Raw genomic sequence first — 47,263 nt, forward strand, 5'->3', positions numbered from 1 at the left:
CGCGGGCAACACCAACAACCTCAACGGCAAGATCCTGCGCATCCACCCGGAGCCGGACGGGACGTACACGCTCCCCGAGGGCAACCTCTTCACCGGCAAGGAGACCGCCGAGGGCGGCGGCAAGACGCGCGGCGAGATCTACGTGATGGGTGTGCGCAACCCGGCGCGGATCTCCGTCGACAAGAAGACCGACACGCTGTACGCCGGCTGGGTCGGCCCGGACGCCAGTGCGCCGTCGACGACGTGGGGTCCGGCCAAGTACGACACGTTCGCCACCATCACCAAGGCGAGCAACCGCGGTTGGCCGTACTGCATGGGCAACAAGCAGCCGTACCGGGACCGGAACCTGCCGGACCCGACGAAGCCGCTGGGCTGGTACGACTGCGACGCCCCGAAGAACGAGTCGCCCAACAACGACGGCCTGGTCAACCTGCCGCCGGTGACCGGCAACAACATCTGGTACTCGCCGCAGGGCGGCGGCCCCGACTTCCCGCGCGACGAGAACGGGGTCCCGTCCTACAACGAGGACGAGGCCGTCTACCGGCTGCCCTGGCTCAAGGGCGGCGGCCAGGCCGCGATGAACGGCCCGGTCTACCGCTACGACGCGGAGAGCACCAGCGAGACCAAGTGGCCCGCGTACTGGGACGGCAAGTGGTTCGTCGGTGACTTCTACGACGCCGACCAGCCGCGCAACGCGGTGGTGATGGACCCGAAGACGCAGGGCGACGGCGGTCTGCCGGTGCACTCGGAGTCGCTGAAGAAGATCATTCCGGTCGGCAACGACGGCATCCAGAACCTGATGGGCTGGAAGTTCGGCCCGGACGGCGCGCTGTACGTCCTGGACTACGGCCGCGGCTTCTTCACCTCGGACGCCAAGTCGGCGCTGTGGCGGGTCACGTACGAGGGCGGCGGCCCGACGCCGGCCGCCGGACAGCTGGCGAGGGGGACCGAGTGATACGCCAACGAAGAATGTGGGCCGCGCTGCTGGCCGGCCTGCTGATGATGCTCGGGCTGCAGGCGACGTCCGCCTCCGGGCAGCCGGCGCAGGCACCCGCCGCGGCCGCCGCCGACCAGGTCCTGACCTGGACGGCGGGCGACGACATCACCCAGTACACGTCGGCGCCCGAGACGGCGGTGGCCGGTCCGGCCACGATCGTCTTCGAGAACAGTGAGGCCACCGGCAACACGACCAGCATGCCGCACACGCTGACCTTCGTGACCAGCGACCCCGCCTACAACCAGGACGTCCAGCTGAACATCCTGGCCAACCCGGGCGACGCCCAGGGCGGCAAGCACACGGCCGAGGTCACCCTCACCCCGGGCACGTACAAGTACCACTGCACGATCCCCGGCCACGGGGAGATGCAGGGCGAGCTCGTGGTGACCGAGGGCGGGGGCGGCGAGGACACCACCGCGCCCGAGACCTCGGCGGAGGTGGGCGGCACGCAGAACGCCGACGGCGCCTACGTGGGCTCCGCGACCGTGACGCTCGCCGCCACCGACGAGGGCGGCTCCGGCGTCGAGCGGATCGAGTACACGCTCGGCGGCGACGACGCCTGGCAGCCGTACACCACGCCGGTCGTCGTCGACCAGGTCGGTGAACACACCGTGCGCTACCGGGCGTTCGACAAGGCGGGCAACGCCGCCGAGGAGAAGAGCGTCGACTTCACCGTGGTCGCCCCGGACACCGACGACACGGACCCGCCGGAGACCTCGGCGACCGTCAGCGGTGAACAGGACCCCGACGGCGCGTACATCGACATGGCGACGGTGACCGTCACCGCCTCCGACACCGGTTCCGGCGTCAACACCATCGAGTACGCGGTCGGCGACGGCGCCTGGACGGCGTACACGGCGCCGGTCATGGTGCACGAGGTCGGCGAGCACACCGTGCGCTACCGGGCCACCGACAAGGCGGGCAACGTCGCCGAGGAGAAGAGCGTCGACTTCACCGTGGTCGCCGCTCCCCCGCAGGACACCACCCCGCCGGTGACCGGCGCGACCGTGGACGGCACCAAGAACTCCGCCGGCGCCTATGTCGGCAGCGCGAAGGTGACCGTGAGCGCCACGGACGAGGGCGGTTCCGGCGTCGCCGGTGTGGAGTACTCGCTCGACGCCGGGCCCTACCTGGCGTACACCGACCCGGTGGTCGTCGACCGCGTGGGCCGGCACACCGTGGCGTACCGGGCGAGCGACCAGGCCGGCAACACCTCCGAGCCGGTGACCGTGAGCTTCTCGGTCGTGGCCGGCGGGGTCCCCGCGCCGCCCTGCCCGGAGTTCGACGAGCGCCAGACGGTGATCGTCGGAACGGTGGACACGGGGGTGCCGAACCGGATCACCAACAACCGGTGCCGGATCAACGAGATGATCGAGGACGAGAAGGAGTGGACGTCCCAGGCGCTCTTCCTCAAGCACGTCCGTGAGGTCGGGAACGCGCTGCGCACCGAGGGCGTCATCGACAAGCGGGAGTTCCAGGCGATCAACCAGGCCGCCAAGCAGTCCGGGATCGGTACGCCGGGCCAGACCGACGGCTACCGCGCGATCCTCGACGGCACGCAGGAGTCCTTCGCCAAGTGGGAGCACGTGGGCGGCGGTTCGTTCGGCCTGAACGCCGACGGGTCGATCACCTCCGGCACCTCGAAGGACGGTCTCGGGATGCTGTGGTTCCCGGAGCGCAAGTACGGGAACTTCTCGCTGAAGCTCCAGTGGCGTGACGACGCGGCCGGCACCGCGAACACCAACGGCGGCGTCTTCGTGCGCTTCCCGCAGGTCCACGACCACCCGGAGGAGTCGCGTCCGGAGTGGGTCGCCATCAAGTACGGGCACGAGATCCAGGCGTTCGACAGCCCGAGTGGCGACCTGTACAAGTCCGGCTCCGTGTACGGCTTCGACCGGGTCGGCCTGGCCGGCGCGGGTGTGACGGAGAAGGGCACCTGGAACGACTACGAGATCCGGGTGGAGGACCAGCACTACTCGATCTTCCGCAACGGTGTGCTGATCAACGAGTTCGACAACTTCGGCGGCCAGACCTTCTACCCGGAGCGCTCGGACGACCCGGGCACGGACGGGCGGCGGTTCGCCTCCGGCTACGTCGGACTGCAGGTGCACAGCACCTCGGACGTCGTCTCGTACCGGGACGTCCGGATCAAGGAGCTGTAGACAGCCGGGAGTTCGCAGTTCAGTCCGGACCGGGAGCCTGCTTCCTGGCCCGGCTGGGCTGCACCCGGCTCGGCTCGCCGGGCATCTTCGGATACTCGGGCGGGTACGGCAGATCGCCGAGCCCGTGGTCGTGCTCGTCCTTCGTCGCCAGTTCGAGGAGCGCGTCGAGGGAGTACCGCGTCCCGTCCATGCCCACGTGCACGTCGCCGAGTTCGGCGAAGCGCGCGGGCATCGTCGTGATGTCGAAGTCCTGGGGATGCGCGACCCCCACCTCGTCCCAGGTCAGCGGCGCGGACACCGGTGCGTGCGGGCGGGGGCGCACGGAGTAGGCGGAGGCGATGGTGCGGTCGCGGGCGGTCTGGTTGTAGTCGATGAAGATGCGCTCGCCGCGCTCCTCCTTCCACCACTTGATGGTGACCCGCTCGGGCATCCGCCGTGCCGTCTCGCGGCCGACGGCGATGGCGGCGCGCCGCACCTGGGTGAAGGTCCAGCGCGGCTCGATCGGCACGAAGACGTGAATGCCGCGTCCGCCGGACGTCTTGGGCCAGCCGCGCAGACCGCCGAACTCCTCCAGTACCGCGCGCAGTTCGTGGGCGGCGCGGGCGGCGTCGTCATAGTCGGTGCCGGGCTGCGGGTCGAGGTCGATGCGCAGTTCGTCGGGGTGGTCGACGTCGTCGCGCCGTACCGGCCAGGGGTGGAAGGTGAGGGTGCCGTACTGGGCGGCCCACAGGACCGCCGCCTCCTCGGTGGGGCACATCTCGTCGGCGCTGCGTCCGCTGGGGAAGGTGATGTGCGCGGTCGGGATCCAGTCCGGCATGCTCTTGGGCGCGCGTTTCTGGTAGAACCACTCGCCGGTGACGCCGTCCGGGTAGCGCTGGAGGGTGGTGGGCCGGTCGCGCAGGGCGCGCAGGATGCCCGGGGCGACGGCCTGGTAGTACCGGGCCACGTCGAGCTTGGTGTAGCCGTGCTCCGGGAAGAAGACCTTGTCCGGGCTGGACAGCCGTACGGTCCGGCCGCCCGCCTCCAGTTCCACCGCTTCCGCCATGCGAGCCACGGTAGGCGCGGCCCGGGAGCTTCGCACATCAGGCGGACCGGGGCGTCGGCGTACAGAATCGCACCATGGACCTCCCCGTCATGCCGCCCGTGAAGCCGATGCTCGCCAAGTCCGTGGCGAAGATCCCGCCGGGCATGCACTACGAGGCGAAGTGGGACGGGTTCCGCGCGATCGTGTTCCGCGACGGGGACGAGGTGGAGCTGGGCAGCCGTACGGGCAAGCCGTTGACCAGGTACTTCCCCGAGCTGGTGGCGGCGGTGCGGGAGCGGTTGCCCGAGCGGTGCGTGGTGGACGGGGAGATCGTGATCGCGCGGGAGGGGCACCTGGACTTCGACGCGCTCACCGAGCGGATCCATCCGGCCGACTCCCGGGTGCGGACCCTGGCGGAGCGCACGCCGGCCTCGCTGGTCGCCTTCGACCTGCTGGCCCTGGACGACGAGTCCCTGCTGGGCACGGGGATGGCCGACCGGCGGGCGCTGCTGGTACGGGCGCTGGCCGGGGTGACGCCGCCGGTGCACGTGGCGCCGGCGACGGACGACGTCGAGGTGGCCCGGCGGTGGTTCGAGCAGTACGAGGGTGCCGGGCTCGACGGCGTCGTGGCCAAGCCGCCGGCCCTGCCCTACCGGCAGGACGAGCGGGCCATGTACAAGATCAAGCACGAGCGCACGGCGGACGTGGTCGTCGCCGGTTACCGCCTCCACAAGAGCGGCCCCGTGGTCGGCTCACTGCTGCTGGGCCTGTACGACGACCGGGGCGTCCTGCAGCACGTGGGCGTGAGCGCGGCCTTCACCATGAAGCGCCGGGCGGAGCTGGTGGAGGAGCTGGAGCCGCTGCGGATGGACGACGTCCGGGGCCATCCGTGGGCCGCGTGGGCCGAGGAGGCGGCGCACGAGTCGGCGCGGCTGCCGGGTGCGCCCAGCCGCTGGTCCGGCAAGAAGGACCTGTCCTGGGTGCCGCTGCGGCCGGAGCGGGTCATCGAGGTGGCGTACGACCACATGGAGAACGGGGCGCGCTTCCGGCACACGGCCCGGTTCCGCCGCCGGCGCCCGGACCGGACCCCGGAGAGCTGCACCTACGCGCAGCTGGAGGAGCCGGTCCGGTACGACCTGGCGGAGATCCTCGGCGGGGCGTGACGCGGAGGCCCGAGTCGGTGGGCCCTGACGCGCTGGGCTCTACGGCTTCATCAGCACCTTGACCGCGCCGTCCCGCTTCTTCTGGAACATCTCGTACGCCTGCGGCGCCTGTGTCAGCGGCACGTGGTGGGTGGCGAAGCCGTCGACGCCGAGCGGGTCGCCGTCGGTCAGGTAGGGGACGATGTCGTCGCTCCAGCGCCGTACGTTGGCCTGGCCCATGCGCAGCTGGATCTGCTTGTCGAACATGGTGAGCATCGGCATCGGGTCGGCCATGCCGCCGTACACGCCGGAGAGCGAGATGGTGCCGCCGCGGCGCACCAGGTCGATCGCGGTGTAGAGGGCGGCGAGCCGGTCGATGCTGAACCGCTCCGCCAGCGGGCTGCCGATGGCCCGGGGCATCACCGCGGCGGTCTGCTGCACGAGCTTGGCCACGGCGCCGCCGTGCGCCTCGGTGCCGACCGCGTCGATGACGGCGTCGGGGCCGCGGCCGCCCGTCCGGTCCTGGACCGCGGCGACGAGGTCCTTCTCCTTGTCGAAGGACCGCAGGTCGAACGTCTCGACGCCCCGCGCGCGGGCCCGTTCCAGGCGCTCCGGCACGAGGTCCACGCCGAACACCTTGTCGACCCCCTTGAGCCGGGCGATCCGGCAGGCCATGTCGCCGATCGGGCCGAGGCCCAGCACGGCGACGCTGCCCCCCTCGGGGACGGCCGCGTACTCGACCGCCTGCCAGGCGGTGGGCAGCACGTCGGAGAGGTAGACGAAGCGGTCGTCGGCCGGGCCCTCGGGCACCTTGATCGGGCCGTACTGCGCCTGCGGCACGCGCAGGTACTCGGCCTGGCCGCCGGGCACGGCGCCGTACAGGCGGGTGTAGCCGAACAGCGGGGCGCCCATGCCCTCGCCGGTGACCTGGGTGGTCTCGCACTGGGTCGGCAGCCCGGTGCCGCACATGTAGCAGTGTCCGCACGCGATCTGGAACGGCACCACGACGCGGTCGCCGGGCTTCAGGTGGGTGACCTCGGGTCCGACCTCCTCCACGATGCCCATCGGCTCGTGTCCGAGGATGTCGCCCGGTGTCATGAACGGCGTAAGCACTTCGTAGAGGTGCAGGTCGGAGCCGCACAGCCCCGACGAGGTGACGCGGATGACCGCGTCGGTGGGCTGCTCGATCCTCGGGTCCGGAACGTCCTCGATCCGCACGTCCCGCTTGCCCTGCCATGTCACTGCCTTCATCGCCCCGCGCTCCCTCCGTCGCCGTGCGCGTCGGTTCCGTGTGGCGGCCGGGTACCCCGGGGCCCCCGTTGCCGAACCCGGTACCGTTTCGCCCGAACAGCGGATTATCTGCCCAGTTCCGCGCGCCGTATCGGATTCATTCAGGTATGGGCCTGAATGCTGCAACGAGCGCACAATCAATGACACGGGACGGGCGGACGGATGGCCGGAATGCGACAGAGAACGCGCAGGCGGCGGGGTGCCGCGCTGCTGACGGCGGCGGTGGCGGCTTCGCTGGCCGCGGCGGGCTGTGCGGCGGGACCCGCCGCCGAGGACGACGGGCGGTCGCCGAAGCCCGTACGGTCGACCGGTGCGGCCCCCGCCTCCGGGCCGGTGCTCGCCGTCAAGGTCGACAACGTGCGCGCGGCCCGCCCGCAGACGGGCCTGGAGACCGCGGACGTCGTCTACGCCGAGCCGGTGGAGGCGGGCCTGAGCCGGCTGATGGCGGTCTACGCCACCGAGCTGCCCGAGTCGGTGGGGCCGGTGCGCAGCGCCCGCGAGTCCGACCTGGAGCTGCTCGGCCAGTTCGACCGGCCGACGCTGGCCTTCTCCGGCGCGCAGAGCAGACTGCTGCCGCTCATCGACAAGGCGCCCCTGCACGCGGAGCCGCCGGGCGAGGACTCCGAGGCCTACGTCCGCGACGAGGACCGGCAGGCCCCGCACAACCTCTACCTGTGGCCCAGCCGGCTGCTCCCGGAACCCGCGGGGCGCGCGGCCCTCACCACCGGGTTCACCTACGGCAGGGCTCCCGCGGGCGGCCGGGCTCAGTCCTCGCGCACGGTCCGCTACCCCTCGGCGAGCTTCACCTTCACCTGGTCCGAGAGCCGGGACCGGTGGCTGGTCGCCATGGACGGCGCCCCGGCCACCGCGGCCGACGGCGGGCAGCTGGCACCGGCCACGGTCGTCGTGCAGCACGTGAAGGTGCGGGAGTCGGACTTCCGCGACTTCCGGGGCAGCAACTCGCCCTACGTCGAGTCGGTGGGCTCCGGGCGGGCGGAGGTGCTGCGCGACGGGCGGAGCTACGACGCCCGGTGGAAGCGCGGTGCGGCCGGGGACGGCACCACCTTCACCACCGGGGACGGCTCCCCGCTGAACTTCGCCACGGGCCAGGTGTGGGTGGTCTTCGACGGCCGCTCCTGATCCCCCGGGCCCCCTGGGCGCCCGCCGGCTCCGGTCAGCCCGGTGCCGCCGTCGGCTCGGCCGGGTTGCGGAGCCCCTCGGCGGCGTCCGCGACCCGGCGGATCAGGTCGAAGAACACCGTCCGCTCGTCGGGGGCGAGCGGGGCGAGGAACACCTGGTTCATCCGGGCGGTGCGCACGCCGAGCCTGCGGTGGACGCGCACCCCCTCGTCGGTGGGCCGGAGCAGGGACCGGCGGCCGTCCTGCGGGTCGCGGACCTTGTCGATCAGCCCGCGGCGGTCCAGCCGGCCGACCACCTCCGCGACGGTGGACCGGTCCAGGCCCACCCGCTCCCCCACGGTGCGCTGATCGAGGCCCGGCTCGGCGACGAGGGTGTTGAGGACGGCGTACTGCGGCGAGGTCGTCTCCTCGGAGACCATCGTGTTCCACAGCAGGTAGTGCGCCTGCTGCAGCCGCCGGGCCAGGTGGCCGGGGTGGGTGGTCAGATCGACCGCTGCCATGCGCACTCCCGTGTGGTCGCCTTCGTTGGTGCACTGACGATACACGCCACGCGTCACGTCCTCCCGCACCCACGTCACTCTGCCCGCCTTGCGGTTTGCGGGTCTTGACGCCCCGGCCGCACGGTGGCAGCGTGTGGGAAACCTCGCTGAAATACTCAGTGCCCTGACTATTTGGCGGCCGTGCGGCGCCGCCTTTCCGGTGCCGATTCGCACTCCGGGGCGCTCTCAAGGGATGGGGCTTCCCGGATGGACCTGACTCTCACCCAGCACGACATCGACGCGGAGATCGCGGCGGAGCACGCCGCCTACGGGAAGCGGGTCGCCGGCGGCGCGCCCGTCGAGCACCACCCGCGCCGCGACTACGCCCCGTACCGCTCCTCGGTGCTGCGCCACCCGAAGCAGCCGCCGGTCGCCATCGACGTCACCCGGGACCCGGAGCTGGTGGAGCTGGCCTCCCCCGCCTTCGGGGAGCGGGACGTCACCGGGATCGACAACGACCTGACCCGGCAGCACACCGGGGAGCCGATAGGCGAGCGCATCACCGTCTCCGGCCGCCTCCTCGACCGCGGCGGCAGGCCCGTGCGCGGGCAGCTCGTGGAGATCTGGCAGGCCAACTCGGCCGGACGGTACGCGCACCGGCGCGAGCAGCACGACGCGCCGCTGGACCCGAACTTCACCGGTGTGGGCCGCACCCTCTCCGACGACGACGGCTTCTACCGCTTCACCACGGTGCAGCCGGGGCCCTACCCGTGGCGCAACCACGTCAACGCCTGGCGCCCGGCCCACATCCACTTCTCGGTGTTCGGCACGGCGTTCACGCAGCGCCTGGTGACCCAGATGTACTTCCCGAACGACCCGCTGTTCCCCTACGACCCGATCCTCCAGTCGGTGACCGACGACGCCGCGCGGCAGCGGCTGATCGCGACGTACGACCACAGCCTGTCGGTACCGGAGTTCTCGCTCGGCTACCACTGGGACATCGTGCTCGACGGCCCGGACGCCACCTGGATCGAAGAAGGACGCTGACCCGCCATGACGAAGACCGACACCAGCAGCCGGGACCAGGTGCCGCCCACGCCGTCGCACACGGTCGGCCCCTTCTACGGCTACGCGCTGCCCTTCCGCGGCGGCGAGGACATCGCGCCCGCCGGACACCCGGACACGGTCACCGTGCACGGGTACGTGTACGACGGCGCAGACGACCCGCTGCCCGACGCCCTGCTCGAACTGTGGGGGCCGGACACCGCCGGCCGGGTGCCGACCGCCGACGGATCGATGCGGCGCGATCCCGCCTCCGGCGGGTTCCTGGGCCGCAACGGCGTGGAGTTCACCGGCTTCGGGCGCATCCAGACCGACGCGGACGGGCACTGGTACGCGCGGACGCTGCGACCGGGCGCACGGGGGCGGAGCGCGCCGTACGTGAGCGTGTGCGTGTTCGCGCGGGGGCTGCTCGTGCACCTGTACACCCGGCTGTACCTGCCGGGCGACGAGGCGGTGCTCGCCGCCGATCCGCTGCTGTCGCGGGTGCCGGCCGAGCGCCGCGACACGCTGGTCGCGGCGGACGAGGGCCACGGGACGTACCGTTTCGACATCCGCCTTCAGGGCGAGGGCGAGACGGTCTTCCTGGAGTTCCAGTGACATCACCCGCCGATCCCGCCGACAGCTACGCCGACGACGACGGCACGAGCCTGCTCGCCCCCGGGTGGGCGGGCTCGCCGGTGGCCTCGGCGACCGGCGACCGCGCATACCTGCGGGCCCTGCTCGACGCGGAGGCGGCGCTGACCCGCGCCCAGGCCGCGGTGGGGGCCGCTCCGGCCGAGGCGGCGGACGCGGTGTCCGGCGCCGCCGACCCGGCCGCCTTCGACGCGCGCTCCCTCGCCGAGCGCGCCCGGGCCGGCGGCAACCCGGTCATCCCCCTGGTGGCCGACCTGACTGCGGCGGTCGGCGAGCCGTACGGGCCGTACGTGCACCGGGGCGCGACCAGCCAGGACGTCCTGGACACGGCGACGACGCTGGTCGCCGCCCGTGCCCTGGACCTGCTGCTCCCCGATCTCACGCGCACGGAACGGGCGCTGGCCCGGCTGGCCGCCGAGCACCGGGACACACCGATGGCGGGCCGGACGCTCACCCAGCACGCCGTGCCGACGACCTTCGGTCTGAAGGCGGCCGGCTGGCGCACGCTGGTACTCGACGCCCGCGACCGGATCACGGCGGTGCGGGACACGCTGCCCGTGCAACTCGGCGGGGCGGCGGGAACCTTGGCGGCCCTCGGTGCCTACGGCGCGACCGACCCCGTCGCCCTCACCGCGGCGTACGCACGGGAACTGGGCCTGCGGGCCCCGCTGCTGCCCTGGCACACCCTGCGCACCCCGGTCGCCGACCTGGCAGGCTGCCTCGCCTTCGCCGCCGGGGCGCTCGGGAAGATCGCCGCGGACGTGCTGACGCTGGCCCGCACCGAGATCGGCGAGGTCGCGGAGGGCAGCGGCGGCGGTTCCTCGGCGATGCCGCACAAGGCCAACCCGGTGCGGTCCACGCTGATCTCCGCCGCCGCCCGGCGCGCGCCGCAGCTCGCGGCCACGCTGTACGGCTCGCTGGTCGCCGAGGACGAGCGCCCCGCCGGGGCGTGGCACGCGGAGTGGGAGTCCCTGCGGGACCTGTTGCGGCTGACCGGCGGTGCCGCGCGCGACGCTGCCGAACTGACCGAGCGGCTCCGGGTGCGCCCGGACGTGATGCGCGCGCACCTCGGGCTCACCCACGGACTGATCGTGTCCGAGCGGCTCTCCGCGGAACTGGCGCCGGTGCTCGGGCGGGCCCGTGCGAAGGAGCTGCTGACCGAACTGGCCCGGCGGGCCTACCGCGAGGACCGGCCGCTGGGCGAACTGCTCTCCGACGTGCCCGAGTTGCGCGACTCCGGTCTCGACCTCGCCGCCCTGACCGATCCCGCCCGCTACACCGGCTGCGCGGGAGCCCTGACCGACCGTGCCCTGGAGCGACGTTGACGACCCTGCTGAACCATCTGGCCGAAGGCTCCGCCTCCGCTCCCCCGCTCCTGCTCGGGCCCTCGCTGGGCACCTCGTACGCCCTGTGGGACGCGGTGGCGCCCGAGTTGTCGGTCGCGCACCGGGTGGTCCGCTGGGACCTGCCGGGGCACGGTGGTTCGGCGGCGGACCTCGTCGCGCCGGGTGCCACCGTCGGTGACCTCGCCAACCTGGTGCTGGCGCTCGCCGACTCGCTCGGGCTGGAGCGGTTCGCCTACGCGGGGGTGTCGCTGGGCGGCGCGGTGGGCCTGCACCTGGCCGTGCACCACCCCGAGCGGGTGGCGTCGCTGGCGGTCCTCTGCTCGTCGGCGCACTTCGGCGGCGCGAAGCCGTGGCAGGAGCGGGCGGCGCGGGTGCGCGCGAAGGGAGCGCAGGGGCTGGCGGAGTTGGCCGACAGCGCGGACGCGCGGTGGTTCACGCCCGGGTTCACCGTGCCCCGGCTGGTGCGGGACCACCGGGACGCCGACCCCGGTGCGTACGCCGCCTGTTGCGACGCGCTGGCCGCCTTCGACCTGCGGGACCGGCTCGGCGGGATCCGCGTGCCGACCCTGCTGGTCGCCGGCCGCGAGGACCCGGCCACGCCGCCCGCGCAGCTGCGGGAGATCGCCGACGCGGTGCCGGGGGCTACGCTGACCGAGCTGCCGGGCGCCTCGCACCTGGCGCCGGCCGAGCGGCCGGAGGCGGTGCTGACCGCGCTGCGGGCCCACTTCGACGGCGGGGCGGGGCGCGGCATGGCGGTCCGGCGCGAGGTGCTGGGCGACGCGCACGTGGACCGGGCGCAGAGCAGGCAGTCGCCGTTCACCGCCCGGTTCCAGGACTTCATCTCACGCTACGCGTGGGGCGAGATCTGGACCGACGAGACGCTCTCGCGCCGTGAGCGCAGCATGGTGACGCTGACGGCGCTGGTCGCGCACGGCCACTACGAGGAACTGGCCATGCATGTGCGGGCGGCGCGGCGCAACGGGCTGACGGCGGACGAGATCGGGGCGGTACTGCTGCAGACGGCGGTGTACTGCGGCGTGCCGGCGGCGAACTCGGCGTTCGCGACGGCGCAGCGGGTGCTGGCCGAGGAGGACACCGGCGCCGGGTGACGCGCCGCGCGAGCCCGGCCCGGCTCAGCCGACGTGCCCCGCGTGCCCCACGGCCAGGGCCTCGCGGGCCCGTGCCACCAGGCCGTCGGCGCCGCAGGAGTCGGCGAGGGCCAGGCCCCGGTGCAGTTCCGCGGCGGAGCGGGCCAGGATGCCGTACTCCACCCGCGCGGCGGCGTGTTCGTACTGGCAGGGCGACGCCTCCAGGTAGGTGACGGCCTGCGCGGCGAGCCGGACGGCGCGCCGGCCGGTCTCCAGCGCGGCGGCGCAGCGCAGGGCCTCCCCTATGGCGGTGTCCGTGCCGAAGCGCTAGGCCCGGTCGCGGGCGTCGGAGGCCAGCCGGGCGGCGCGGCCGGGGTCCTCCGTGGCCAGGGCCCGGGCCAGCTCGGTCGCCCAGGGCACCACCACCGGGTTGTGCCGTCCGCGCACGGCCGCGGCCTTCTCGGCGGCCTCCAGTTCGTTGATGCCCTCCTCGGTCCGGCCGGTGGCCAGCAGCAGCCGGCCGCGTACCGAGCGGGGGTCGGGCAGCACTATGGTCGACGGGTAGGGCGGTGCGAAGCCGTACTGGTCGGCGAGGGCACGGGCCTCGTCGACGTGGCCGCGGGCGAGCAGCGTGTCGATCAGGTTGCAGGTGGCCGACCAGTACAACGGCAGCCCGCGGCCGACGCGTTCGGCGATGCGCAGTGACTCGCGCAGGGAGTGCTCGGCCTCTCTCAGGCGTCCCCTCCTGCGGTGGCCGAGACCGACGTAGGCGTGTGCGAGGGCGAGGTGGCCGCCGCTCCAGCCCGCGCTCTCGTAGGCGCGCAGGGCCTCGGTGAACAGTGCCTCGGCGCGGTCGAGCCGGTCGGTGTAGGCGTAGGAACTGGCCAGCATCATGAGCAGTTCCAGGCCCCACTCGGTGTCGGTCCAGCCGAGTCCCGGTGCGAGGCGGCCGTTGACGAGGGCGCGGTCGCACAGTTCGACGACCTCTTCGGCGCTCTCGCCGTGGGTCATGGCGTCGAAGCCGCGCAGGATGAGCAGGGCGCGTTCGGCGTTGTCGCGGCCGGTGCAGGTGGCGGCGAGTTCGACCAGGCGGGCCGAGCGGTGGGGTGAGGACGTCTCGCCCGCGTGGATGCCCTCCCACATGAACTGGGCGGCCTGCAGCCGCAGTCGCGCGGACGGGTCCGGGGTGCGGGCGGCCTCCGCCTCGACGGTGCGGACGGCCTCCTCCAGCTGGTCGTTGTGGAGCAGGGCCTGGGAGAGCCGGAAGACCGCGTCGACGCGCTGCTCGCCGTCCAGTCCCGGCATGGCGAGGGCGGTGCGCAGGTGGCCGATGGTGGTGGCGGGCGCGGTGAGGAGGGTGGCGCAGCCCAGTTCGAAGAGCACGCGCGCGTGGGCGTCGGGCAACGGCGGTTCCTGGAGGGCGCGTTCCAGGCAGCGGCGGGCGGCGTCGGGGGCTCCGACGGCGAGGTGCTCGCGGGCGGCCTCGCGCAGCTGGTCCACGACTTCCTGGTCGTCGTCCGGATACACCTGGAGCAGGTGGCGGGAGGCCGCCGCGGCGCCGAGTCCGGAGTCGGTGACCAGTTGGGCCGCTATGCCGTGCATCGCGGTGCGCAGCGCGTCGGGGATGGAGTTGTAGACGGCGCTGGCGATCAGGGGGTGGACGAACTCCAGGTCGCCGGCGTCCGGCCGGCCCGAGGAGGGGTCGGGCGCGGAGAGGATGCGGGCCTCGCACAGCAGCTCGGCGCAGCGGGCGGCGTCGGCGCGGTCGAGGGTGGCGAGCCGGGCCACCATGTCGACGGTGATGCCGCTGCCGAGGATGGCGGCGGCCCAGGCGAACCGGTGGGAGTCGACGCCGAGTTGTTCCAGGCGGGAGACGAGTCCGCCGCCTCGGGCGGTGCGGTTGAGGGCGCGCAGTTCGGCGGCCTCCGCCTCGACGGGCTGCAGTTCGCTGTCCTGGACCCTGGCGAGGAGTTCGACGGTTTCGTAGGGGTTGCCGCCGGTGACGGCCCAGACTTCGCGGCAGAACGCGGCGTCGGCGTGGTCGCCGAGGGTGGCGCGGGTCAGTCCGGCCGTCGCGTCGGGGGTGAGGGCGTTCAGCGGGGCGAGGGGCCGGCCCGCGGCGGCGGCCGCGTCCAGGTGGCGGGCGCTGTCGCCGCTGACGTCGCCGGGGCGGCGGGCGAAGACGATCAGCAGGGAGGTCTCGTCGAGCCGTTCGGCGAGCGCGGCGAGCCAGCGCAGGGTCTCCTGGTCGGCCCAGTGGGCGTCGTCGATCAGCAGGACCAGCGGCCATTCCCGGCGGGCGAGCCGGCGCACGGCGGCGACCAGTCCGTCGTACACGCCCTGCGGGTCGGCCTGGCGTTCGCCGGGGTCGGCGATGCCGAGGGCGGGGCCCGCGATGCCGTACCAGTCGCCGAGGTACTCCCGGGCCTCCTCGGGCAGCATGGACACCAGCGCGGGCTGCAGCAGTTGGCGTACGACGTTGAAGGGGACGGACCTCAGGGTCTCGCCGCCGCGGGCCGACCAGACCGTGCAGCCCCGGGCCTCGGCCAGGCGGCGGGTCTCGGCGAGCAGTGCGGTCTTGCCGACCCCGGCCTCGCCGCGGGCCTCCAGGAGCAGGCCGGGCGAGGAGCGGTCGGCGCACAGGGTGTCCACCGCGCGCGTGAGGGTGGCGACTTCCTCGTCCCGCTCCCAGAGGGCGGCCGTGGCGGCACCCGCCCGCCGTACCTCCGTCATCCCGCTGCCTCCCCGAGTCGCCCGAATGACGTTCGAACCCGAGCCTAGCCCTCCGATCGCGCGCGTGGTGTGCGCTCGGCGCAGCAGTTGCCATGACGGGTGACATGCGGTAAAGCGCGGTAACCCGGCGGGACGGACGCCAGTCGGGCCGTCGGGCGGTGGGCGCCGGCCCGTCGCGGACACGGGGCCGTCCGGGGCCCGTCACGGCCCTCGGTGGCTCCGCCGACGGCTCCGGCGGGCGGCTCCGGCGCGGCTCGGCAGGCGGCTCCGAGGGGCGGCTCGGGGGCGGTTGGGGACGGCACAGGGACAATCGGGAGTGGCCCGGGGACGGTTGCGGGCGGGCCTCTCATCCTGCTTTCACCGAGGCCTCATACGGTGGGTCCATGACGCAGGCGACTCCTCCCGGGTGGTACCCGGACCCCGGACAGAAGCAGGACGGTCCCGCCACCGAGCGCTGGTGGGACGGCGAGGCGTGGACGGACCAGGTCCGCTCCAAGGAGCCGGACACCGCGTGGGCGCCTCCTGCGCAGCCGCCGTCGGCGCCCGGGGTGCCGCACGACGCGCCGCCCTCGTACGAGGGCGCCCCGGGGCCGTACCCGGTGCACCCGGGTTACCCGGGGATGCCGGTCCAGCCGCCGTCCGCGCGGCGGCGCCGGCTGCGTACCGGCATAGCCGTCGCCGCGGCGGTGGCGGTGCTGGCCGGCATCGGGGCCGGCGTGTACGTGCTCGCCGACGACGGCTCGGGCGGGAACAGCGCGGGCTCCTCGCAGGACCGGCGGGGGCCGGGCGGCGGTGAGGACCCCTTCGGCGACCCGCGCGGAGGCGACGGCGGCGGCAACGGCGGTGGGGGCAACGGCGGTGGCGGCGGTGAGTCGCCCGCGCCGGACGGTTCCGAGCCACCGACGATCGACAGCGGTTCGGTGCCGGACCCGGTGAGCGGCATCAGCCTGCCGATCCCGGACGGCTGGTCGGGACAGCAGTTGCAGGTCGGCGCGTCGGTGACGTCGGACGACAGCTACCAGTGCCCCGGCGACACCTCCTCGACCTGCACCAAGGGCGGTGCCTACTCGGCCCCGGCGATGGTGCTGGGCACCAAGGGCGGCACCGCCGAGGAGGTCGCGAAGGCCGACATCGAGGCGAACGCCGAGGAATCCTACGGCGGCGAGTCCTACGGCGAGATCACCTCGCACGAGGAGCTGGCGTCCGAGGCGGTCACGGTCGCCGGGCAGAAGGGCTACCTGGTCCGCTGGAAGGCGGTCACCGCGGAGGGGTCCGACGGGTACGTCGAGTCGCTGGCCTTCCCCTCGCCCGCCGCCCCGGACCGCATCGTCGTCGTCCGCTTCGGCGTCGACGCCGGCGAGAAGGAGGCGGTGATCGACGAGATCACCAAGGGCATCGCGGTGGACTCCGGCAAGGGCGGCAACGGACAGGACGTCTGACCGGCGCGGAAGTCGGCGTGGAACCGTCGGCCGGGCGGGGCCCCTTCCGCTCAGAGGGTGCCCCGCCCGGCCGGGGGTGCGCGCCGCCCCCGTCCCCACGGTGCGGCGCGGGCAGGCCACCGTCCAGTCATCCCGTGGACGGCGGCCTGAGTCTCAGGGGAGGCCGAGCGCCGGCAGCACGACGGCCTCCACGAACCGGACGAGGTACTCCGCGTCGGCCTGCTCGCCCTCCAGGACGGGCCGCATCCGGAGCATGCCGAAGAGCTGCGCGGGCACGTACTCCAGCGCCGGATGCCCGGCGGGGACCTCGCCCCGTGCCACGCCGCGCGCCAGGATCTCCCGGAGCGCGGCGATCTCCGGCTCGACGAGCGCCTCGCGCAGCGCGCACTTGAGTTCCGGGTCCTCCATCACCGCGTGGCCCAGCGCCTGCAGCAGCCCCGTGTCCTTGCCCGTCCCCTCGCCCGCCGCCGCGGCGGCCCGGCGCAGGTCCTCGGCGAGCGAGCCGGTGTCGATGTCGGCGAAGCGGACCCGGCGGTTGGAGCGCAGCGCGGCGGCCACGAACTGGGGCTTGGTCCGCCACTGCCGGTAGAGCGTGGACTTGCTGCACCGGGTGCTGGCGGCGATGCCCTCCATGGTGACGGCGTCGTAGCCGCAGGAGCGGATCTGCTGGAGCACGGCGTCGAAGAACTCCTGCTCGCGCTCGGGCGTGAGCTTGGAGCGGCGCGAGGTGCCGACCGCTTCGGGCCGTTCCGCGGCCTGCGACGCCATCGCCCTGCTCCTCTCGCCCGCTGCCGGTTCCCCGTACTCCCGGTGTGTCCGAAGTCTATCGATACGCCAGTGTACCGGTACTCCACCGTATCGGTACACTGGCGTATCGGAACGAGGTCGTATCGATGAGAACCGTCACACGCGCCCCGTACCCGTGAGCCGCACGCACCACCGCCAGCGAAGGGGCCGGGGGATGAATGCCCGCAGTGATCCCGCGAAAGCGGGACCGGACGCGCCCGCGCGCCCACCGCTCGTCCGTGAGCTGCTGCTCGTGGCCGGGCTCTTCCTCGTCTACAAGCTCGGCCGGCACCTGGCCACGGGCCACACCGCCGAGGCCTTCCGCAACGCCCGTCACGTCTGGGACTGGGAGCGCGCACTGCTGCTGCCCGACGAGGGCGGGGTGCAGTCGCTGCTCCTGCACGGCGACACCCTGGTCCACGTGGCGAACACCTACTACGCCGCGGTCCACTTCCCGGCCACCGTGGCCTTCCTGGTCTGGCTCTACCTGCGCCGGCCCGCGCACTACGTCTGGGCCCGCCGGGCGCTGGCCGCGGTGACCGGTGCGGCGCTCGCGCTGCACCTCCTCTTCCCGCTCGCCCCGCCGCGGATGCTGACCGCCGCCGGCCTGGTCGACACGGCCCGGGTGTACGGCCCCTCGGTGTACGGCCCGCCGAGCACCGACGAGTTGTCCAACCAGTTCGCGGCAATGCCCTCCCTGCACTTCGGCTGGGCGCTGATGCTGGCGGTCGGCCTGATCGCCGCGTCCCGCTCCCGGCTGCGGTGGCTGTGGCTGCTGCATCCGCTGGTGACGCTGCTGGTGATCGTCGGCACCGCCAACCACTACTGGCTCGACGTGTTCGCGGCGGCGGCCCTGCTCGGGCTCGCCCTGGCGGTGCTGCGCCCGCCGCACCGGCCGCGGTGCACCCTGCGGCGGCCGGCCGTCCGGCGCGCGGTGCCGCGGGAGCACGAACTGGTCGGGGCGGGCCGGTGAACGCCGCCCTCGTAGCTGTCCTGCTGTCCCTGGTCTCGGCCTGCGCCTACGCCGCGGCGGCCGTCGCCCAGGAGCGGCTGGCGTCGCGCAGCACCGGCGCGGGCGCCCTGCGGCTGCTGGCCACCGGCGCCTGGTGGTGGTCGGTCGCGCTCAACGCCTCGGCCGCGCTGCTGCACGTGGTGGCCCTCAAGTACGGCCCGCTCACCGTGGTCCAGCCGCTCGGTGCGCTCACCCTGGTCGCGGCGGTGCCGCTGGGCGCGCGGCTGGCGGGCCGGCGGGTGAGCGCCGTGGAATGGCGGGGCACCGGACTGACGCTGCTCGGGCTGGGCGCGCTGCTGCTCACCGCCTCCGGACCGGCGCCCGACGACGTACTGAGCGTGCCCGAGGCGCTGGCCGTGTCCGGCGCGACGGCCGCGCTGATCGGCATGCTGTCGTGGCCCGGTGCCCGGCCGGGCCTGCGTCACGCGACGGCCTCCGGCATCGCCTCCGGGGTCGCCTCGGCCCTCACCCAGACCGTCACGGTCGCCGCGACGGACCATACGGGCCCACTGCTCAGTGCCCAGGTGATCGGGGTGGCGGTGCTGGTGGCCGCGTTCGCCGCGGGCGGGCTGCTGCTGTCCCAGACGGCGTACCGGGGCGGACTCGGCGCACCGCTGGCGGTGGTGACGCTGGCGAATCCGGTGGCCGCCGCGGTGATCGGGCTGTCGCTGCTCGGGGAGCAGCTGCGCGGCGGTCCGGAGGGCGTCCTGCTCGCCCTGACCGGTGCGGCGCTGGCCGCGTGGGGCGTGGTGCAGCTGAGCCGGGCGGCACCCGGAGGGCGCGGGCAGGCCGGCGCGGTGGCCGCCGGGCCCGCGCCGGGCCGGGACGCGGGCTCGGGCCGGGACCCGGAGAGCGCGGCGCGGGCGGAGTCGCCGGGGCAGGAGGCGGTGGACGCGCTGGTGCCCCGGCAGCCGGGGCCGGGGCACCTCACGCGGCTCTGAGGCGGAGGACGGGCGCCTCGGCGGGCGTCAGTCCGTGACGAGTGCCGGGTCGCTCACGCCGGGCCGCCCGTTCTCCACGTGGCCGGCGAAGCGCCGCAGGAACGCCGGGTCGGACGCGCAGGTGACGGTCAGGTCGTACCAGCGCCGGCTGCCCGCGAGGTCCACGGTGTGGCGGACGGTGGCGCCGGGGCGCACGGCGAGGGTCCGGCTGCGGCCGCCGTAGGCGTTCCCGACGCGCAGGCGGACCGTGCCGGTGCCGTTGTTGGTGAGGGTCAGCCGGAGGTCGTCGCCGGCGTGCCGGGCGGTGACCTCGCATCCGGCGGCCCCGGACCCGGATTCGGATCCGGCGGTACCGGCCTCGGTCTCGGCGGTTCCGGCTTCGGCGGTGCCGCGGAAGACGCGCAGGAAGCCGTTGGGCCCGTGCACGGTCAGGTCGTACGAGCCGCTCGAGTACGCCGGGTTCCAGGTGTCGGCGATGCCCTTGCCGGCCTCGGTGGTGTAGGTCCAGGGGCCGTCGGTGCGGTTGCCGGAGGTGACGAGGAAGGCCGCGCCTGCCTTCGGTCCCGAGGCGAAGGCCAGCGTGAACTTCCCGGCCGCGTCCACGGCCCCGTCCACGTGCGGGGCGTAGCGCAGCGGGCGGGCGGGACGCGCTCCGCGTTCCTGGCGGGGCATGCCGGGGTCCGCGGGCGGGACGGGCCGGTAGTCGGGGTGGCGTTCGCGGTCCGGCGGCTCGTAGGCGTCGGTGTCCGGCAGGCGGGCCGGGCGGCTGTCCGTGCGCGAGAAGTCGAAGGCGCTGGTCAGATCGCCGCAGATGGCACGCCGCCACGGTGAGATCTGGGGTTCGCGCACCCCGAAGCGGCGTTCCATGAACCGGATGACCGAGGTGTGGTCGAAGGTCTCGGAGCAGACGAACCCGCCCTTGCTCCACGGCGAGACGACCAGCATGGGCACGCGCGGCCCGAGCCCGTAGAAGCCCTCGCGGTGGCTGCCGCTGCCGCCGAACACGTCGAGGGACACGTCCACGGTGGACCGGCCCTGCGCGGCGGACTTGGGCGGCAGCGGCGGCACCAGGTGGTCGAAGAAGCCGTCGTTCTCGTCATAGGTGATGAACAGGGCGGTCTTCGCCCACACCGCCGGGTTGGAGGTGAGCGCGTCGAGGACCTGGGAGATGTACCAGGCGCCGTAGTTCGAGGGCCAGTTGGAGTGCTCCGAGAAAGCCTCTGGGGAGGCTATCCAGGAGACCTTCGGCAGCTTGCCCGCCTTGACGTCGGCGCGGAGGCGGTCGAAGTAGCCCTCGCCGCTCTTGGCGTCGGTGCCGGTGCGGGCCTTGTCGTACAGGGGGTCGCCGGGCTTCGCGTCGCGGTACTTGTTGAAGTACAGCAGGGAGTTGTCGCCGTAGTTGCCGCGGTACGGGTCGTCGATCCAGCCCCAGCCGCCGGCCGCGTCCAGGCCGTCGCCGGTGTCCTGGTAGACCTTCCAGGAGACCCCGGCCTCCTGGAGCCGCTCGGGGTACGTCGTCCAGTCGTAGCCGAGTTCGTCGTTGCCGAGGACCGGTCCGCCGCCCGCGCCGTCGTTGCCCGTGTGACCCGACCAGAGGTAGTAGCGGTTGGGGTCGGTGGAGCCGATGAAGGAGCAGTGGTAGGCGTCGCAGACGGTGAAGGTGTCGGCGAGCGCGTAGTGGAAGGGGATGTCCTCGCGGGTCAGGTACGCCATGGTGGTGGTGCCCTTGGCGGGCAGCCAGCGGTCGTACTTGCCGTTGTGGTAGGCGTCCTGGCCGTCGGGCCAGCCGTGCGGCAGCCCCTCCAGGAACTGCATGCCGAGGTCGTCGGCCTGCGGGTGGAACGGCAGGACCTCGGTGCCGTCGGCCGTGCGCTGGTGCCAGACGGACCGGCCGTCGTCCAGGCTCACCGGGTGCGGGTCGCCGAAGCCGCGGACGCCGCGCAGCCTGCCGAAGTAGTGGTCGAACGAACGATTCTCCTGCATCAGCACGACGATGTGCTCGACATCCTCGATCGTCCCCGAGCGGTGGTTCGCGGGGAGCGCGGCCGCCCGCTCGATGCTCGCGGACAGGGCGCTGAACGCCGCGGTGGCACCCGCGAGTTGGAAGAATCTGCGCCGGTTGACTTCGGCCATGGGAGTGAAGGACCTCTCGCCTTGGGGGGGATCAACCGGCCGGACGGTGCCGGATGATGACGGATTGCGCGCGAAAGGAGTGTTTCAGGAGCGGCGAACGTCAGGGAAGGGTCGGGTGGCGCCGGTGTGAAAGTCACCGGTACGCGGGGTGTGCGGTGCCCCGCGCCGGGGTGGATGTCCATGACGTCCGACGGACGTCCGTGACGTCTGTCCGTGACGTCTAGAGGATGCCGCGCTCCGCGGGAGGGCGGCGGCGCAGTGCCGGTGTACGCAGCGACGGCGGGCGGTACTCGACGTCCGTGACGCCGATGTCGGCACCGGGCGGGGCGATCGCGTCGATCGCGTCGAGGACGTCGTCGCCCAGGGTGTGCTCGGCGCCGGCGAGGAGGTCGTCGAGCTGGTCCATGGTGCGCGGTCCGATGATCGCGGAGGTGACACCGGGGTGCGCGAGCACGAAGGCGAGGGCCATGTGGGTGAGCGAGAGGCCCGCGTCACCGGCCACGGTGAGGAGTTCTTCGACGGCGGCGTACTTGTCCCGGTCCGTCATGTGGCGCGGCCCCCACTTCTGGCGTCCGGGCGAGAGGGGCGCCTTCCGGCCGGCGCTGTACTTCCCGGTGAGCAGCCCCCACGACAGCGGGCTCCAGGTCAGCACGCCCATGCCGTACTTCGCGCAGACGGGAAGGACCTCCCGCTCGATGCCCCGCGCGAGGATCGAGTACGAGGGCTGCTCGGTGTGCAGGGGTGCCAGCCCCCGGCTCTGGGCGACCCAGTGCGCTTCGGTGAGGTCGGAGGCGGGGAAGCTGGACGAGCCGATCGCCCGCACCTTGCCGCTGGTGACGAGGTCGGTGAGCGCGCCGAGGGTCTCCTCGATGCCGGTGTCCGGATCGAGGTGGTGGATCTGGTAGAGGTCGATGTGGTCGACGCCCAGCCGCCGCAGCGACCCTTCGACGGCGGAGACGATCCACCGGCGGGAGGCACCGCGGTGGTTGGGGTCGTCGCTCATCGGGCCGCTGAACTTGGTCGCGAGGACGACCTCGTCGCGGCGGCCCGCGAGCGCGGTGCCGACGATTCTCTCCGTCTCGCCGGAACCGCCGTAGACGTCGGCCGTGTCGAGGAAGTTGATGCCGCTGTCGAGGGCCCGGTGGACGATGCGCCGGCAGTCGTCGGGATCGGGGTTGCCCGCCGGTCCGAACATCATGGTGCCGAGGCAGTAGGGGCTCACCCGCATGCCGGTGCGGCCCAGGGGTCGGGTTTTCACTGAGGTTTTCCTTCGGGGAGTACGTGTTCGCGGAGTACGTGGCTGTCGTCGGGGGCGTGCGCGCGCATGGCCGGGGAGCGGTAGCCGGTCGGACTGCGGGCTCCGGCGAGCCAGGTGGTGAGCAGGGCGGCCCGGGCCTCCAGCGAGGTGCGCTCCTCGTCGGACACCGGTTCGAGCAGGCGCACCCGCACGGTCGCGTCCGCGTCCTGGACCCAGCAGCCGACGATCCGCCCGTTCACCCAGGCGGTCGTACCGGCGTTGCCGCGGGTGTCGAAGAGGGCTCCGTGGTGCGGACCGAGGTAGAAACCGCGGTGCTTCCAGCCCATGACGGTGGGGTCCAGGGGCGGCAGGAGCGCGGTCCACGGTCCCGCGTCGGGCACGGGGTCGAGGTCGTCGGGCAGCAGCCATCCGGACGCGAGGCCGTCGAGGGACACTTCGACGGCCCCGAGCTCGGCGAGGGCGGTGCGGACCGTCGCCCTGGTGGCGCCGAGCCACCACACGAGGTCGTCCTCGGTTCCGGGGCCGAAGGCGTGGAGCCAGCGCCGGACGATCTCGCGGTATCCCTCGGCGGGCTCCATGGCGGCGACCGGGCCGCCGAGCCAGCGCGAGGGCAGGGTCCACAGGGGCCGTGCGGTCGGGAACCGTCCCGTGGAGGGACCGCGCACGAGGGAACCCTGCGCCCCGAGAAGGGTGAGGATCTGGGGCGCGGACCACTGTTCGCCGCTCCTGCCGGGGACGACGGTGTCGATGTGCGCGACGGCCTTGCGCAGCTGCGCCGTGGACAGGGCCGAGGGGCTTCGCGCGAGCGCCGCCTCGACGTCCTCGCGTGCCTGCTCGAGCCAGGCCGCGGCATCGGCCGCGGCCCCGGCCCGCTCGAAGTCCCGGATCAGCCGCGCGCGTTCGGCTGTCGCCACCCGGGCCGCGGCACTGGACAGGGCGGCGGGCAGCAGGTCGCGGGGGAAGGTGAACAGCGTGCGGCGCATCGCGAGCTGCTTGACGAGGGTCCGGTCCTCGTACAGTGCCCGGTCGACGTCGCCGGGTGTGGTGTCCCTGGTCCGCGCCCACACCGCGAGGTGCACCGAGGGGGCGTCGGTGGCGTGCAGGGCGACCACCGCGCGGGCGGCGTCCTCGGGCCCGCTTACCCGGTGCGCCGGGGCGAGCGCGTGCCGGATCGCCAGACGCGCCCGTCGCTCGCTGTCGGGGACGTGGCGCATGGTCTCTCCTCCGGTACGGCTGCGGATGCTGTCGGTGCGGCCGGGCGTCCCCGGCCGCACCGGTGGGGGGGGCTGCCGTGGCGCGGTCACGGGACGGCACCACGGCGGCGGGCGGCTGCTCCGCGGAGCAGCCGCGGGCTCATGCCGCGGGGGCGGAGGCCACGTCCAGGCTCCAGGTGACCCCGAAGCGGTCGGTGAGCATGCCGAAGCCCGCGCTCCACGCCGAGGCGGCCAGGGGCTCGACGACCGAGGCGCCGTCGGACAGCTTCTTCCAGTACGCCTCGACCTCGTCGAAGCTCTCGCCGCGCACCGAGACGAAGAACGGCTGGGTGGTGATGGTGGTGCCGTTCTCCCGGCGCGTCGAGCCCGCGGCCCCGGCCGGCTCCTCGGTCCCACCGGGGATGTCGTAGGCCATGACGCGGAAGCCCTCGGCGGTCTCGACCTGGCCGAAGACCACCCCGTCGGCGCCCGGAACGTCCTTCGGCATGCCGAGGTCGCCGTACGTGGTGACGGTGGCCTCCCCGCCGAAGACGGTGCCGTAGAACTCCAGGGCGGCACGGGCCTGGCCGCGGAAGTTGAGGTGGGGGGTCGTCGTGATGCTCACAGCTGCTCCTCGTACACACAGTGACCGGCTTGTGCCGGCACCACTGACTCTGGCAGCAGTAGAGGACAGTTCTTGTCCCAGACTCGATTTATCCTCGTGGGCATGGCGACGACCACCTCCCGGCTGCTCAACCTGCTGTCGCTGCTGCAGACCAGGCGCGACTGGCCGGGCGCCGTCCTGGCCGAACGGCTGGAGATCAGCCACCGCACGGTGCGGCGGGACATCGACCGGCTCCGGGAGATGGGCTACCGCATCCGGACGACCATGGGGCCCGACGGCGGGTACCGGCTCGACGCCGGCACCGAACTGCCCCCTCTGCTGTTCGACGACGAGCAGGTGGTCGCGCTGACCGTGGCCCTGCAGGCCGCCACCATGACCGGAGCGGGTATCGAGGAGGCGGCCCTGCGGGCACTGACCGCCGTCCGCCAGGTCCTGCCCCCGCGGCTGCGGCACCAGGTCGGCCGGCTCTCCTTCGAGGCCGTCCCCCGCCCCGGCGACGGGCCGACCGCCTCCCTCTCGCCGCGGCTGCTGCTCACCCTCTCGCACGCCGTCCGCGCCCGCGAGGTGCTCCGCTTCGACTACGCCGCCCACCGGCCCGCCGACCGGGAGCCCGGGCCGCCGCGCCGGGCCGAGCCGCACCACCTCGTGACGTCCCACGGCCGCTGGTACCTGGTGGCCTGGGACCTCGACCACGACGACTGGCGGCTCTTCCGCGCCGACCGCATGTCCCCGCGCACCCCGACCGGCCCCCGCTTCGTCCCCCGGGAGGTCCCCGGCGGCAGCGCCCGGGACTTCGTCTCCGCGCGCTTCAAGGGGTCCGAGCGGGGCGACGCATGGCCGTGCGTGGGCACCGTCGTCCTGCGGCGGCCCGCCGCCGAGGTTCTGCCGTTCGCCGGCGACGGCACCGTGGAGGATCTCGGCCCCCACCGGTGCCGCTACACCGCGGGATCGTGGTCCTGGATCGCGCTGGCCGCCTCCCTCAACCGCTTCGACACCGACATCACGGTCGTCGGCCCGCCGGAGCTCACCGAGGCGTTCGCCCGGCTCGCGGCCCGCAACACGGCGACGGCGACCGGCCCGTCGTGACGGAGACGGCCCCTGCCACGGCGGTCTCCGGGTGCCGACGCACCGCCGGCCCGCCGCCCTCCCCCGGCCCGCCGGCCGTTTCGGCCGCGCCCCTCAGGCTCCGGGCTCCGCACCGGCATCGGCACCGGCTGCCCACAGCCCGCGTACGTGGCCCAGGTGCCGCGTCATCACCGCGCGCACGGCGTCCTCGTCGCGGGCGAGCAGCGCGTCGAGGATCTCCAGGTGCTCCTCCGCCGACGCCTGCAGCCGCCCCTGCTCGACCAGCGCCGTCAGCCCGAACAGGCGGGAGCGGCGGCGCAGGTCCCGTACGACCTCCACCAGGTGGGCGTTGCCCGCGAGCGCCAGCAGCCCGAGGTGGAAGCGGAGATCGGCGTCGACGTACGCGATGAGGTCGCCGGCCGCCGCCGAGGTGACGATCTCCTCGGCGACGGGACGCAGGGCCCGGAGCGCGACGGCGTCGGCACCGGCGGCGAGTGCCACGGTGGTGGGGATCTCGATGAGGGACCTGATGTGCGTGTACTCGTCCAGCTGGCGCTCGGATACGGCGGTGACCCGGAAGCCCTTGTTGGGCACGGTGTCGACCAGCCCCTCCTTGGCGAGGTCGAGCATGGCCTCGCGGACCGGGGTGGCGGACACGCCGAAGCGGGCGGCCAGGCCGGGAGCCGAGTAGACCTCGCCGGGGCGCAGTTCGCCCGCGATCAGGGCGGCCCGCAGCGCCTCGGCGACCCGCTCGCGGTGGCTGGGCTTGCGGCTGCCCAGGACGGGCAGGGCGGGCGGCAGCGGCGGCACCGGGCCGGTCGCGGTCACAGCACGAACCCCGCGGGGAACGGGTCGGCCGGGTCCAGCAGGTACTGGGCGGTGCCGGTGATCCAGGCGCGGCCGGTGATGCTGGGCAGCACGGCCGGGTGCCCGGCGACCTCGGTGGTGCCGAGCAGCCGTCCGCCGAACCGCGTGCCGATGAAGGACTCGTTCACGAACTCGGTGTGCAGCGGCAGTTCGCCCCGGGCGTGCAGCTGGGCCATGCGGGCACTGGTGCCGGTGCCGCACGGCGAGCGGTCGAACCAGCCGGGGTGGATCACCATGGCGTGCCGGGAGTGCCGGGCGGTGGCGTCGGGTGCGGTCACCTGTACATGGTGGCAGCCGTGGATGGTCGGGTCCTCGGGGTGGACCGGCCCGCCCTCGGCGTTGATCGCCGCCATCAGGGACAGACCCGCCGCGAGGATGTCGTCCTTGCGGGACCGCTCGAAGGGCAGCCCGAGCCGCTCCAGCGGCAGTACGGCGTAGAAGTTGCCGCCGTAGGCGAGGTCGTACGTCACCGTGCGGCCGTCGGGCAGGGTGACCGCGCGGTCGATGCCGACGGCGAAGGAGGGCACGTTGCGCAGGGTCACTGCCTTGGCGGCCCCCTCCTCGACCGCCACCTCGGCGACGACGACCCCTGCGGGGGTGTCCAGGCGGATGGTGGTGACCGGCTCGGTCACCTCGACCATGCCGGTCTCCACGAGGACGGTCGCCACGCCGATCGTGCCGTGCCCGCACATGGGGAGGTAGCCGGAGACCTCGATGTAGACGACGCCCCAGTCGCAGTCGGGCCGGGTGGGCGGCTGGAGGATGGCGCCGCTCATGGCGGCGTGGCCGCGCGGCTCGTTCATCAGCAGCTGTTTGACGTCGTCGCGGTGCTCGCGGAAGTACAGCCGCCGTTCGTTCATGGTGGCGCCGGGGATGGTGCCGATGCCGCCGGTGATCACCCGGGTGGGCATGCCCTCGGTGTGCGAGTCGACGGCGTGCAGGACGAGTTTGCTGCGCACGGCGGTACTCCCCTACGCCAGTCCGGCCGCGAGGGCCTTCTCGGTGGCGGCGCGCACGGCCGCCTCCTGGGCGGGCAGGAGGGGGACGCGGGGCGGCCTGCAGGCCCCGCCGTGCCGTCCCGCGAGGTCCATGGACAACTTGATGGCCTGCACGAACTCGACCTTCGAGTCCCAGCGCAGCAGCGGGTGCAGCTGCCGGTACAGCGGCTCGGCGGTGGCCAGGTCCCCGGCGACGGCCGCCCGGTACAGCTCGACGCAGGCGGCGGGGAGCGCGTTGGGGTATCCGGCGACCCAGCCCTTGGCGCCCGCCAGCGCCAGTTCCAGCGCGACGTCGTCGGCGCCGATCAGCAGGTCCAGTTCGGGGGCGAGTTCGGCGATGCGGTAGGCGCGGCGGACGTCGCCGGAGAACTCCTTCACGCCCTGGATGTGGCCCTCGCCGTGCAGTTGGGCGAGCAGCTCGGGCACCAGGTCGACCTTGGTGTCGATGGGGTTGTTGTACGCGACGACGGGCAGGCCCGCCCTCGCGACCTCGGCGTAGTGGGCGAGGACCGAACGCTCGTCCGCGCGGTAGGCATTGGGCGGCAGCAGCATCACCGCGCCGCAGCCCGCCCCGCCCGCCTGCTCGGCCCAGCGGCGGGCCTCGGCCGAGCCGTAGGCTGCGACGCCGGGCATCACGCGCCCGCCGCCGATCGCCGCGACGGCGGTCTCGACGACACGGGTGCGCTCCTCGGGGGTGAGGACCTGGTACTCGCCGAGGGAGCCGTTGGGCACGACGCCGTCGCAGCCGTTCGCGACGAGCCAGGCGCAGTGCTCGGCGTAGGCGTCGTAGTCGACGGAGAGGTCGTCGTTGAGCGGGAGCGCGGTGGCGACGAGCACGCCGCGCCAGGGGCGGGAGTCGGTCATGGGGATCCTTCCTCGAAGGCTTCCGGAGGGTTCTGGTCGCGCGCGAGCCGTCCGTGCGGGGGCCGGTCGGACGAGAGTCCGCCGGTCGAGGCCTGTTCGGACGGGGACCGGTCGGACTCGGACACGGGCCGCCCGGAGACGGCCCGGTCGGGTGCAGCCCGGTCGGGTGCAGCCCGGTCCGGAGCGGTCCGGTCGGGAGCCGGCCGGTCCGGAGCCGGCCGGTCCGGAGCGGCCCGGTCCGGTGCTGTCCCGGCGAGGATGCCGAGGGGGACGGGGCGGGCGAGGGGGCGCCGGGGCGGGTCGGAGTGGCAGCCGGTGAGGCCGGCGACGGCGGTGGCGCACATCCGGCCCTGGCACCAGCCCATCCCGGCCCGGGTGAGCAGCTTCACGGTGCGGACGTCGCCCGCGCCGAGCCCGTCGGCGGCCTCGCGGACGGCACCGGCGGTGACCTCCTCGCAGCGGCAGACGACGGTGTCGTCGGTGACCTGCGCTGCCCAGTGCGCCGGTGGGGCGAACGCGGCGTCGAGCGCGGCGGCGGCCGTGCGCAGCGCCTCGCGGGTGCGGGCGGCCGGTGCCCAGCCCGCGGGGTCCGGCTCGGTGCCGCGCAGCCGGGCGGCGGCCGAACGCCCCGCGATGTGCCCCTCGGCGAGGGCGAGGGCGGCGCCGCCGACGCCGGTGGCCTCCCCCGCCGCCCAGACGCCGGGGGCGCTCGTGCGCTGCTCGGCGTCGACGGTCACCGTCGCCCCGTCCAGGTGGCAGCCGAGCCCTTCGGCGAGGTCGGTCTGCGGGAGCAGGCCGTGGCCGACGGCCAGGGTGTCGCAGGGCAGATAACGTCCGGTGCCGCGCCTGACGTGCCCGTCGGCGTCCAGGGCCGCGACGGTGACGCCGGTCAGGCGGTCGTCGCCGTGGGCGCGGACGACGGTGTGCCGGGCGAGGGGGCGGACGCGGTGGCGCAGGAGCCGGGCGGCGTGTCCGGCGCCCTCGGGGAGCTTGCCGGCCAGTGCGCGGGCGTGCCGGGCGACCTGGCGCGGGCCGGCCGACTCCACGAGCGCGGACACCCGCGTTCCGGCCGCCGCGAGGCCGGTCGCGACGGGGAGCAGCAGGGGGCCGGTGCCGGCGACGACCGCGACCCGCCCGGGCACCACCAGACCGCTCTTGAGCATCGCCTGGGCGCCGCCGGCGGTGACGACGCCGGGGAGGGTCCAGCCGGGGAACGGCAGCACGTGTTCGTGGCTCCCGGTGGCGAGCAGCACGGCGTCGGCGTGCACGGTGGCAGGCTCGTCCTGCCCGGGGCCGAGCAGCGCGTGCACGGTGAAGGAGTCGGGCCCGCCCGTCACGGTCCACACGTGATGGCCGGTCAGCAGGCGTACACCGCTCGCGGCGAGCCCGTCCCGCAGCCGCTCCCAGGTGCGCCACTGGTGGTGCAGGGCCTGCGGCCGCCGGGCGTTCAGCTCGGCCGCCGGCTGCCGGTAGAACTGCCCGCCGGGCCCGTCCGCGGCGTCCACGACCGTGACCCGCACCCCTCGCGCGTCCGCCGCCAGCGCCGCCGCGAGACCGGCCGGTCCGGCTCCCACGACCACGAGTTCAGTCCTCATGCCCGGTGCCCTCCTGGGTGCGGATCACGTCGCCCGGCCGCGCCGGCACCAGGCAGGCCCGCTGGTTCGGTGAGTCGTTGACGGTGACCAGGCAGTCGAAGCAGACGCCGATGCCGCAGAACACGCCTCGCGGACGGCCGCTCCCCCGGGTGGTGCGCCAGGAGGTGATGCCGGCCGCCCACAGCGCGGCGGCGACCGTCCGGCCGGGCAGTGCCTCGACCGTCCGGCCGTCGACGGTGACCGTGAAGGCGCGCGCGGGCCGCGCCCGGACCAGCCTGAGGGGATTCACCGGGCCTCCGGACAGAAGCGGTCGGGACGGAACGGGGTGAGGTCGAGCGCCGGATCCGCTCCGGTCAGCAGCCCGGCGATCAGGTGCCCGGTGCCGGTGGACAGGCCGATGCCCGCGCCCTCGTGCCCGCAGGCGTGGAAGAGCCCGGGGGCCCGGGGGTCGGCGCCGATCGCCGGCAGGTGGTCGGGGAGATACGGCCGGAAGCCGGCGTACGTGCGCAGGGCGCGCACGCGGGCGAGGAAGGGGAACAGCCGGGTCGCCCCGGCCGCCAGTGCCCGCAGCGCGGGCAGCGACACGGAGCGGTCGAAGCCGACCCGCTCGCGGCTCGCGCCGATGAGGACCGGTCCGGCGGCGGTGCCCTCCACGACCGGGGAGGTCTGCAGGGCGGCCGAGTCGCTGGCGACGTCGGCGACGTACTCCGCGGCGTACACCTTGTGCCGGATGCGGGGCGGCAGCGGCTCGGTGACCAGGACGTAGCCGCGCCGGGGCAGTACCGGAAGGTGTACGCCGGCCAGGGCGGCCACCTCGCCTCCCCAGGGCCCGGCGGCGTTGACGACCGCGGGGGCGTGCACGTCGCCCCGGTCGGTGCGCACGCCGCGCACGGCGCCGCCGGGGCCGCGCAGCACGCCGGTCACCGTGCGGCCGGTGCGCAGCCGGGCGCCGGACGCGCGCAGCAGGTGGGCGGCGGCCAGGGCGGGCATGACCTGGGCGTCCTGGGGGTAGTGCACGGCGCCCGCGAGGCCCGGGGCGAGCCGGGGCTCCAGGTCGTGCAGCCGGTCCGCGGTGACACCGAGCGCCGACACCCCGGCCGCCCGCTGGCCGGCGGCGAAGGTCTCGAGACCGGCCAGCGCCTCTGGGGTCTCGGCGACGACGACACCGCCCTTGGGCTCATACTCGGTCTCGCGGCCCAGTTCCTCGGCCAGCCCGGTCCACAGACGGGCGGACAGCAGGGCCAGTTCCAGCTCGGGTCCCGGCTCCTTGTCGGAGACCAGGAGGTTGCCCTCGCCGGCTCCGGTGGTGCCGCCGGCCACCTGGCCACGGTCCACCACGATCACGTCGAGACCCTCACGGGCGGCGTACAGCGCACAGGCCGCGCCCACCATGCCGGCCCCGACCACGACAACATCGCAGGTCAGCGACTCGCTCACGCCAGTACTATGTCACACACCACAGCTGCTGAGAAGAGGGCGGGGACGCGGCGACGAGCCGTGCAGACGCGACGGCGCCCACCCGACGGCGGTCCCTCGGCCACCGACGGTCAGTCGGCCGACGGCGGTCACTCGGCCACTGACGGTCACTCGGCCGCGGGGACGACCCTCAGGTGGGACGGGGAACGGCGGGCGCGCGGCGGACGGTGCGGGGCGCGGCGCGGCTCGCGGAGGACCAGGGTCAGCCGGGTGTAGCCCAACTCCCCCAGCGCCGGGGGCGTCTCGACCACGACCCGGCACTCGGTGGTCCCCCGGCGCGGGTCGGGGTGGTGCAGCGGGCGTACGGCGCCGTCGTGTTCGACGGCCCGGGCGCCGACGGCGCGGACCCAGTGCGGCAGGCCCTGCCGGTAGGCGGCCTCCATCAGGGGGTCCTGGGCGATGTCGCGGCGGACCGCCTGCAGGCCGGGGTCGTGGCCGTGCCGCTCCAGGGTGGCGGCGAAGTGCGCCAGCATGGGGAGGCACCAGCTCGACTCGTGCTCACCGAGGACGTCCGACGCGTCCGGGTGGAAGAGCACGAACCGGAGGAAGTTGTCGTCCGGCATGGCCGTCGGGTGGGGGCCGGCCGCCCGGAAGAGCGTCCGGAAGGCGCTGTTGGCCAGCACCACGTCCCAGCGGTGGTCGACGACGAGCGAGGGGAAGGGGACGGCCTCCAGGAGCGTGCCGTAGTCCCGGAGATACGCCTGGGCGTCGGGGGACGTGGGCCGCGGCGCCGGCCGCTGCCCTTCTGCCTGAAATGCCATCGGGAGGTCACCCCTCTTGCCTATGCGGCCTTCTCGCGGCGTCCCGATCCTGGTGCCCCGACGCGAGGCGTGTCAACTATCGTGGCATTTCGTGCCTGTTGACGGCTGGAATAGGCCACAGTTGTGGCGAGACCTGGATGTGGGTTCGAGCGGCAGGCTACTCTCCGGGAAGTTCACGGCAATCGCTTGTGAGAAGCCTGTGAGGCCTGTGAGAGACGTGGGAGAGCTTTCGGTGACGGGTGGCTTCGAGGGGCGTGGCTCGGCGGGTTGCGACGCCGTGGGTCGTGGTGTTGAGGGTAGTGGCTCCGAGGCCGACCCGTTCGTACAGCGCGGTTCGGAAGGACGTGGCGCCGAGACGCCGGGTATCCTGCCGCCGGCCGCGCTCGCCGCCGTCGTCGCCCGGGTCGCCGCGCTCGCCGACCGGCTCGGCGTGCAGCACTCCGACGTCTTCGACGTGGGGTGCCTGTCCAGCGCCTCCGGCGTCCCCGAGTCCGTCGTCGGCGCGCTGCTCGGCGGCCGGCCGGCGGGCGAGCCCGATGTGCAGGCCCGGTTCGTCCAGCGGTTGGACCTGCTGCGCCGCACCCGGCTGAAGCCGAACGGCCGCAAGTACACCCAGCAGGAGATAGCCGACGGCGCCGGCATGTCGCGGCAGCAGGCGGGCGCGCTGATCAACGGCGACCGGCGGCCCACCATGGAGCACTGCGACGCCATCCAGCGCTTCTTCCGCGTCCACGCCGGCTTCCTGACCGCCGAGGACACCGAGGCGCTCGCCGGCACCCTGCGGCACACCGAGCAAGAACTGCTCCAGCAACTGGCCGACCGGGAACGGAAGGCGTCGGCGGCCGCCGACGGCGACGACCCGCTGGAGCGGCTGCTGCAGGACCACGGCGTGCGCGGCATCGCCTGGCGGGCCGCCCAACTGCCCACCGACCAGCACCGCGACAAGGTCGCCGAGTGGCTGGACATGCTCCTGGAAAACGTCAAACGCCTTGAGTAGCGGGCCCGCAGGGGGAGTTGGACGGGGCCCGGCCGGTCCGCGCGGGGAGCGCTGCTCGGGGGATTGTCAGTGGTGGGCGGCAAGCTGGGAGGGTGCCGCCGCCGTGCGGTGCGTGACCGCTGACGTCGTTGTGGGGAGAGCCGACCGATGACCACCGCCGTACCGACCGACCACGAGCGCACCGCCGTCCAGGCCTACCTGCGGCTTCTGCACACCGTGCGGGCCGGTCTCGACACCACGGCGGGTGCGGCCGGTCCCCCTCGCCCGCCCGTCGTCCCGCCGGCCGTACTGGACGAGGCCGAACGGGCCCTGGCGGCCGCGGGACTGGCAGGGAACGAGGAGGCGTTCTTCCGGCTGCTGCGCGGCTGGTGCCCCGGCCCGTGACACGGACCGCGGCGGCGCCGCGACGGCCCGCCCACCCAACGGCTCAACGGCCCGTCGGGCAGGGGGCAGGCGGCGGTGGGGCAGGGGGGGGCGGTCAGGTGTGCGGGACCGTGATCGCCGTGGTGACCAGGCCGCCGCGCGCCGTCCACCGGCCGTCGAAGTGGGTCAGGCGGCGGCCGCCCACGGTCGGCCCCGGCACCAGGAGCGCGGCGCGCAGGGTTCCGCTGCCGGGGCCGCCGCCCGGGCTCACGGAGATCTCGATGTCCGCCTCCAGGAAGTCCAGCCACCGCCGGGTCAGGGGGAACCATGCCTTGTAGACCGACTCCTTGGCGCTGAACAGCAGCCGGTCCCAGTGGACACCGGGCCGCTCCTCGGCCAGCCGGCGCAGCCGCTCCGCCTCGGCGGGCAGGGCCACACTGTCCAGAACCCCCTCCGGAAGCGGACCGTCGGGTTCGGCGTCGATGCCGAGGGAGGCCAGGTCGGTGGCGCGGGCCAGGGCCGCGGCACAGTACCCGTCGCAGTGGGTCATGCTGCCCACCAGACCGTCCGGCCAGGTCGGCGCCCCGCGTTCGCCGGGCAGGACGGGCTGCGCGGGCACGCCGAGCTTCTCCATGGCCCGGCGGGCGCAGGACCGTACGGCGGTGAACTCCCGGCGCCGCTTGGCGACCGCCCGCGCGACGATCGCCTCCTCCTCCGGGTACAGCGGCAGGTGCCCGGTCTCGTCGTGGCCGTACGCGGCCACGCTGACGACCGTGGTGGGCAGCAGTTCCTCGATCACCGGGCGGCCTCCTCGCGGGCGGGCGACGGCAGGATGCGGCGCAGCCGTCCGGGCGGGTCGGGCCGCTTGCGCCATTCCCGGGGGTAGCCCACCGAGACCTCCTCGAAGCGGACGCCTTCGTGCCAGGTGGTGCGCGGGATGTGCAGATGGCCGTAGACCATCGTGTCGACCCGGAACCTGCGGTGCCAGTCGGCGGTCAGCCGGGTGCCGCACCACATGGCGAACTCGGGGTACCACAGGACGTCGGTGGGGTGCCGGTCCAGCGGGTAGTGGTTCACCAGGATCCTCGGCAGCCCGGCCGGGAGTTCGGCCAGCCTGCGCTCGGTCTCGGCGACCCGCGCCCGGCACCACGCCTCGCGGCTGGGGTACGGGTCGGGGTGGAGCAGGTACTCGTCGCTGCACACCACGCCGGTGCCGTGGGCGTACTTCAGGCCCTCGTCCTTGGTCGCGCATCCGGCGGGCAGGAACGAGTAGTCGTAGAGCAGGAACAGCGGGGCGACGACCGCCGGGCCGCCCGCGCCCTCCCAGACCGGGTAGGGGTCCTCGGGCGTCGTCACGCCCAGCTCCCGGCAGACGTCGACCAGGTGCTCGTAGCGGGCGACTCCCCGCAGGGTGACCGTGTCCTTGGGGTGCGTCCACAGTTCGTGGTTGCCGGGGGCCCAGACGACGCGGCGGAAGCGCTCCGCGAGAATGCCGAGCGCCCAGCGGACGTCCTCGACGGTCTCGGCCACGTCGCCGGCCACCAGAAGCCAGTCCTCCGGAGAGTCCGGGTACGTCTTTTCGACCAGCGCACGGTTCTCCGGGTATCCGATGTGCAGATCGCTGATGGCCCAGAGCGTGCCCGGGGCACCGGCCGCCGACGTCATCCCTCCACCCCTTCCCGACATGCCTCCGACGTCTGCGCGACGTCCCTCCCGTGCCACGAGATCACATCCCCGACCCGGTCACAAGAGCGTCCTGGACCCGCCGGACCAGGGCAGGACCCGCGCCGCGCCGGAAGGCCCCGCACGGGCGCGGTGCATCCGTGTGACGCTCGTTGCGCTCGGGGGCGCACGTACCCCTATGATCGCCCCAACACCACCGCCACGCCTCCTTCCTCGCGCGCCGCGGCTCGGTGACCCTCCAACCCCCTGGCCGGGCACGGCCTGCTTCGCCCTGCCCGCGCGGACCCTGAAAGGCGGCTTGCATGGTTTCTCCCGTACGCGTCTGGCTCAACCGTACGTACGCGGAGAACGTCTTCTTCATGGATCAGCTGCGGAGAAATCCCGCCGACCGGGCCGTCGAGATCCATGCGACGCACGGCGATCCGGACTCCCCCGTACTGGCCGCCGCCGACACCGCCGACCTGGAGCCCGAGGGGCTCTCCCCGGCGGGCTACGTCGAGTACGCCCTGGCCCAGTGCGCGCGGCGCGGGATCGACGTCTTCGTGCCGCGGCTGCACCAGTCGGCGATCGTGGCCCACCGGGCCGATTTCGAGGCGGCGGGCACGGCACTGCTCGCGCCGCCGCCGGAGGCCGTGGCCGTCTTCCACGACAAGGTGATCGCCTACGAGGCGGTCCGGGCGATCGGCGTGCCGGTCCCGCCGTGGTGGCGGGTGCGCACGGCCGACGAGCTGGTCCGTGCGGTGGAGGAGCTGGAGGAGCGAGGCCTTCGGGCGTGCTTCAAGCCCGCGTCCGGGGCGGGCGGGGTGGGCTTCCGGATGGTCACCCGGGACCCCTTCTCCCTCACGCACCTGAACGGTTTCCCGAGTCCCTCGGTGCCGCTGCCCCTGGTCCTCGAAGCGCTGCGGGCGGCCGAGGAGCCCGTCGACTGGCTGGTGATGCCGCGGCTCGAACAGCCGGAGGTGTCGGTGGACTGCCTCACCGGGCCGGACAACCGGGTGCGGCTCGCCGTGGGCCGTACCAAGCACGGACGCCGCCGGGGGTTCACGCTCCACGAGCAGTGGCTGGCGCCGGCCCGCCGGATCGCCGAGGCGTTCGGCCTGCACCACCTGTCCAACGTGCAGTTCCGGATGTTCGGCGACCGGCCCGTGCTGATGGACGTCAACACCCGTCCGGCGGGCGGGCTGCACCAACTGGCTCTGTGCGGCGTCAACATGCCGTGGGCGGCGGTCCGGCTGGCGCTCGGCGACGACCCGGGTGAGCTGGAGCCGCCGTTCCTCGGCCAGGACTACACCGTGGTGTCGGGGCCGCGCCCGCTGCGCCCGGTGGCGCTGCCCCATCAGCGCCCGGACCTGCCCGCGGCGCCTCCGCACCCGGCCCCGTCCGCGCCGGTGCCCTCCGCGCCGGTGCCGGCCACCACGGGGCCGCTGACCGCCCCCGCCGCCGCGCGGCTGGACGCCCCCGCGCCGGACCCGGCGGCCGGGGCCCCGGCGTAGGCTCCGCGCGCCGCCCTCCCCCGGCCCGGAGTTCGTCGGTGAACCGGCCGGGGGCTGCGGGCGGGCCCCGGCGCCACGCTCGGGTCCGGGGCCGACCGCCGGCCGGTTCGGCGCGCCCGGCGGTCTACCGCAGGTACGCCAGCCCCGGGTGGACCGCCGTGTAGCCGTCGACCAGGCGGCGGGCGACGTCGACCGAGTCGACCAGGGGGTGCAGCGCGAAGGCGCGTACGGCCATCTCGCGGGAGCCGGTCCCGGCCGCGGCCAGGATGTCGCGCTCCACGGCCTTGACCGCGCAGACCAGTCCGGTCGCGTGCCCCGGCAGCGGGTCCACGGCCACCGGGTGGGCGCCGTTCGCGTCCACCAGGCACGGCACCTCGATCACGGCGTCCGGGTCCAGGACCGACAGGGTGCCGCGGTTGCGGACGTTGAGGATCAGAGTGGTGCGCTCGTCGCGGGCGACGGCCCGCATCAGGGCCAGCGCCACGTTCTCGTAGCCGCCCGACAGGTCCTCGGCCTCGCGCTCGCCCGCCCCCGCCGTCTCCCGGTTCTCCGCCATGTAGGTGGCCTCGCGCTCGGCACGGGTGCGGTCCCAGGTGGCCAGCGCGGGTGCGTCGGGCGAGCGCATCCCGTCGTAGAAACAGGCCTGCTGGTCGCGCAGGAACGCGCCCCGGGTGCGGTCGGCCTCCTGGTAGGCGCGGACCGTCTCCCGGTTGAAGTAGTAGTAGTGGAGGTACTCGTTGGGGATCGCGCCGAGCGAGCGCAGCCACTCGGCGCCGAAGAGCCGGCCCTCCTCGAAGGAGCCGAGCAGTTCCGGGTCCGCGAGCAGGCGCGGGAGTTGGTCGCGTCCGGCCACGCGCAGGCCCCGCAGCCAGCCGAGGTGGTTGAGGCCGACGTAGTCGATCCAGGCCCGGTCCGGGTCGGCGCCCAGCACGCGCGCGACACGGCGGCCGAGGCCGACCGGCGAGTCGCAGATGCCGATGACGCGGTCGCCGAGGTGCCGGGACATGGCCTCGGTGACGAGACCGGCCGGGTTGGTGAAGTTGATGACCCAGGCGTCCGGCGCCAGCCGGGCCACGCGGCGCGCGATGTCGACGGCGACCGGAACGGTCCGCAGCCCGTAGGCGATGCCGCCCGCGCCCACCGTCTCCTGGCCGAGCACGCCCTCGGCGAGCGCGACCCGTTCGTCCTCGGCCCGCCCTTCCAGGCCGCCGACGCGGATCGCGGAGAACACGAAGTCGGCGCCGCGCAGCGCCTCGTCCAGGTCGGTCGTCGCGACCACTTCCGGCGCATCCGGCACTCCGGCGGCCTGCTCGGCCAGCACCCGGCCGACCGCCGACAGGCGGGCCGCGTCCAGATCGTGCAGGACCACCTGGGTCACACGGCCCTCGGCACGGTCGCGGAGCAGCGCCCCGTACACGAGCGGCACCCGGAATCCGCCGCCGCCCAGAATCGTCAGCCTCACGTCCGCACCCATCTTCCGTCGCCTCGTCGCCGCCGCAGCCGTCGCTCCCCGCGTGACGCCGATCATGGCACGCCCAGGGGGTGTCCCGAGGCACGCGGACAGGCAGGCCGGCCGGCGACCGCGGCGGTTCCGGCGCGGCGCCCGGCCGGGCACGTCCGCGGCCGCGCCCGCGCCCGCCCCGCACGTTCGCGGACGTACATGACGTTCACGGGCCGAACTCCCCACCCCCGCAAGGAGATTCTCGACTTCACCTCTTGACGGCCGCCGCGGCGGAGAGCACATTGGCCGCACTCTGAGAGCGCTCTCAGAACGCTCCCCGCGGAGCGCGCTCGGGGCGTACCGCTTCCCACTCCCGCATCCGAGAGGCGACCCCCACATGAGAGAGACTTCCGGCAACCCGCCCAGACGCCGGCCGCTGCGCCGGGCGCTGGTGGCCGTCGTCGGCACGCTCGGACTCGCCGCGGCGGCGACGGTGGCCACGGGCCCGTCCGCCGGCGCCTCCGTCCCCCCGCCCCCGTCCGGCTGGACGCAGGTCTTCGCCGACGACTTCGACGGTGCGGCCGGCTCCGGTGTGAACACGGCCGACTGGCAGTACGACACCGGCACCTCGTACCCCGGCGGCCCCGCCAACTGGGGCACCGGCGAGATCGAGACCATGACCTCGTCCCCGAGCAACGTCTCGCTGGACGGCGGCGGCAACCTCCGCATCACCCCGCAGCGCGACGGCGCGGGCAACTGGACGTCGGGCCGGATCGAGACCAGGCGCGCCGACTTCGAGCCCCCGGCCGGCGGCAAGCTCCGCGTGGAGGCCCGCATCCAGGTCCCGAACGTCACCGGGGCCGCGGCCAAGGGCTACTGGCCGGCGTTCTGGATGCTCGGCTCGCCCTACCGGGGCAACTACTGGAACTGGCCCGGGGTCGGCGAGATCGACGTCATGGAGAACACCCAGGGCCTCAACACGGTCTGGGCCACGCTGCACTGCGGCACCTCCCCCGGCGGCCCGTGCAACGAGACCACCGGCATCGGCGGCAGCAGGGCCTGCCCCGGCGCCACCTGCCAGGCGGGCTTCCACACCTACGGGGTGGAGTGGGACCGCTCGACGGGCGTGGAGGAGATCCGCTTCTACGTCGACGGCGACAACTACCACACGGTCCGCGCCAACCAGGTCGACGCGACGACGTGGGCGAACGCCACCAACCACGGCTACTTCATCATCCTCAACGTGGCGATGGGCGGGGGCTTCCCGGACGCCTTCGGCGGCGGCCCGGACGGCGGCACCCAGCCCGGCCACTCGATGCTCGTGGACTACGTCCAGGTGCTGTCGGCCGGTGGGGGCGGTACCACGCCACCGCCGACCGGCGGTGACCGCGACGCGTACAGCGCCGTCGAGGCCGAGTCGTACGACGCCCAGTCCGGCACGACGACCGAGGGCAGCTCGGACTCGGGCGGCGGGAGCAACCTCGGCGCCCTGGCGAACGGCGACTGGGTCCAGTACAAGGGCGTGAAGTTCGGTACGAGCGCCGCCACGCAGTTCAAGGCCCGGGTGGCGAGCGGCGCGGCAGCGGGCGTCAGCGGCCTGGTGGAGGTGCGGCTCGACAGCCGGACCGCCACGCCGGTCGGCAGCTTCGCCGTGGGCAACACGGGCGGCTGGCAGTCGTGGCGGACGATCCCGGCGAACATCACCCCGGTGACCGGCACGCACGACGTGTACCTGACCTTCAGCAGCGGTCAGCCCGCCGACTTCGTGAACGTGAACTGGTTCAGCTTCGGCCGCTGACCCCACCGGACCACCGGCCGGCACACCGGCACCCATGCACCCCCCGCAGGAGGGCGAAGGGGCTCCACGCGCGCGTGGAGCCCCTTTGTCGTACCCCGTTGGTCGTACCGCCTTTGTCGTACCCGGATCGTCGTACCCGGCCGCCGCGCGGGCGGCGCTCAGCGCAGCTCCGCCCGGAAGGCCGCCGGGGTCTGGTCCGTGTGCTGCTGGAAGAACTTGGAGAAGTTGGCCGCGTCCGGGAAGCCGACCGCCGCGCCGACCCGCCCGATCGGCATCCCGGTGTGGGCGAGGAGGCGCTTGGCCTCCAGGACGACGCGCTTGTCGATGAACCCCTTGGGCGTCTCGCCGGTGGCGGCCCGCACCGCGCGGACGAGGGTGCGGCGGGAGTAACCGAGCGCGTCGGCGTAGGCGCTGACGCTGTGGTTGGTGGCGAAGCCCCGCTCGACCGCCTCCCGGAACAGGACGAAGGTGCGGTCCCCCGGCGTGTCGACCCGCCCCCGCGCCCGGTCCGGGTCGGCCGCGAGATGGGCGAGGCGCAGCAGGAACGCGGAGAGCGTGTGGCGCAGTACGGCGGTGTGCAGGCTGAGCGGCAGCGTGGTCGCGTCCTCGTACTCGCGCCGCAGTTGGTCGAGGGAGGCCGTCAGCCCGGCGAGCCGTGCCGCGTCGGGGCGGAGCAGCGGCGGCAGGTCGTACCGGTAGAGGCCGGCGGCCTCCACGGTGGCGCGGGGCAGGAAGCCGGGCTGCATGGTCAGCACCGTTCCGCGGTACTCGCGGTCCTGCGAGAAGCGGTGGACCTGCCCGGGGCGGATCCACAGCAGCTCGCCGGCCGCCGCCTCGTACTCGGCGAAGTCGATCATGTGGCGGACCGGTCCGCCGGTGAAGAGCATGACGACGTGGAAGTCGATGCGGTGCACGCGGCGCAGCGGGGCCTGCGCGTGCCAGGTGCGGCCGGAGCCCATGGGACCGACCTGCATGCCGACGCCGAGGAGGCTGAGATCGACCGGGAAGGGGAACGTTCTGATCCCGCCGCCGCCCTCTGCCGCACTGCCGCCGTCTTGAGTGTGTTCGTCCGCCATGTCCTACTCGTGCCGTCCTGCCCGCGCACCCCGGGGCCGGGGCGTGTCCCAGTTTCACCACAGGCTGGCACACCGCAACCTTCACTCTCAAAAGTCAGACTTTTAATCTTGAACGCGTCAGGTCAGTTCCTCCGCTCCCATCGAGGATTTCTTGAAGATGAGTACGCAGCCGAGCACGCAGACAGTGGACAGCGCGGACCGATTCGAATGGACCGAACTCGACCGGCGTGCCGTCGACACCGCCCGAGTTCTGGCGGCCGACGCCGTGCAGAAGGTCGGCAACGGCCATCCGGGCACGGCGATGGCTCTCGCCCCGGCGGCGTACACGATCTTTCAGAAGGTGATGAGGCACGACCCCGCCGACCCCGAGTGGACCGGCCGGGACCGCTTCGTCCTCTCCCCCGGCCACACGTCGCTGACCCTCTACACGCAGCTCTACCTCGCCGGGTACGAGCTGGGTCTCGACGACCTCAAGGCGTTCCGCACGCACGGCTCCAAGACACCGGGGCACCCCGAGTACGGTCACACGGCGGGTGTCGAGACGACGACCGGCCCGCTGGGCCAGGGCGTCGCCAACGCCGTGGGCATGGCGATGGCCGCCCGCTACGAGCGCGGCCTGTTCGATCCGGAGGCCCCTGGCGGCGAGTCCCCCTTCGACCACACGGTCTGGGCGGTCGTCAGCGACGGCGACCTCCAGGAGGGCGTCTCCGCCGAGGCGTCCTCGATCGCCGGCCACCAGCGGCTCGGCAATCTCGTCCTCCTCTACGACGACAACCACATCTCCATCGAGGGCGACACCGCGACCGCGTTCTCCGAGGACGTGCTGAAGCGGTACGAGGCCTACGGCTGGCACACGCAGCGCATCGAGCCCGCCGAGAACGGCGACGTCGACGTGCACGCGCTGTACGCGGCGCTGACGGCGGCGAAGGCCGAGACCGGTCGCCCGTCCATCATCGGCATGCGCACGGTCATCGCCTGGCCCGCCCCGAACGCGCGTGGCACCGAGGCCTCCCACGGCTCCGCCCTCGGCGCGGACGAGGTCGCCGCCACCAAACGGGTCCTCGGCTTCGACCCGGAGCGGTCCTTCGAGGTCTCCGACGAGGTGCTCGCCCACACCCGCCGGGCCCTGGACCGGGGCGCCGAGGCGCACACCGCGTGGGACAAGCGGATCGCCGCCTGGCGCGACGCCGCCCCCGAGCGGGCGGCGCTGTTCGACCGCGTGGTGGCGGGCCGGCTGCCCGAGGGCTGGGAGGACACCCTGCCGGTGTTCGAGGCCGGCGGGTCCGTCGCCACCCGCGCCGCCTCCGGCAAGGTGCTCCAGGCCCTCGGCCCGGTGCTGCCCGAGCTGTGGGGCGGCTCGGCCGACCTGGCCGGCTCGAACAACACGACGATCGACAAGACGTCGTCCTTCCTCCCGGCGGGCAACCCCCTGCCGGAGGCCGACCCCTACGGCCGCACCGTCCACTTCGGCATCCGCGAGTTCTCGATGGCCGCCGAGATGAACGGCATCGCCCTGCACGGCAACACCCGCGTCTACGGCGGAACGTTCCTGGTCTTCTCCGACTACATGCGCAACGCGGTCCGCATGTCCGCGCTGATGCAGCTGCCGGTGACGTACGTGTGGACGCACGACTCCGTCGGCCTCGGGGAGGACGGCCCCACCCACCAGCCGGTCGAGCACCTGGCCGCCCTGCGCGCGATCCCGGGCCTGAACGTGGTCCGCCCGGCCGACGCCAACGAGACCGCGACCGCCTGGGCCGAGATCCTCCGGCGCCACTCCACCGCCCCGGCCCCGCACGGCCTCGTCCTCACCCGCCAGGGCGTGCCCACCCGCGAGCCGAACCCGGCCGCGGCCCGCGGCGGCTACGTCCTCGCCGACGCCTCTGCCGGCGCCCCGGACGTCGTCCTGATCGCCACCGGCTCCGAGGTCCAGCTCGCCGTGGCGGCCAGGGAGGCGCTGGAGGCGGAGGGCACGCCCACCCGCGTGGTGTCGATGCCGTCCGTCGAGTGGTTCGAGGAGCAGCCGCGCGAGTACCGCGAGAGCGTGCTGCCGCCGGCCGTGCGGGCCCGGGTGGCCGTGGAGGCCGGAATCGGCCTGACCTGGCACAAGTACGTGGGGGACGCGGGCCGCGTCGTCTCCCTCGAGCACTTCGGCGCCTCCGCCGACGCCAAGACCCTGTTCACCGAGTTCGGCTTCACCGCCGAGCACGTGGCCGCCGCCGCCAGGGAGTCCCTGGCCGCCGCCCGCGGCTGAGCCGACCCCGCCAAGCCCGCGACCCCGCGCACCCCCGCGAAACCGCGAAACCCGCGAAGCAGAAAGAGAAGATGATCACTGTGACCGAAGCAACCGCGACCGCGACCGCGCTCGCGACCCCACCGGCGGGAGCGCTGCGGCGCCTGGCCGACCAGGGTGTCTCCGTCTGGCTGGACGACCTGTCGCGGCGGCGGATCGAGTCCGGCAACCTGGCCGAGCTGATCAGGACGAAGAACGTCGTCGGCGTCACCACCAACCCGTCGATCTTCCAGGCCGCGATCGGCTCCGGCGAGGGCTACGAGGAGCAGCTCGCCGACCTCGCCGTCCGGGGCGTCACCGTCGACGAGGCGGTCCGCATGATGACCACCGCCGACGTCCGCGCCGCCGCCGACGTGCTGCGCGAGGTGTACGACGCGACCGGCGGCCGGGACGGCCGGGTCTCCATCGAGGTCGACCCGCGCCTCGCCCACGACACGCGGGCCACGGTCGCGGAGGCCGGGCAGCTGGCCTGGCTGGTCGACCGGCCCAACGTGATGATCAAGATACCGGCGACGAAGGCGGGCCTTCCGGCGATCACCGAGGTCGTCGGCGCCGGCATCAGCGTCAACGTCACGCTGATCTTCTCCCTGGAGCGCTACCGCGAGGTCATGGACGCCTACCTCGCCGGCCTGGAGAAGGCGCGGGCCGCGGGGCTCGACCTGTCCGGCATCCACTCCGTGGCCTCCTTCTTCGTCTCCCGCGTCGACAGCGAGATCGACAAGCGGCTGACGCTGCTGGGCACGGAGGAGGCCCGCGACCTGCGCGGCAGGGCGGCCCTGGCCAACGCGCGCCTGGCCTACGAGGCGTACGAGAACGTCTTTGCGGGCGACCGCTTCACCGCCCTCGCCGGGGCCCGCGCCAACCCCCAGCGCCCCCTGTGGGCGTCCACCGGTGTGAAGGACCCGGCATTCCGGGACACCCTGTACGTGGAGGAGCTGGTCGCTCCCGGCACCGTGAACACGATGCCGGAGGCCACCCTGGACGCCGCCGCCGATCACGGCGAGGTCCGGGGCGACACGGTCACCGGCGGGTACGCCCGGGCGCGGGCCGACCTCGCGGCCGTGGAGCGGCTCGGCATCTCCTACGACGAGGTGGTGGAGCAGCTGGAGCAGGAGGGCGTGGCGAAGTTCGAGGCGGCCTGGCAGGACCTGCTCGCCGCCGTGACGAAGTCCCTCGACAGCAAGGGAGTTGACGGGGAATGAGCGAGGAGCTTCCCGCTACGACGGTCCAGGAGACCAAGGCGACGAAGGAAGCCAAGGAGGCGCGGACGGCCCGGGAGGCCGCGGGTCCGCTGCACGCCGAGGAGTCCGAGGACGCCCAGCAGGCACGGACCGCCGACGCGGCCAGGGCGTCCGGGCCGGCCAAGGGCGCCCGGGGCGCGAAGAAGTCCGGGACCGCCCATGCCGCCAAGGGGGCGAAGAGCGGGAGCGCGGGTGCGAAGGCCGTGGAGCCGGTGGCGCCGCTCGACTGGAGCAACCCCCTGCGCGATCCCCAGGACCGCCGTCTGCCCCGTATCGCCGGCCCGTCCGGGCTGGTCATCTTCGGCGTCACCGGTGACCTGTCCCGCCGCAAGCTGATGCCGGCCGTGTACGACCTGGCCAACCGCGGCCTGCTGCCGCCCGGCTTCTCGCTGGTCGGCTTCGCCCGCCGGGACTGGGAGGACCAGGACTTCGCCGAGGTGGTGCACGACGCGGTCAAGGAGCACGCGCGCACGCCGTTCCGCGAGGAGGTCTGGCAGCAGCTCTCCGAGGGCATGCGGTTCATCCCCGGCGACTTCGACGACGACCACGCGTTCGAACAGCTGCGCAAGGCCGTGGAGGAGCTGGACGCCTCGCGCGGCACCAGCGGCAACTACGCCTTCTACCTCTCCGTGCCGCCGAAGTTCTTCCCGAAGGTCGTCCAGCAGCTCAAGAAGCACGGGCTGACCGACGCGCCGGACGGCTCCTGGCGCCGTGCGGTGATCGAGAAGCCGTTCGGCCACGACCTGGACAGCGCCCGCGACCTGAACGCGCTGGTGCACGAGGTGTTCGACCCGGAGCAGGTGTTCCGGATCGACCACTACCTGGGCAAGGAGACCGTCCAGAACATCCTGGCCCTGCGCTTCGCCAACCAGATGTACGAGCCGATCTGGAACCGGTCCTACGTCGACCACGTCCAGATCACGATGGCCGAGGACATCGGCATCGGCGGCCGGGCCGGCTACTACGACGGCATCGGGCGGGTCCCCGGCTACCTGGAGGAGGAGGGCATCGACCCGGCCTCCACCACCGACACCTACGCGGCGATCAAGCTCGGGATCGACAACCGGCGCTGGGCCGGGGTCCCGTTCTACCTGCGCACCGGCAAGCGCCTCGGCCGCCGGGTCACGGAGATCGCGGTGGTCTTCCAGCGCGCCCCGCACTCCCCCTTCGACTCCACCGCCACGGAGGAGCTGGGCGAGAACGCGATCGTGATCCGCGTCCAGCCCGACGAGGGCATGACGGTCCGGTTCGGCTCCAAGGTGCCGGGCACGTCGATGGAGATCCGGGACGTGTCCATGGACTTCGCGTACGGCGAGTCGTTCACGGAGTCCAGCCCGGAGGCGTACGAACGGCTGATCCTGGACGTCCTCCTGGGCGACGCCAACCTCTTCCCGCGCCACCAGGAGGTGGAGGAGTCCTGGCGCATCCTCGACCCGGTCGAGGAGTACTGGGCCTCGCACGACAAGCCCGCGCAGTACGCGTCGGGCGGCTGGGGACCGCGGGAAGCAGACGAGATGCTCGCACGAGACGGACGGAGCTGGCGCAGGCCATGAGGATCGACCTGACCGACACCACGGCAAGCAAGGTCAACAAGGCGCTGGTGCAGGGCCGCCGGGCCATCGGCACCCCGGCCGTGGGCATGGTGCTCACGCTGGTGATCGTCACGGACGAGGAGAACGCGTACGACGCGATCAAGGCGGCCGAGGAGGCCTCGCACGAGCACCCCTCGCGCACCCTGGTCGTCATCAAGCGCCACCCCCGCAACCTGCGGGACCGCACCCGCTCGCACCTCGACGCCGAGGTCCGGGTCGGCTCGGAGGCCGGCACCGGCGAGACCGTCGTGCTGCGCATGTACGGGGAGGTGTCCGAGCACGCCGACTCGGTGGTGCTGCCGCTGCTGCTGCCGGACGCGCCGGTCGTCGTCTGGTGGCCGGTCCAGGCGCCGGACAACCCGGCCAAGGACCCGCTGGGCGCGCTGGCCCAGCGCCGGATCACCGACCTCTACACGGTCGAGCGGCCGATGGAGGTCCTGGAGCGCCGGGTCCGCGCCTACGCGCCCGGCGACACCGACCTCGCCTGGACCCGGCTGACGCTGTGGCGTTCGATGCTGGCCGCGGCCCTCGACCAGGCCCGGACGCCGGTGACCTCGGCGGTCGTGGAGGCGGAGGCGGACAACCCGGCCGCCGAACTCCTGGCCCGCTGGCTGGAGGCCCGGCTGCGGGTCCGGGTGGAGCGCGTGGTCACCGACGGCCCGGTCGTCACGGCCGTGCGCCTCGGCACCGCGAACGGCGAGATCGTCATCGACCGGCCGGAGGGCCCGCTCGCCACGATGACCCTGCCTGGTCAGCCCCCGCGCTCCCTCGCGCTGAAGGTGCGCGCCACCTCCGAACTCATCGCCGAGGAGCTCAGGCGCCTCGACGCCGACGAGATGTACGCCGTCGCCCTGCGGGGCGAGGCCGGCAAGGAGACCCCCGTCCATGTCTGACACCCCGAAGCTCGACCGGCGGCCCGAGTGGACCGCGCTCGCCGACCACCGCAAGGACGCGCTGCCGCGGCCGGACCTGCGTGAGCTGTTCGCCCAGGACCCCGGGCGGGCCGAGCGGTACGTCGTGCGCGTCGGCGACCTGCGCATCGACTACTCCAAGAACCTGGTCACCGACGAGACCCTGGCGCTGCTGCGGGAACTGGCCGCCGCGACCGACGTGTTCGGGCTGCGCGACGCCATGTTCCGCGGCGAGCGGATCAACATCACCGAGGACCGCGCCGTGCT

Annotated in this window: 39 protein-coding genes and 2 pseudogenes (1 of these 41 running past the window's edge); 21 read left to right on the forward strand and 20 right to left on the reverse strand. The window is 73.8% G+C overall.

Annotation, left to right across the window (positions count from 1 at the left end; all coding sequences use genetic code 11):
- On the forward strand, positions 1-955 hold the end of the coding sequence (locus IG94_RS0130785) for a ThuA domain-containing protein (protein WP_031044704.1). 1,523 nt of this gene lie to the left of the window's left edge; 955 of the gene's 2,478 nt are visible here — the last part of the coding sequence; the start codon falls outside the window, past its left edge; its stop codon occupies positions 953-955.
- Positions 956-969: 14 nt separating this feature from the next.
- Positions 970-3,159, forward strand: a complete 2,190-nt coding sequence (locus tag IG94_RS0130790; protein WP_031044708.1) for an OmpL47-type beta-barrel domain-containing protein — start codon at positions 970-972, stop codon at positions 3,157-3,159.
- 19 nt (positions 3,160-3,178) lie between these two features.
- Here IG94_RS0130790 and ligD read toward each other — a convergent pair whose 3' ends face one another.
- On the reverse strand, positions 3,179-4,204 hold the full coding sequence (gene ligD / locus IG94_RS0130795) for a non-homologous end-joining DNA ligase (RefSeq protein ID WP_031044712.1): 1,026 nt from the start codon (positions 4,202-4,204) through the stop codon (positions 3,179-3,181).
- A gap of 74 nt (positions 4,205-4,278) precedes the next feature.
- Here ligD and IG94_RS0130800 point away from each other — a divergent pair, with 74 nt between their 5' ends.
- Positions 4,279-5,346, forward strand: coding sequence for an ATP-dependent DNA ligase (locus IG94_RS0130800; RefSeq protein WP_031044715.1), 1,068 nt, complete (start codon positions 4,279-4,281; stop codon positions 5,344-5,346).
- Between the two features lie 39 nt (positions 5,347-5,385).
- On the opposite strand, the gene IG94_RS0130805 is transcribed toward IG94_RS0130800, so the two are convergent.
- Complete coding sequence (locus tag IG94_RS0130805) at positions 5,386-6,576, reverse strand: zinc-dependent alcohol dehydrogenase (protein WP_031044720.1); 1,191 nt, start codon at positions 6,574-6,576, stop codon at positions 5,386-5,388.
- A 210-nt stretch (positions 6,577-6,786) separates the two neighbouring features.
- Between IG94_RS0130805 and IG94_RS0130810 the strand changes: the two genes are divergently transcribed.
- Complete coding sequence (locus IG94_RS0130810; RefSeq protein ID WP_031044722.1) at positions 6,787-7,755, forward strand: DUF3048 domain-containing protein; 969 nt, start codon at positions 6,787-6,789, stop codon at positions 7,753-7,755.
- Between the two features lie 34 nt (positions 7,756-7,789).
- Here IG94_RS0130810 and IG94_RS0130815 read toward each other — a convergent pair whose 3' ends face one another.
- The gene (locus IG94_RS0130815) at positions 7,790-8,254 is read right to left on the reverse strand and encodes a MarR family winged helix-turn-helix transcriptional regulator (RefSeq protein ID WP_031044724.1); all 465 of its coding nucleotides are present in this window, start codon (positions 8,252-8,254) and stop codon (positions 7,790-7,792) included.
- Positions 8,255-8,506: 252 nt separating this feature from the next.
- On the opposite strand from IG94_RS0130815, the gene pcaH reads away from it, so the two are divergent.
- Genes pcaH through pcaDC form a run of 4 tightly spaced genes read left to right on the forward strand, consistent with a single transcriptional unit; the run spans position 8,507 to position 12,383 of the window.
- A complete protein-coding gene (gene pcaH / locus IG94_RS0130820; RefSeq protein WP_031044727.1) occupies positions 8,507-9,280 on the forward strand; it encodes a protocatechuate 3,4-dioxygenase subunit beta in 774 nt (257 codons plus the stop codon).
- A 6-nt stretch (positions 9,281-9,286) separates the two neighbouring features.
- Positions 9,287-9,892 (forward strand): protocatechuate 3,4-dioxygenase subunit alpha, encoded by a 606-nt coding sequence (pcaG, locus tag IG94_RS0130825; RefSeq protein ID WP_031044729.1) that lies wholly within the window; start codon positions 9,287-9,289, stop codon positions 9,890-9,892.
- Complete coding sequence (pcaB, locus tag IG94_RS0130830) at positions 9,889-11,253, forward strand: 3-carboxy-cis,cis-muconate cycloisomerase (protein ID WP_031044731.1); 1,365 nt, start codon at positions 9,889-9,891, stop codon at positions 11,251-11,253. The genes pcaG and pcaB overlap by 4 nt, the downstream gene beginning before the upstream one ends.
- Positions 11,250-12,383 carry a bifunctional 3-oxoadipate enol-lactonase/4-carboxymuconolactone decarboxylase PcaDC gene (gene pcaDC, locus IG94_RS0130835; protein WP_031044734.1) on the forward strand — a complete coding sequence of 378 codons (1,134 nt, stop codon included), beginning with the start codon at positions 11,250-11,252 and terminating at the stop codon, positions 12,381-12,383. The genes pcaB and pcaDC overlap by 4 nt, the downstream gene beginning before the upstream one ends.
- A gap of 24 nt (positions 12,384-12,407) precedes the next feature.
- On the opposite strand, the pseudogene IG94_RS38965 reads toward pcaDC, so the two are convergent.
- Positions 12,408-15,095 (reverse strand): annotated as a pseudogene (locus IG94_RS38965) (ATP-binding protein).
- A 383-nt stretch (positions 15,096-15,478) separates the two neighbouring features.
- Between IG94_RS38965 and IG94_RS0130845 the strand changes: the two are divergent.
- Positions 15,479-16,534, forward strand: coding sequence for a DUF2510 domain-containing protein (locus IG94_RS0130845; RefSeq protein ID WP_031044736.1), 1,056 nt, complete (start codon positions 15,479-15,481; stop codon positions 16,532-16,534).
- Between the two features lie 153 nt (positions 16,535-16,687).
- Here IG94_RS0130845 and IG94_RS0130850 read toward each other — a convergent pair whose 3' ends face one another.
- Positions 16,688-17,302, reverse strand: a complete 615-nt coding sequence (locus tag IG94_RS0130850; protein WP_031044738.1) for a TetR/AcrR family transcriptional regulator — start codon at positions 17,300-17,302, stop codon at positions 16,688-16,690.
- 193 nt (positions 17,303-17,495) lie between these two features.
- Here IG94_RS0130850 and IG94_RS0130855 point away from each other — a divergent pair, with 193 nt between their 5' ends.
- Positions 17,496-18,293: a phosphatase PAP2 family protein gene (locus IG94_RS0130855; protein WP_031044740.1), complete on the forward strand. Its 798-nt coding sequence runs from the start codon at positions 17,496-17,498 to the stop codon at positions 18,291-18,293.
- Positions 18,290-19,273 (forward strand): DMT family protein, encoded by a 984-nt coding sequence (locus tag IG94_RS0130860; RefSeq protein ID WP_031044741.1) that lies wholly within the window; start codon positions 18,290-18,292, stop codon positions 19,271-19,273. The genes IG94_RS0130855 and IG94_RS0130860 overlap by 4 nt, the downstream gene beginning before the upstream one ends.
- Positions 19,274-19,300: 27 nt before the next feature.
- On the opposite strand, the gene IG94_RS0130865 is transcribed toward IG94_RS0130860, so the two are convergent.
- From IG94_RS0130865 to IG94_RS0130880, 4 genes are all read right to left on the reverse strand, one after another.
- The gene (locus tag IG94_RS0130865) at positions 19,301-21,406 is read right to left on the reverse strand and encodes a phosphocholine-specific phospholipase C (protein WP_031044742.1); all 2,106 of its coding nucleotides are present in this window, start codon (positions 21,404-21,406) and stop codon (positions 19,301-19,303) included.
- Between the two features lie 220 nt (positions 21,407-21,626).
- Positions 21,627-22,664: an aldo/keto reductase gene (locus IG94_RS0130870; protein ID WP_031044743.1), complete on the reverse strand. Its 1,038-nt coding sequence runs from the start codon at positions 22,662-22,664 to the stop codon at positions 21,627-21,629.
- Complete coding sequence (locus IG94_RS0130875; protein ID WP_052410938.1) at positions 22,661-23,878, reverse strand: winged helix DNA-binding domain-containing protein; 1,218 nt, start codon at positions 23,876-23,878, stop codon at positions 22,661-22,663. The genes IG94_RS0130870 and IG94_RS0130875 overlap by 4 nt, the downstream gene beginning before the upstream one ends.
- A 139-nt stretch (positions 23,879-24,017) precedes the next feature.
- Complete coding sequence (locus IG94_RS0130880; protein WP_031044750.1) at positions 24,018-24,482, reverse strand: VOC family protein; 465 nt, start codon at positions 24,480-24,482, stop codon at positions 24,018-24,020.
- Between the two features lie 102 nt (positions 24,483-24,584).
- Here IG94_RS0130880 and IG94_RS0130885 point away from each other — a divergent pair, with 102 nt between their 5' ends.
- Positions 24,585-25,568, forward strand: a complete 984-nt coding sequence (locus IG94_RS0130885) for a helix-turn-helix transcriptional regulator (protein WP_031044752.1) — start codon at positions 24,585-24,587, stop codon at positions 25,566-25,568.
- 93 nt (positions 25,569-25,661) lie between these two features.
- Here the strand turns inward: IG94_RS0130885 and IG94_RS0130890 are convergent, their stop codons facing one another.
- The 7 genes from IG94_RS0130890 to IG94_RS0130920 form a co-directional block, all read right to left on the reverse strand.
- On the reverse strand, positions 25,662-26,375 hold the full coding sequence (locus IG94_RS0130890; protein WP_031044754.1) for a GntR family transcriptional regulator: 714 nt from the start codon (positions 26,373-26,375) through the stop codon (positions 25,662-25,664).
- On the reverse strand, positions 26,372-27,373 hold the full coding sequence (locus IG94_RS0130895) for a proline racemase family protein (protein ID WP_031044757.1): 1,002 nt from the start codon (positions 27,371-27,373) through the stop codon (positions 26,372-26,374). The genes IG94_RS0130890 and IG94_RS0130895 overlap by 4 nt, the downstream gene beginning before the upstream one ends.
- A 12-nt stretch (positions 27,374-27,385) precedes the next feature.
- On the reverse strand, positions 27,386-28,276 hold the full coding sequence (locus tag IG94_RS0130900) for a dihydrodipicolinate synthase family protein (RefSeq protein WP_031044760.1): 891 nt from the start codon (positions 28,274-28,276) through the stop codon (positions 27,386-27,388).
- Complete coding sequence (locus IG94_RS0130905) at positions 28,273-29,871, reverse strand: FAD-dependent oxidoreductase (RefSeq protein ID WP_224326129.1); 1,599 nt, start codon at positions 29,869-29,871, stop codon at positions 28,273-28,275. The genes IG94_RS0130900 and IG94_RS0130905 overlap by 4 nt, the downstream gene beginning before the upstream one ends.
- Positions 29,861-30,160, reverse strand: a complete 300-nt coding sequence (locus IG94_RS0130910; protein ID WP_031044765.1) for a (2Fe-2S)-binding protein — start codon at positions 30,158-30,160, stop codon at positions 29,861-29,863. Before IG94_RS0130910 ends, IG94_RS0130905 begins: the two co-directional genes overlap by 11 nt.
- Entirely contained in the window at positions 30,157-31,308 is a 1,152-nt protein-coding gene (locus IG94_RS0130915) for an NAD(P)/FAD-dependent oxidoreductase (RefSeq protein ID WP_031044768.1), read from the reverse strand. The genes IG94_RS0130910 and IG94_RS0130915 overlap by 4 nt, the downstream gene beginning before the upstream one ends.
- A gap of 146 nt (positions 31,309-31,454) precedes the next feature.
- Positions 31,455-32,108, reverse strand: a complete 654-nt coding sequence (locus IG94_RS0130920) for an MmyB family transcriptional regulator (protein WP_031044770.1) — start codon at positions 32,106-32,108, stop codon at positions 31,455-31,457.
- A 364-nt stretch (positions 32,109-32,472) separates the two neighbouring features.
- Here IG94_RS0130920 and IG94_RS0130925 point away from each other — a divergent pair, with 364 nt between their 5' ends.
- Positions 32,473-33,105 (forward strand): helix-turn-helix domain-containing protein, encoded by a 633-nt coding sequence (locus IG94_RS0130925; protein WP_031044771.1) that lies wholly within the window; start codon positions 32,473-32,475, stop codon positions 33,103-33,105.
- Between the two features lie 147 nt (positions 33,106-33,252).
- Positions 33,253-33,489, forward strand: a complete 237-nt coding sequence (locus IG94_RS0130930) for a hypothetical protein (RefSeq protein ID WP_031044774.1) — start codon at positions 33,253-33,255, stop codon at positions 33,487-33,489.
- A 94-nt stretch (positions 33,490-33,583) separates the two neighbouring features.
- On the opposite strand, the gene IG94_RS0130935 is transcribed toward IG94_RS0130930, so the two are convergent.
- A complete protein-coding gene (locus tag IG94_RS0130935) occupies positions 33,584-34,267 on the reverse strand; it encodes a 4'-phosphopantetheinyl transferase family protein (RefSeq protein WP_031044776.1) in 684 nt (227 codons plus the stop codon).
- Positions 34,264-35,133: a metallophosphoesterase family protein gene (locus tag IG94_RS0130940; RefSeq protein ID WP_031044779.1), complete on the reverse strand. Its 870-nt coding sequence runs from the start codon at positions 35,131-35,133 to the stop codon at positions 34,264-34,266. The genes IG94_RS0130935 and IG94_RS0130940 overlap by 4 nt, the downstream gene beginning before the upstream one ends.
- A gap of 320 nt (positions 35,134-35,453) precedes the next feature.
- Between IG94_RS0130940 and IG94_RS0130945 the strand changes: the two genes are divergently transcribed.
- Positions 35,454-36,644, forward strand: a complete 1,191-nt coding sequence (locus IG94_RS0130945) for an ATP-grasp domain-containing protein (RefSeq protein WP_031044781.1) — start codon at positions 35,454-35,456, stop codon at positions 36,642-36,644.
- Between the two features lie 124 nt (positions 36,645-36,768).
- On the opposite strand, the gene IG94_RS0130950 is transcribed toward IG94_RS0130945, so the two are convergent.
- Positions 36,769-38,106: a 6-phospho-beta-glucosidase gene (locus IG94_RS0130950; protein WP_031044784.1), complete on the reverse strand. Its 1,338-nt coding sequence runs from the start codon at positions 38,104-38,106 to the stop codon at positions 36,769-36,771.
- A 376-nt stretch (positions 38,107-38,482) separates the two neighbouring features.
- Here IG94_RS0130950 and IG94_RS0130955 point away from each other — a divergent pair, with 376 nt between their 5' ends.
- Positions 38,483-39,883 carry a glycoside hydrolase family 16 protein gene (locus tag IG94_RS0130955; protein ID WP_031044787.1) on the forward strand — a complete coding sequence of 467 codons (1,401 nt, stop codon included), beginning with the start codon at positions 38,483-38,485 and terminating at the stop codon, positions 39,881-39,883.
- A gap of 158 nt (positions 39,884-40,041) precedes the next feature.
- Here the strand turns inward: IG94_RS0130955 and IG94_RS0130960 are convergent, their stop codons facing one another.
- Positions 40,042-40,959: a helix-turn-helix transcriptional regulator gene (locus IG94_RS0130960; protein WP_031044790.1), complete on the reverse strand. Its 918-nt coding sequence runs from the start codon at positions 40,957-40,959 to the stop codon at positions 40,042-40,044.
- Positions 40,960-41,116: 157 nt separating this feature from the next.
- Between IG94_RS0130960 and tkt the strand changes: the two genes are divergently transcribed.
- The 5 genes and pseudogenes from tkt to IG94_RS0130985 form a co-directional block, all read left to right on the forward strand.
- Positions 41,117-43,213: a transketolase gene (gene tkt / locus IG94_RS0130965; RefSeq protein WP_031044793.1), complete on the forward strand. Its 2,097-nt coding sequence runs from the start codon at positions 41,117-41,119 to the stop codon at positions 43,211-43,213.
- A gap of 71 nt (positions 43,214-43,284) precedes the next feature.
- The gene (gene tal, locus IG94_RS0130970; protein WP_031044795.1) at positions 43,285-44,454 is read left to right on the forward strand and encodes a transaldolase; all 1,170 of its coding nucleotides are present in this window, start codon (positions 43,285-43,287) and stop codon (positions 44,452-44,454) included.
- Positions 44,451-46,046: a glucose-6-phosphate dehydrogenase gene (locus IG94_RS0130975; protein ID WP_031044798.1), complete on the forward strand. Its 1,596-nt coding sequence runs from the start codon at positions 44,451-44,453 to the stop codon at positions 46,044-46,046. The genes tal and IG94_RS0130975 overlap by 4 nt, the downstream gene beginning before the upstream one ends.
- Entirely contained in the window at positions 46,043-46,978 is a 936-nt protein-coding gene (gene opcA / locus IG94_RS0130980; protein ID WP_031044800.1) for a glucose-6-phosphate dehydrogenase assembly protein OpcA, read from the forward strand. The genes IG94_RS0130975 and opcA overlap by 4 nt, the downstream gene beginning before the upstream one ends.
- A pseudogene (locus IG94_RS0130985) lies at positions 46,971-47,263 on the forward strand (glucose-6-phosphate isomerase); the annotation flags it as partial. The gene opcA and the pseudogene IG94_RS0130985, both read left to right, overlap by 8 nt.

The organism is Streptomyces olivaceus (genome assembly GCF_000721235.1).
GTDB lineage: Bacteria > Actinomycetota > Actinomycetes > Streptomycetales > Streptomycetaceae > Streptomyces > Streptomyces olivaceus.

Excerpts from the sequence above, each read along its gene's own strand:
- IG94_RS0130790 (WP_031044708.1), top strand. The coding sequence starts at position 970 with ATGTGGGCCGCGCTGCTGGCCGGCCTGCTGATGATGCTCGGGCTGCAG.
- ligD (WP_031044712.1), bottom strand. The coding sequence starts at position 4,204 with ATGGCGGAAGCGGTGGAACTGGAGGCGGGCGGCCGGACCGTACGGCTG.
- IG94_RS0130800 (WP_031044715.1), top strand. The coding sequence starts at position 4,279 with ATGGACCTCCCCGTCATGCCGCCCGTGAAGCCGATGCTCGCCAAGTCC.
- IG94_RS0130805 (WP_031044720.1), bottom strand. The coding sequence starts at position 6,576 with ATGAAGGCAGTGACATGGCAGGGCAAGCGGGACGTGCGGATCGAGGAC.
- IG94_RS0130810 (WP_031044722.1), top strand. The coding sequence starts at position 6,787 with ATGCGACAGAGAACGCGCAGGCGGCGGGGTGCCGCGCTGCTGACGGCG.
- IG94_RS0130815 (WP_031044724.1), bottom strand. The coding sequence starts at position 8,254 with ATGGCAGCGGTCGATCTGACCACCCACCCCGGCCACCTGGCCCGGCGG.
- pcaG (WP_031044729.1), top strand. The coding sequence starts at position 9,287 with ATGACGAAGACCGACACCAGCAGCCGGGACCAGGTGCCGCCCACGCCG.
- IG94_RS0130845 (WP_031044736.1), top strand. The coding sequence starts at position 15,479 with ATGACGCAGGCGACTCCTCCCGGGTGGTACCCGGACCCCGGACAGAAG.
- IG94_RS0130850 (WP_031044738.1), bottom strand. The coding sequence starts at position 17,302 with ATGGCGTCGCAGGCCGCGGAACGGCCCGAAGCGGTCGGCACCTCGCGC.
- IG94_RS0130855 (WP_031044740.1), top strand. The coding sequence starts at position 17,496 with ATGAATGCCCGCAGTGATCCCGCGAAAGCGGGACCGGACGCGCCCGCG.
- IG94_RS0130865 (WP_031044742.1), bottom strand. The coding sequence starts at position 21,406 with ATGGCCGAAGTCAACCGGCGCAGATTCTTCCAACTCGCGGGTGCCACC.
- IG94_RS0130875 (WP_052410938.1), bottom strand. The coding sequence starts at position 23,878 with ATGCGCCACGTCCCCGACAGCGAGCGACGGGCGCGTCTGGCGATCCGG.
- IG94_RS0130885 (WP_031044752.1), top strand. The coding sequence starts at position 24,585 with ATGGCGACGACCACCTCCCGGCTGCTCAACCTGCTGTCGCTGCTGCAG.
- IG94_RS0130900 (WP_031044760.1), bottom strand. The coding sequence starts at position 28,276 with ATGACCGACTCCCGCCCCTGGCGCGGCGTGCTCGTCGCCACCGCGCTC.
- IG94_RS0130905 (WP_224326129.1), bottom strand. The coding sequence starts at position 29,871 with ATGAGGACTGAACTCGTGGTCGTGGGAGCCGGACCGGCCGGTCTCGCG.
- IG94_RS0130920 (WP_031044770.1), bottom strand. The coding sequence starts at position 32,108 with ATGGCATTTCAGGCAGAAGGGCAGCGGCCGGCGCCGCGGCCCACGTCC.
- IG94_RS0130930 (WP_031044774.1), top strand. The coding sequence starts at position 33,253 with ATGACCACCGCCGTACCGACCGACCACGAGCGCACCGCCGTCCAGGCC.
- IG94_RS0130940 (WP_031044779.1), bottom strand. The coding sequence starts at position 35,133 with ATGACGTCGGCGGCCGGTGCCCCGGGCACGCTCTGGGCCATCAGCGAT.
- IG94_RS0130945 (WP_031044781.1), top strand. The coding sequence starts at position 35,454 with ATGGTTTCTCCCGTACGCGTCTGGCTCAACCGTACGTACGCGGAGAAC.
- IG94_RS0130955 (WP_031044787.1), top strand. The coding sequence starts at position 38,483 with ATGAGAGAGACTTCCGGCAACCCGCCCAGACGCCGGCCGCTGCGCCGG.
- IG94_RS0130960 (WP_031044790.1), bottom strand. The coding sequence starts at position 40,959 with ATGGCGGACGAACACACTCAAGACGGCGGCAGTGCGGCAGAGGGCGGC.
- tkt (WP_031044793.1), top strand. The coding sequence starts at position 41,117 with ATGAGTACGCAGCCGAGCACGCAGACAGTGGACAGCGCGGACCGATTC.
- tal (WP_031044795.1), top strand. The coding sequence starts at position 43,285 with ATGATCACTGTGACCGAAGCAACCGCGACCGCGACCGCGCTCGCGACC.
- IG94_RS0130975 (WP_031044798.1), top strand. The coding sequence starts at position 44,451 with ATGAGCGAGGAGCTTCCCGCTACGACGGTCCAGGAGACCAAGGCGACG.
- opcA (WP_031044800.1), top strand. The coding sequence starts at position 46,043 with ATGAGGATCGACCTGACCGACACCACGGCAAGCAAGGTCAACAAGGCG.